The sequence below is a fragment of the Paenibacillus polymyxa genome (genome assembly GCF_001719045.1).
In the GTDB taxonomy this organism is placed as follows: domain Bacteria; phylum Bacillota; class Bacilli; order Paenibacillales; family Paenibacillaceae; genus Paenibacillus; species Paenibacillus polymyxa_B.
On the sequence record NZ_CP015423.1, the window covers coordinates 4486542 to 4542874 of the forward strand.

The following is a 56333-nucleotide window of genomic DNA, read 5'->3' on the forward strand; positions in this document are numbered from 1 at the left end:
AATCTGCCATTCAGTTATTATACGGATTTGCTGAAAGCTATTAAGGAGCGTTTTCCCGATATTACGATGCACTCCTTCTCGCCAGCTGAAATTCACAAAATGAAGGAAAAATCCGGTCTATCCATGGAAGACACGATTCGAGCCATTCATGAAGCTGGATTGGATTCGCTTCCGGGCGGAGGCGGAGAAATTTTGGATGACCGCACACGCCGCAAAATTAGCCGTCTCAAAGGCTCTTGGCGTGATTGGATGGATGTCATGCAAACGGCTCACAAGGTTGGGATGAACACAACCGCTACGATGGTTATCGGCTTTGGCGAGTTGATGGAGGAGCGTGCGCTGCATTTGTTGCGGGTTCGTGATGCTCAGGACGAATGCATTGAAAACAAATATAATTCTGAAGGATTTTTGGCCTTTATTCCTTGGACCTTCCAGCCAGACAACACCAATCTGAAGAAGGAACGCCAGACGCCAGAAGAATATCTGAAGACCGTTGCGATCAGTCGTCTTGTATTGGATAACATCAAGCATATTCAATCCTCATGGGTAACTATGGGACCGGAAATCGGTAAAAAATCGTTATACTACGGTTGCGATGATTTTGGTAGCACCATGATTGAAGAAAATGTAGTTTCCGCTGCAGGCGCAACATACAAGGTTAACATCGAATCCATTTTACAGTTGATCCGCGAGACGGGTCACATTCCAGCACAGCGCAATACCCGTTATGATATTATTCGTACTTTTGACAGTGCCAGCAGTATTGAACATGATTTTATCATGCAAAATTAATATCCGTTAATATATTGTTAATTACAAAACGCTTATCCATCACTAATCTATGTATAAGGATTAGTGTAGATAAGCGTTTTTTGATGTGTTACTTTGCTATGTTTTCCATCGTTTCATATACATGATCTCAGCCTGCGGGTCAGCCATTTGGATGACTGCCTTAAAGCGCTGCAAATCCAACAGATGAACGCTGTAAACGGTGACCATTTGTTCTTTTTTATCCTCAGATTCGCTTTTAATCTTACCCTCTATCTGGGCAGAGCCTCCAACAGGCGTGCTGTGTATACGCAGCCTGCGATATATGGCATCCTCGACGGTTTGCTGCTTCTTGCTGACAACACAAACCATACGCGTCAGACCGGTAAACATCAGCCGGGTCGTTTCATAGGCGGCGAGGCAGGATAAGGCTGAATAGAGAGCTGGCTCCCAGCCTAGCACAAAGCCGGCGGTAATGAGCAGCAGACCATTACACAGCATAACAATCTGTATTAATGGAATCTTGCGGTGTGTTAGCAACAATGTGGATGGACGGCCATCGTCAGATTCGTTAAGTCCTAGTGAATCGAGCAGACCACCATGACGAGCTGCCAGCCCTGCGCCAAGGCCGATACAGATTCCGCCGCCCAAAGCGCATACAACCGGATGGCCACTCACTGCCGGAAAAGGCGAAAGAATAATGGCTGAGCCCGAAAAGGCGAACAAGCCGGGTAGTGCCCGAAGCAGCATGGGTTTGTGAGTAGACAGAGAATACAGCAACATGAGTGGCAAGTTCAAAACGAATAGCAGTAACCCAAAGTGCTCCTGTGTATAAAGCGACATGAGTCTGGAGATCCCCGTGACGCCTCCAGCGATCATATCATGCGGATGTAAAAACAATTCCAGACCGACGGATGCTGTAATTCCACCAATCACCGTATAAAAGACAGGGAACCTGCTCGCATCTCCTGAAGTGGGCTTTATAAGCCGCCTCATAGAGTTTCGGCATGTTTTACAGCGTGCGGCATAGCCTTCCCTCCTATGGATTGTCGTATCCAGCTTTTGCAGTTATGCCGAGTTACTTTCTTCCTTTCGTAGGCGGGGGTCCTTGAACTTAAATATTTTGTTTAACATATTAAAGATAGGTTTTGACTGCTTTGTCAGAAGTGGTCCAAGAATCGCCAGTATGAGTACATAGATAGCTGCAAAGGGTTGAACAATATCAAGCAAACCGCCTTCCTTGCCCAAGTTGGCCATGATAATCGAAAATTCACCCCGCGCCACAATGGTCAGACCGATATTTGCTGACGCTTTGGGAGATAAGGAGGCCGTACGCCCAGCCAGCATTCCTGCCCAAATGTTACCAAACAACGTGAGGACGACTGCTGCCAGCGCAAGCCATATCGCGTTTCCTCCCAGGGACAGTGGATCGATGGATAGTCCAAAGCTGAAGAAAAACAGGGCACCAAAGAAATCGCGGAAAGGAACAATTAAATGCTCGATTCGTTTGGCATGTTCCGTTTCGGCCAGTACCAGACCGACCAACAGGGCGCCGATAGCTTCCGCCACATGAATCGTTTCCGAAAAACCAGCCACTAGAAACAGAGAGCCAAAAACAACAAGTCCGAATACCTCATTGGAGCGAATACGGAGAATCCGATTTAACAGAGGGACGGCCTTACGGCCGATAATAATGACTGCAAGCATAAAGCCAAGCGCGATTAGCGCTGATAGCAGCACACCCCCGAGCGAGGATGAATCACTAAGAACCAATCCGGAGAGGATGGAGATGTATACGGCGAGGAAAACATCCTCGAACATAATAATGCCCAAAATCATTTCTGTTTCTGCATTGGCAGTCCGCTTGAGATCTACCAGCACCTTCGCAGCAATAGCACTGGATGATATTGTTGTAATTCCGGCGATAACCAGTGTCTCTGCTACAGGAAAGCCGCTCAGGAAGCCAAGAGCCAGCCCCAGTGTAAAATTGATGCCAATATAAATGGTGCCGCCCACGGCAATGGAACGGCCTGATTTAATTAACCGACCTACTGAGAACTCGAGACCCAAGTAGAAGAGAAGAAACAGCACTCCGATTCTTCCCATAAAATCAATAAATGGGGCGCTTTCGATAAAGCGAAAATCAAAATGCCATAGCTCCATCGCATGCGGCCCAACTGCCATTCCGATCAGGATATAAAAAGGGATGACCGAGAAGCGCAGTTTGGAGGAAATAAGTCCAGCTGCAGCGATGAGAGCAATTGCCAATCCAACCTCAAATACCAGATGATCCATCCAATCACCCGCTTCCGTTCATAAGGATTTGTTTAAAGCGTTTTTGCTGATCGCGTTCCCCAACAACGACTACAGTGGCATAATCGTTAATAATCACTTCAGGACCAGGATTTACATATTTCATTCCTTTTTTCTCCACAATGGCAATAACAGTGGCTCCCGAATTTTGCCTTACATCCAGCTCACCGATGGATTTGCCGACACTTGCATAGTGGGATTCCACTCTATACCATTCGATAATAAAATCATCAAACGTCATTTCTACACTTTCAAGCTGTTTGGGCTTATATGTCATCCCCCCGATGATGGAGGCTACCAATCGCGCTTCCTGATCATTCAGGGTTGTCATAGAAATACTTTGTTCCAGATCCTCGTAATCAAAGTGATACAACTCGCGCCTGCCATCATCATGAATAATAATGACAATTCGGTCGCCACTCTCTGCATCTATTCGATACTTAATCCCGATTCCTGGCAAAATAGACTCTCGAATATCCATTTATAAAGCCTCCTGTACGATACGTTATTTAAATGAATGGTATGGGAAATAAATCACATACTCTGGGAGTGACATGGAAACTTTCTTTTTGTATTAAATTTTATGAATTAACGTAAAAAACCTGATACATACACTTACGTATTACAGCTATTGGGAAATATTAACAAATAGACATGCGAATGTGGTGATCTGCATGCAAAGGGAGGTTAAGCCACATAACTAGAGGTGAATTTGATGGGGAACAAGTATAATTGCTTCTTTAGTTTGCAAATGACAGGAATAAAAGGCAGACGTAGTTTAGGGATGCTCAATAACAGCACAAGCGCTATCAAAATGACAAAGGGAAGTGATTTGGCCGCAGCGATCACCAGATGAAGTAAAGGGGAGGATTTGCGTATAGCTGGTTTGGAATGATGTTCCAGACCGTGAGAATCTGTTTCTAACGAGGAAACATCAGCATGAGGCACGACAGAAGATCCCGCAGTAAACTGGAGGGATTGAGTGGTGTCTTCCGCATGAAACGTCACAGGAAGGGACAAAATCTGAACGAGGCTCAATATGACGATCATGAATGTACGCAGCATGTTCAGCATCGTTAACATCTTATCTCCTCCCTCTTGTGAAAAATTCATATTACTATAACCTTAACATACCCCACCCTAAATATTCAAACGTCTTTCGTTATTTCCTATATCACAGTAATTGTTTATAACACGCCAAACCAGCTTTTTGAAACTTGATCATCCTCTTTTGGATATGTCTTTCTGTTTCCAGTCGTTCACTTCGTATAACCCTTTAGAGGCCGCCATATACTGAAAGCAGTGATCGAAAGGAGTGAGCCAATGGAACTGTTTACAGTGTGGACCAATACAGACGGAGATCAGGAAACCGACCGGTTTTATGAAGTGGTCAAAAGTAGAACAAAGGGACTACATATGTCACGGCGCGGATTTCGATTCACTTTCAGACAGCTGGACAACAAAGTGGCATGGACCTGCAAGGGCACAGAAAGCAATTCGGCGTTTGAAAGCTTTCTCCCCTGTGTATACAGCATCATGTCTTCGGCAATAGCGGATTATATTATCGAAGTCAAGGAGTGGGGATTGCTCAATCTCATTCTCACCAAAGCCTGTTCGCTGCTGGAGAAAGAGGATACAGAGCAAATTCGCAGTATGATTCGTTCACTGTTAAACGATGATGGCCCGAGAGGCCGTTTGAAGCGTCATGGTAAGCTGACCACTCTTCTGGAGAAGGATTTTAAGGAGCTTCATGTGATCAATTTGGAAGGACTGATTCAATTTAGGCTCCATGCGTATAAAAAAGAGCTTGAAGAAATCGTCGACTATGCCATGGAAGAATTCTGGGCAGATCGGCAATACGAAGAATTTATGGGGCTGCTTAAATATTTTGTTTTTTTTCAGGAAAGCAAAGTTCCGCTCGTACACGTACTTCACCAAGGCGGACATAATTTTACGATTCTGGATAGTGCCATGGTGCCCATTCCGACTCCTGATGCAGATGACATCATTGTCGAGATGCCAGGCATTGAACTAGAAATGGAGGTCGAAGATCGAATCGTAAGCACCCTTATTTCGATTTCTCCTGCTTCCATTATATTGCACACAGACGATGAGCACACCCCCATAGTGCGGACTCTCCTGCATATTTTTGAAGATAAAGTGAAGCTGAGCAGACTTTATCCAGGTCAGGATGTTCAAAAATAATAATCTTTTCGTATAAAGCAATGGATTTCTGGAAAGCCTTTGCCTCAAGGGGAGGTTTTTTATGAGATCCATGTTGGTATGGAAACGGATTTTGGGAACCGTGTTAATTGCAACCTGTCTGGTATTGCCCGGCAATGAAGTTTACGGTCACAAAGAACCGGTCCAGCATAAAAAATGGCAGTCCACACCTGTTTTGGCTCCACGCGAAGAGCAGGTTATTACGACCATGACGGTCACGGCTACAGGATATACAGCAGGCTATGAATCGACTGGCAAACGGCCAAGTCATCCCGGCTACGGTATTACGTATTCCGGTGTAAAAGTGCGTCGTGACAAGAACACACTGTCTACGATTGCGGCTGATCCCAAAACGTTTCCTTTGGGAAGCATATTGTACATTCCAGGTTATGGATACGGGATTGTAGCAGATACAGGTTCTGCGATTAAGGGCAATAAAATTGATTTGTATTTTAAAACAACCCGGCAGGTGTATTCTGAATGGGGCAAGAAAGATGTGGATGTTCAAATTATAAAAAAAGGGAACGGAAAATGTACGGAAAAGATGGTAAAATCGCTCCAAAAAGCGATAGAAACGCATAAAACCATTCCGAGTGCGACACTGGATGCTTCCATATAATCCTTGAATATTGTTTTTTCCAACATCACATACTATGTTGCGGGATAAGCTTATCCCACAAAACATACTGGGAGGTTGAGAATTATGCCAAATCAAGGCGGAAGTTCTTTCACGAACAAAGGCTTCAAGGCAAGCACAGGAAATCAGTTCAAAGCGGAATTTGCACAAGACAATACGGTAGGTGTCGTTTCACAAAAGGTAAAGCAGTCTGAACAAAATAAAATTCAAGACAACTTCCAGACACCAAATGAGAAGTATGATGAAGAATTTGCAACAGATCAAGGCGGTACAGGTGCAGTAGCGCAAAAAGTTCAAAACTCCAGTCGCAACAAAATTCAAAACAATGCTCAAACACCGAACGAAAAGTTCGACGAAAACTTTAACACGAAATAAAAAAGCATATACAATCGATAATGCTCCGGATTATATCCGGGGCATTTCGTTTTAAGTAAAAGTGATTAGGTACAATAGGTCTAAGGTTTTATCTCCTTTTTAATTTTTTTTAAGGTGGAATTAAGGTTTAAAGTGCAAAATAAAGTCAGTTAAACAACACCACCTTGAAGCATAGGGTTTGGGAGGAGATATACAATGGACGAATTTAAAAATAATAACTCCGGACGCCGGAACGACAACGATCAGGTTGATACCGATAACGCAACTCGCCAAAACGATTCGAACGGTTCCTCATATTATTATTCTTACGGCCCTTTTTCTTCAGTTCAATCGGACGGACAACGTAAGGAAGGGCAGCCGGTGGAAAAGGATGTTGAGATTACGCCACCGCAGGCAGTGAGACCTCTTCCTCCCTCTTACCATCGGGCTATGCCTGAGCAACAGGATGGTTCGGGTCGGAATGGTGGCAACTGGCAATTCAAACCGAATAAGCCCAAGTCGCAGGTGAAAACAATATTCTTATCTTTTTTGGCCGGGATGCTGGTCATTACGGTATTGATGTATACAGCTGACCGAACAAATATGTTCACACCCGAGACGGCGTTGACTTCGGCGGCAGCTGAAAGCGGAGAAACGACTAATTCAGGAACAACCAGCTCGACTCCAAGCGCAGTTCCGGCTGTGATGCCTTCAGGTACCGCTGATGTTCAATCTGTTGTGGCCAAGGCTGGTCCGGCAGTCGTCAAAATCGAAACGCTTGCCAAACAAACCAGTGGCAGCAGTGGCAGACAAAGCAGCCCTTATTACAATGACCCGCTGTATCAATACTTTTTCGGTAATCAGTATGGTGACAGTGGCAGCAGCGGTAACAGTAATGAAAATGAAGGTAGCAACAGCGGGCAGCTGACTCCGCTTGGTATTGGTTCCGGTTTTATTTTTGATAAATCGGGTTACGTTCTAACCAACAACCATGTTGTTGAAGGCGCGAGTGTGGTTCAGGTTACAGTAGAGGGAACTAATAAGCCTTACGAAGCCAAAGTCTTGGGCAAAAATGCTGATCTTGATTTGGCGGTACTTAAAATTGAAGGCAAAAACAACTTTCCGACAGTAACTTTGGGTGACTCCGATAACGCTAAAGTCGGCGAATGGATGGTCGCAATCGGCAACCCTGAAGGCTTTGAACATTCGGTAACAGCCGGGGTGCTAAGTGCGAAAGAACGTACGATCACCATTAATAGTGAATCGACTGGAAAACCGACGCAATACAAGCATCTCATTCAGACGGATGCGTCCATTAACCCTGGTAACTCTGGCGGACCGCTATTAAATCTGCAAGGGCAGGTTATCGGTATGAACGTAGCTGTTAGTGCAGACGCACAGGGAATCGGATTTGCGATTCCGTCCAATACGATTTTGGAAGTCGTCGATAAGCTGAAAAATAACCAGCCTATTCCGAAAGAACCTGTACCTTTCATTGGTGCAAGTCTGTTAAATTTGAGTCCTGAAGTAGCCAAAGAACTGGGTACATCCCTGACCGAAGGCTCGGTTGTACGGGATATTATATACAAATCACCAGCTTATCAGGCCGATCTGCGTCCTTACGATGTGATTATCGGAGCGAATGGCACGCCTTATAGCACATCACAAGAGTTGATCCAGTTCATTCAAAAACAAAAAGTGGGTACAGCACTGACACTTAACATCGAACGAGCGGGGCAGAAAAAAGATGTCCAGCTGAAAATTGGCAACAAAAATGACTTTAGCTCGACGCTTCAGCAATAAGATGAAAACTCTACAAAAATGAACAAGTGCACGTAAGAAACGGAAGGAAGATCCCTTCCGTTTCTTGCTGTATGAAGCAGCCAGATGCTACACGCGTCTACTCCTGCTACAATAGAAGGAAAAGAAGAGATAAAGGAGTTCGATCGTGTATGCGTTCTACTATTCTAATCATTGATGACGATGAAAAAATTGTTTCCATGCTGCGCAGAGGGCTGGCATTTGAAGGCTATGAAGTGCTGACAGCCGCCAATGGAGCAGAGGGATTAAATAAAATGTTGACAGCTGAGCCTGATGTGGTCGTGCTGGATGTAATGATGCCGCAGGTCGATGGTTTTGAGGTATGCCGTCGTATGCGGGAGGGTGGAAGTACGGTACCTGTCCTGATGCTTACAGCCAAGGATGAGGTTGAGAATCGGGTTAAGGGCTTGGATCTAGGGGCCGATGATTATCTCGTTAAGCCGTTCGCTCTAGAGGAGCTACTGGCACGAGTGCGAGCGCTTTTGCGGCGTAAAACCGAACAACAGGACAATAACGGAAATCGGCTTACCTTCGAGGATTTACAACTGGATAACGAATCCCGTGAAGTGGTTCGTGGCGGCAAACGTTTGGAACTGACGGCCAAAGAATTTGAACTGCTCCATTTGTTCATGCAAAACCCGAAGCGTGTTCTGTCGCGTGATCTGATTATGGACAAAATTTGGGGCTATGACTATAGCGGAGAATCGAATGTGCTGGAAGTATACATTGCCATGCTACGACAAAAAACGGAGCAGGATGGCGGTAAACGACTCATTCGTACAATTCGTGGAGCTGGCTATATTTTAAGAGGTGATATGTAATATGTCTATTCGGTGGCGGCTGACGGCCTGGTATTCGAGCATCTTGGCTATAGTACTAGTCATTTTTGGTCTGGTTACTTACGGACTAGTATATTACTACACATATAATGAAGTGAAAAGTCAGCTTATGACTCAGGCGCCACAGATTAACAAGCAATTACGCCTTATTATAAAAGGGGGATTGTTTGAAGTCCCCAACCTGGATTTGGGATTAGAGCAGGGACGTGGAATAGATGACTCACAGCTCTATGTACAAATTTACAATTATACGTCTGGTGTAACGAAAACGACCCAAAATATGAAAGACCTCAATATCACCTTCCCTGTTCCATCTACAGCGGCAGGAGCAGTTCAAAATGAGGGAATTCGACGTGTGAACGTCAATGGGGATTCCTTTATGATTATTCAACAGCCGATCAAATCCGAGGAGCTGGGCTTGGTGGTCGGGCTGCTACAGGTAGGACAATTCACGGGCTCTCAGGACCGACTCATGAACAGGTTACAAAATGTGCTTGTATACGGCTCGTTGTTTGCATTACTCGCTGCTGCGACTTCAGGTCTCTTTCTGGCTCGCAAGTCTATGAAGCCGCTGGTCAAGGTCATTGAGGGGGCTAATCAGATTCAATCCAGTAATGATTTGAGTGTTCGGATTGAATATGACGGACCACATGATGAAATTGGCCAATTAATCGGGACGGTTAACAACATGCTGGGGCGCACAGAGGTGTTTTACAAGGAGCTGGAAGATGCGTACGGTGCACAGCGCCGTTTTGTGGCTGATGCTTCCCATGAGCTTCGTACGCCGCTAACGACGATCCGTGGCAACGTTGATTTTTTGCTCAAAATGTGGACTACCGAACCAGGAGAGCGACCGAATATGGATGAAGAGATGATTCGCGAGCTTTCTATGGAGGCATTAAATGACATGGCGGATGAAGGCAAACGGATGAGCCGTTTAGTGAGTGATATGTTGTCACTCGCGAGAGCGGACACAGGGAAAACGTTCGATAAGACTCCCGTTGCGCTGGAACCACTTGTAAGTGAGGTTGCCCGTCGTGCTCAGTTTTTAGAGCGAACGGCCGAATGGAATGTGGGAGATTTTTCGTTGCTGAATGGTATTTATATGGATGGCAGCAAGGATTATTTGCAGCAAATGCTATTCATTTTCATTGATAATGCATTCAAATACACACCTGAGGGCACAGTCCGATTTGATGCCATTGTTTATCAAGGACAGGTGGGCCTACGGATCAGTGATACGGGCATTGGAATGGACAAGAGTGAGGTTCCCTTTATTTTTGACCGCTTTTACCGGGCAGATGAGTCACGCGGGGTGACAGAGGGAATTGGGTTGGGGCTATCTATTGCCAAGTGGATTATTGATGAACATCACGGGTCTGTGGAAGTGGTTACGCGCCAAGGAGAAGGAACGACATTTGTCATCTGGCTCCCGGTTAGCTTTTCCGCGCCTTTGGAATAGGCTATAATAGGAAGGCAACTACATCATAGAATTGGCCGGTAAAGGCTAGGATGCCCACAGCTACCGAGTTATCGGAGCTGTATACTGTGTCGAAGAAAGCGGGGGCTCATTTTGGAAGTACTCAGAATTTCGCCCCGGGGTTACTGCTACGGCGTAGTCGATGCCATGGTATTGGCTCGTCAGGCAGCCAGAAATCTGGACTTACCCCGGCCTATTTATATATTGGGCATGATTGTGCATAACAGTCATGTCACCAATTCCTTTGAAGACGAAGGGATTATTACACTGGACGGCCCGAACCGTATGGAGATTTTAAGCCAGGTAGAGAGCGGCACTGTAATCTTCACTGCTCATGGCGTATCACCAGAGGTTCGGAAGCTGGCACGAGACAAGGGGCTGACTACGGTAGATGCGACTTGCCCTGACGTCACAAAGACGCATGATCTGATTCGGGAGAAGTCTGCCGAAGGCTATCAGATTGTTTATATTGGCAAAAAGAATCATCCAGAGCCAGAAGGAGCTATCGGTATTGCTCCTGATCATGTTCATCTGATTGAAAAAGAAGAAGAGATCGACAGTCTTACGTTGCCAGCTGGCAAAATTCTTATCACGAATCAGACGACCATGAGCCAATGGGACATCAAGCACATTATGAAGAAGCTGCTGGAGAAGTTCCCGGGTGCTGAGATACACAATGAAATCTGTTTGGCGACGCAGGTACGTCAGGAAGCGGTAGCTGAGCAGGCTGGACAGGCGGATCTGGTGATCGTTGTCGGTGATCCGCGCAGTAACAATTCAAACCGATTGGCTCAGGTTTCGGAGGAGATTGCTGGTACAACAGCTTATCGTATTTCTGATGTAACCGAGCTGAAGAGAGAGTGGCTTGAAGGTGTAGCCAAAGTGGCTGTGACTTCTGGGGCTTCGACCCCGACACTGATTACCAAAGAGGTTATTACGTATTTGGAGCAGTATGATGCGGCTAACCCGGATACGTGGGAGATTCAGCGAACCATAGATATGAAAAAACTACTGCCTCCTGTACGAGAGAAGTCAAAAACAACGAAATAGTATATGATTGATTACAGCCGTTATTCGGATACAACCATCCGGATAGCGGCTTTTTAAATTGTTTTAATTTGTAGATATTTTCCGGTTAGCTTCGCTAAGTTAGAATATTGAATAATTCGGGATAATTAAGCCTTGACGAGTATAGCTAAAACAGGTATAGTTGCTTTAACGAATAAAAGCTTAAAAGCGAACAAGCGTCTAAGTGTCATAATATTAACCTGTATGTTGGTTTATAAAATATGTTTTATAGAGAGGAAGAAAAAAATGATCGTTATCGCTGGTGTTCAAACACCTGAAGAGCATATTCAAGCTATTGTTGAAGTTATTGAGAAAGAAGGATTGCAGGCTCATGTATCAAGGGGATCGGATCGCACGATCATCGGACTGATCGGTAGCGTAGAGCCCAAACTGGCTGAACATCTGCGTCAAATGAAAGGCGTAGAAAATGTGGTTAAAATATCGAAGTCCTATAAATTGGCCAGCCGTGATTTTCATCCGGAAAATACGGTTATCTCTATTAAAGGTGTAAATATCGGCGGGGGCGAGCTTGTCATTATGGGTGGACCATGTGCTGTTGAGTCTGCTGCACAGATAGATGAAATTGCCGGATTGGTCAAAGCTGCAGGCGCGCAAGTTCTCCGTGGGGGTGCTTTTAAGCCGCGTACAGGGCCATACAGCTTCCAAGGAACGGGTGTAGAAGGTTTAATCATGATGGCTGAGGCGGGGCAAAAGCACGATCTCTTGACCATCACAGAGGTCATGACACCTGAATACGTAGACATCTGCGCGGAATACGCCGATATTCTGCAAGTAGGTACACGTAATATGCAAAACTTTGATTTGCTGCGCAAGCTGGGTACTTGCGGCAAGCCAGTATTGCTCAAGCGCGGTTTCAGCTCGACTTATGATGAGTTCTTGAATGCTGCTGAGTACATCTTGGCAGGCGGCAATCCGAATGTTATGTTGTGTGAGCGCGGTATTCGTACATTCGAAACCTACACTAGAAATACGCTCGACTTGTCCGCGATCCCTGTTTTGCAACAGTTGAGCCATTTGCCGGTCATTTCTGATCCTAGCCATGGCACAGGTAGACGTGAACTGGTTGTTCCTATGACGAAGGCTTCGGTAGCTGCCGGAGCGGATGGTTTAATTATTGAGATGCATACAGACCCTGACAACTCGATGACGGGTGACGGCGTACAATCCCTGTTCCCAGATCAATTTTCAGATTTGCTAAAAGATTTGGAAATATTGGCTCCTGCTGTGGGGAAAACATTTCACACGCCTACTACCATTGCTTAAAACCAATGTTTAACATTAATGCATAAAAGTTTTGCTGCAACGCAGTAATGAGATTTAAATTGCCTAAAAGCCCGATGTTTCGGGCTTTTTGTGCTATTCAAATGTTATCAAGGGCGTAAGCATATCTAACATTAGTTTAAAAAATACCTTACATAGCTATTGACCCGTGTCATGTTTGAGATTTATAATGACGACAGAAAAAAACATTCGATCATGAACATTTCAGGGTTGTATAAGACTTAATGTTCGGAAAAATTGGGAGGAAGAAGACATGTCCGTTGAAAACGTATTGAAAACAATTCAGGAAAATAATATTGAGTGGGTAGATTTTCGTTTTGTAGATTTGTCTGGTCGTGCTCACCATATTTCATTGCCAGCTTCCGAAGTAGATGAAGAGACATTTGTTAACGGTGTTGCTTTCGACGGTTCTTCCATTCCCGGCTATCGTGGCATCGAGGAATCCGACATGGTTATGCTGCCCGATCCAGAAGCGGTTTTTATCGACCCTTTCACTCAGCATCCTACACTGAATATCCTGTGTGACATTGCTACGCCAGACGGCGAAAAATACGACCGCGATCCTCGCGGCATCGCAAAAAAAGCTGAGGCATTTCTGCAATCGGCAGGAGTGGGCACAGCAGCATTTTTTGCACCTGAGTCCGAGTTTTTCATCTTTGATGATGTACGCTACGAAAGCGGCATGAACAGCTCCTCCTTCTTCGTAGATTCCGAGGAAGCAGCTTGGAACACGAACCGTAAGGAAGAAGGCGGCAACCTAGGCTTTAAAGTGGGAGTGAAGGGCGGATATGTACCTGTAGCGCCAGTAGACACCCAACAAGATATCCGTAGTGAAATGTGCCGTTTGCTTGAAGAAGCAGGTCTGAGAATTGAGCGCCATCACCATGAGGTAGCTACGGCAGGCCAGGCGGAAATCAACTTCCGTTTTGATACACTCAAGAAAACAGCAGACAACCTGCTCGTTTATAAATACATTGTACACAACACAGCTCGTCAATATGGTAAAGTGGCAACATTCATGCCGAAACCGATTTTTGGGGATAACGGAAGCGGTATGCACGTTCACCAATCTATTTTCGATGGCGACACTCCTTTGTTCTACGAAAAAGGTGGTTATGCTAATCTGAGCGAAATGGCTCTTCATTACATTGGTGGTATTCTGTACCACGCACCTGCGTTGATCGCTTTGACCAACCCAAGCACCAACTCGTTCAAACGTCTCGTTCCTGGCTACGAAGCACCAGTTAACCTGGTATTCTCCAAAGGTAACCGTTCTGCGGCTGTACGTATTCCAGTAGCAGCTGTTACTCCAAAAGGCTGTCGGATCGAGTTCCGTACACCGGACTCCACAGCTAACCCTTACCTTGCCTTCTCAGCAATGCTGATGGCGGGTCTGGATGGCATCAAGCGCAAACTGAACCCAATCGAATTGGGATATGGTCCACTTGACAGCAACATCTACGAGCTGTCTGACGCTGAAAAAGGTAAAATCCGTAGCGTACCTGGTTCATTGGATGAGGCTCTGGATGCTCTGGAAGCTGACTACGAATTCTTGACTGAAGGCGGCGTATTTACGAAGGACTTTATTGATAACTATGTAGAGCTCAAACGTTCTGAAGCTAAATCGGTGAACATCCGTGTTCATCCACACGAATACAGCCTGTATTTTGACTGCTAATAAGTCGATAGCATAGCTGCTTTGAATAACAAGCATTAGCTTACGGGTAACAGTTGTTATTCAAAATAGGTCTCCGGTCTTATGCCGGGGACCTTTTAATATTAAAGTGAAAATCACAGAATAAAGATGTTAAATATGTTGACATTCACAACTTTGTCACATCATAAATGAAATTGAAAACATTTTTATACAAGTCTTGAACGCATTTATGAATACTGCTATCATAGCGATAATATCCACACCAGAGTAGAGAAGGGATGGGAATTTGTTGAGTAAGAGAGCCTACAATTTTAATGCAGGACCAGCGGCATTGCCGCTCAAAGTACTAGAACGTGTACAAGCTGAATTCGTAGATTTCCAGGGAACAGGGATGTCGATCATGGAAATGTCTCACCGTGGAGCTGTGTATGAATCTGTTCATAATGAGGCGCAGGAACGCCTGTTATCTTTGCTGGGCAATCCACAAGGCTACAAGGTGTTATTCCTACAAGGTGGCGCAAGTACGCAGTTTGCGATGCTGCCTTTAAATTTCTTGAGCGAAGGACAGACTGGGAGCTATGTAATGACAGGTAGCTGGTCGGACAAAGCATATAAAGAAGCCAAGCTACTGGGCAAGGCTCATGTTGCTGCATCCTCCGCTGATGAGAAGTACATGCGTCTTCCGAATGTGGATTCCTTGGACTTGCCTGAGAATACTGCTTATGTGCATATGACGTCCAACGAAACGATTGAAGGTACACAATTTAAGCAATTCCCGGATACGGGTTCCGTACCCTTGATTGTGGACATGTCCAGTGATATTTTTTGCAAGCCTTTTGATGTTACTCAATTTGGATTGATTTACGCTGGCGCACAAAAAAATCTGGGACCTTCTGGTGTGACGGTCGTGATTGCCCGTGAAGAGTTGCTGACTTCCTCACCGGACAATATTCCTACGATGCTGCGTTATAGCACATATGAAAAAAATAACTCTCTCTACAATACTCCCCCATCCTTTGCCATATACATGGTGAATGAAGTGCTGAAATGGATTCAGGAAGAAGGCGGTTTGGAAGGCATTGAGCGTGTGAACCAGCAGAAAGCTGCTTTGCTATACAACCGTATTGACAGTAGCGAAGGCTTCTATCGTGGTTGTGTGGACAGCGCTGATCGCTCTATCATGAATGTAACCTTCCGCCTCGCGAACGAGGATCTGGAAAAACAATTTATTAAGGAATCCGAACAGGCCGGGTTTATCGGACTGAAGGGGCATCGCAGTGTAGGAGGGCTTCGCGCCTCGATCTACAATGCTGTTCCACTGGAGAACTGTCAAGCATTAGCCGAGTTTATGGACGGATTCAAGCAACGTAACAGTTGATTACACGGACATATATTTCGATACACGATATTTGAAATCGAAAATGTAAATGTAGAGCCTTCCCTGAATGTGTATAGGGGAAGGCTTTTAGTGGTGTGGGTTGAAATTTTTGTCGTTTGATGTTCATATCTGTCTGATTTTGTTAAAATAAAAGAATGTGTATGTTTTCAAGGTATACACTTTGGTTAAACTGTAGGTTATTTGTCTGATGAATTTAATGATGAAGGGAACGAAACGTGATGCCATTACATATTGTGCTTGTCGAGCCGGAAATCCCGGCTAACACAGGGAATATTGCTAGAACGTGTGCTGCAACCGGAACTCATCTACATCTGGTGAAGCCACTGGGCTTCCGTACCGACGATGCCACGTTAAAACGGGCCGGACTTGATTATTGGTATGCTGTCCACATTGAATATCATGAGTCTTTTGCTGAAGTGCAGGAGAAATATCAGGAAGGTCGCTTTTTTTATGCGACGACCAAAGCGAATCAGCGATATAGTGATATTGCATTTCAGGATGGAGACTTCTTGGTATTTGGTAAAGAAACGAAAGGTTTGCCGCCAGAGCTGCTAGCTGCTAATCCAAATACATGCATCAAGATGCCTATGTCAGATAAAGTAAGATCTCTAAACTTGTCGAATTCCGCTGCGATTATCGTATATGAAGCGTTGAGACAAATGGATTTTCCAGGTTTATCGTAAAGAACATCGAGTGAACAAGTATAAATGCGAATAAAGAACCAGGACCTTAGTTGGTAATAAAAGTTTCACCTATATTGCTCAAATCTACATGATAGTGGAACTTAAATAAAGGTTGTATGGTCAAAAAATTTGCGAAATTTCTCAGCGAGGGCTAATGATAATTGGCTTTCCGGTCGATAAAAATATTATAGACATTCTGTACCATACTTTGATATGGTTCATGATTTTATGAAAAAATGTAATAAAATTTCCTGTGATCAGCAGGATTCGACAAAAAGACAGCGAATACTACATAAAGAATAGTGTCTTTGTACCTAGTTTTTCGCATGGTAAGAAATTTGTAAGTTATTACTCAATAGGAGAGGTGTACGATTACGATGAAACCTGCCGGTGTGGTACGTAAAGTTGATCAGCTGGGGAGAATAGTTTTGCCTAAGTCACTGCGTAAAAGATATCAAATGAATGAGGGAGATCCTGTCGAAATTTTGGTTCAGGGTGACCACATTATTTTGGAGCGTTATCGTCCAAAATGTGTATTCTGCGGGTCAGTAGAACAAGTGAACGATTTCAAAGACCGTTATATTTGTGCTCAATGCCTGACAGAAATGACACAGTATTCCTCCTAAATGAGGCAAAAGCATCACGACATTCGTTCGTGATGCTTTTTTTCGGATAGTGCCGTACGTCGGCAAGCATATTTAATTTGTTAGCAGACTACACATAGCTATTTATAGAACAAAAAATGAGTAGGGACTGGACGCAAATTACCATCTGACGGTTTGTTTACGACTCGACCGTTAAGTATAAGCGACGAGGAACCGCCTCCGTCCAAATTATAGGCATCTTGAACACCTAGATTGTACATTTTTCCTTGCAGTTCTTCGAGCGTCGCGCCCGAACCCCCGCTTTCATTGTAGCCGTCTACGACAATAATGAGCAACTGATCATCTTTATAGTTGCCAATGACCGTACGTGGGGCCCGCTTGGGGGAGACTTTCCATTTGCCAGGAATAGGCATTTTTTGTCCTCTTTGCAGCAGGACGGGAACGAAGGTAGCACCAAAGGCAGGCTTTAAGCTGTCAAGAGCACCTTGACTGTAAAATTTGCCACCGATAAGCTTGCCATCGTTACTCAGTCCGACGAAGGACAAATCCTTAAAACTGGACTGAAAGCCAGTAAGGTAGTGGCCGTTCAAGACAGTAGTGCTTAATGGATAGCGTTTGCCGTCTCCATCCGCAAAGCCGCCTGCATTGATGCCTGCAATAGCTCCGTGTCTCAAGACTGCACGCATGGTGGTTTCGGAGCCACCCAATTTGTCACTTCCCAAAGACATTTTCATAGCAGTAGGATCTTTAAGTTTGACCTTCATAGCGTAGCCATGATAAATTCCCGGGTTTACCTTAAATAATTCAATGGTAATCCGATTGCTATCTACCCGCTCATAGGGAACCCCCAGTTTGGCGGTGATGCGTCGATCATAGATAATCGCGGGCCGCTTGGACTGCGTAGAGGCAGTCACGACAAGCTGATTCATCGTTTGAGTCGTTTGCTTGTATAGCTCAGAAGTCCGGCGAATTGTAGACAAGGTGTATGTTGCCGTTTGCTTGGCTTCATCAAGCTGCTTGCCTATTGATTGCGTTTGTAAAGTGACTTCAGCTTTTTGCAGACTCAAAGAAGTAGACCCAGGAAAGCTCAATGAGGGATGCACTAACAAAATATACCCCAACAAACCGATAAAAGGAGCAAGGGCCAACATAAAGAACCGGTTCACTTGTTTTGCGTCTACATTCATTTTAGCAAGTCCATTTTTTTCTGAAGTGTATTGAGTTGCTGCTTGACTTCGTTTAATTGGGTATACAGTTTGTTGCTGTTATCGGTCTTATTGTTTGCATTATCCTTCGTAAAGGTCAGTAGTTCATTGAAGGACTGGACTTTTCCCTGCAATCCGCTAACTTCCTTGGAAAGAGCAGTCAGTTGCTTTTCATAGTCAGATTTGAGTGCTTGAATCTGTTGGTCTGTATGGGTTTGCATCTCGTTTAGCATTTGCTGTTTCAAGTGATTGCTATACAGATAGGTTGCGAGAGCACCTAGTATAATAAGAATGAACCAAAATAGCAGAAAAGCCTTTACGGGTAACCCCTTTCTTGAATTGCTCCGCCGAGCTTCGGCAGGAGGACGTTCAGGTGAAGCTTGCATACGATTTTCAACTCCCGTGTAAAGTCAAATTTCCAGTCCTTTATTTGCAGTACCAATTCTATCATGGGCCTATTTATTTCGCAAAAGCGAAATAGTCGTATAAAAATATTGGAAAAAGAGATTGCATCGGAAGGAAGTCCTAGGATACAATTTCCTTAAACGTTTTTCGCTTCCTATACGTTCACATTCGCGCAATTTCTACATATGCAATCCCTAATTTTAGAATTATTTTCGCTACTAACTATGTATTTTTTTGTAAACTCAGGAGGTTTAGATATGAGAAAAGTATGGCAGGTGGTCATCATAGATATCCATCCTACAAGTATGCTGGGAACAAAGCTTATTTTGGAAGACCAGCAGGATTTGCTTGTCAGAGGGATGTCTTCCTCCGGAACGGAAGGCTTGGAGCTGGCTTGCTCCATTCGACCGGAAATCATTTTAATGGACTACAGGTTGCCTGAGGGAACGGCGGAACCATTTTTGACACAAATGCGGGCCTTGTCTCCGGACAGCCATATTGTTATTATGACGGATGAGGATAATATTACGTTGTTTCAGCAGCTAATTTCGCTCGGAGCAAATGGAATGTTATCCAAACAGGCATCACCGAGCCAGTTAATCCATCTGATCAATGGTTTGCGCGAAGGATTTGCTTCTTTACCAATGGATTGGATTCGGTATGGAAACTGGCCCTTTATGCCGTTAATGGCATCCGAGCCTTTTGACGAATTGACACAAACCGAAGTGTTTATTATGGAACGTATTGTACAAGGAATTACATATGACAAAATTGCTATCGAGATCGAAGTTAGCCGGCGCTCCATTGATAATTATCTACGTAAAATTTATGCGAAATTAGGCGTGTCCAGCCGGGCGCAGGCGATTGAACGTTATGCCTTATATGCGCGTCAGATGAAGCAGCTATATGCCTGATGCGTCAGCCCGGAGATCATGACCTATTTTTCAGGAGAAGGAGGATGTTCATGCAATATTCCTTTGCTTCACGAACGGCTGCGATGTTGGCTTCTCCAGTGCGTCATATCCGGGAAAATGCGAGAAGACACTCCTTTATATCTCTGGCTGAAGAACTACCTGCACAAGAGCTGTTTCCGGTGAAGCTGCTGGAAGAAGCGGCCCATGATGTGTTTGGCTCCGGCCCTGACGCCCTCCAGTATGGTGAACCGGAGGGCTATTTCCCTTTGCGAGCATGGCTTGCGGGAGAGTGGGAACAGCGTAAAGGAGTAAGAGTACCACCAGGTCAAATCCTCCTCACGACAGGCAGTCAGCAGGCCATTGACCTGATCATAAGGCTGATGGTGGATGAGCGTGATCCGGTATTGGTCGAAAACCCTACGTCTCCTGGATGTTTACAAGTGCTATCTATGCAGGGTGCTCAGATCGTTCCTGTAGAATCAGATGGGGAAGGTGTCATTCCTGATAAGCTTGAAGCTTTAATGATCCGTTATCGACCCAAGCTTTTTTTTGCCACGCCGACGTTTACGAATCCGACGGGCTCCTTATGGAGTGCGGCTAGACGGCAGGAAATTTTGGACCTGTGCAGGCATCATGAGGTGCTAGTAGTTGAGGATGATTCTTATGGTGAATTGCATTTGAAGCAAAAAAATGAGTTCCATGACAAGAGTCCACATGGTCAGAGTCGAAAATTTGCAGAGACTTACCCCTCCCTATTTGCGCTGGATCATGCGGGTCAGGGCGGCCAAGTGCTCTATATCGGTTCGTTCAATAAAACAGTTGCTCCTGCGCTCAGAACGGGTTGGGCTGCTGGTCCTGCGCCGCTGATTGAAGGGATGTACGCCTTGAAGCAGCTGGCCGATATGCAATCCAGTACGATGAACCAACGGCTGCTGTTCCAATTGCTGACCAGCTCGCGTTTTCAATGGCACGAGCACTTAGCGATGCTGAACAAGGAATATTCGACTCGACTTCAATTAATCTTGGAGCTGCTCAAGCGCCCGTTTTGGAAAGACGTGACGTATCATATTCCGTCCGGTGGCATGTATGTATGGGTGCAGTTGCCCGATGGGCTGGACAGCGCATTGCTGCTAAAGGCGGCGTTACCCAAAGGTGTAGCCTTTATGCCAGGTGCGCTATGTGCGGTTGGCAGTGAAGGCGCGTCCCATATTCGCCTTAATTTTAGCCATCCGGGCCGTGAGCAATTGCTTATGGGCATGAATCTGATCGGTGAGACGATTAGCGAATTTACTGCGCGGAGCTAGCGAAAACCATCGCCCCATGTCAGTCATCCTCCGCTTCCACAACAACGGTGGAGTAAGTGATTGGCGCTTCCGCAATCTGGAGCTGTCCACTGTCCTCGTCAAGCTCTGCATCTATTTCAGCGGCCGTTTTAATGCCATGCTCTTGCAGTACTGCCGCATACTCGTTCAGGGCAGCTTCGCCAAACGGAGTCAGTCGATAGCGGCCACGGGATACGCGCTCAAACCAGCCGTAGTAGTTGTGCTGAAGTACGGCAGCAGCTGTGCTGACGGCTGCTATGCGAGCGAGCTGCGCCGGGGCAGCTTCCCCTAAGCCCTGCAAGGCTGCGGCTACGCGCAGCGCTTTTTCCCGGTAGGCAGTGACCAGCTTGCGTCGGGTGCTGCCGCCGGTATTGTGGTCACCGCTGCGTGCGTGAAATTCCCGCAGCAGCTTTTCCTTGCGCGAGCCGTGGCGTACCGTTGCTGCATTGTGGACATTGTCGCTATGCGCCGCAGGCTTACACAGTACCTCAACGAGCGGCGGCTTCGTTTTGAAATGGGTGACAGTGAGCAAGCCAAGTCCCAACTGGCGGCACAGTCCGACCAGCTCGTTCCAGCGTTGATTCACGGCCCCTTTTTTGGCACGATTTCGTTCTACAGCTACATATACATTGCTGCTTAGTTTCAAACGCTGCATGCCTTGCAGCACAAGCGCCAGGTTAAACGTCTTTTTGATCTCCACAATCAATGGTGTCTGTTGCCCTGGCTTGATACCCACCAAATCGCAGTTGCGCACCTCTCCTTTGACTTCATATCCCAAGTTCTCAAAAAAGGCTTTCACCGGAGCGTACAGCTCCGTCTCATGCCGAACCGCCATGACTTCTTCCGCTCCTTTATCCCATTATTCCGAGCTTATATTGTACCATAATGCGTCAGGTCCGCGTTGTTGTTGTATATTTTAGCACAGTGTATCCCTTGGTTTTTTTGAAAAAGCAGAGAGACCTGTCACAAAAAATAGGTCAATTCTGAAATCAATCTGCATAGGTATGTATTACACTTTTTTTAAGGGGATTGCATCATATCCTGAAAGGCGTGACGAGTGTAGCCATAATCATCAGGAGTGGAGGATAGTCATTACGCAGTCATGGGAGGAACCGAGCATGAATATTTTTGAACGCGTTGCGGAGTACCGGGCGGAAAACAACCGTCTGGCCTGGAGCGGCACTTTTAGAGAGTATATTGAGATACTCAAGAAAGACCCGACGCCGGCGATGACAGCTCATGCACGGGTTTACAAGATGATTGAATCTTTTGGTGTAGAAGAGGTTGGGGGACATAAGCGATACAAATTTTTTGAGCAGGAGATCTTTGGACTGGATCGAGCGCTGGAAAAATTGGTGGAGGAATATTTCCATTCCTCAGCCAGGCGGCTCGATGTTCGCAAGCGTATCCTTCTTTTGATGGGACCCGTTAGTGGGGGGAAATCGACACTGGTCACGTTGCTAAAACGTGGTCTGGAGAAATTTTCAAGAACGGATCAGGGAGCCGTATACGCGATTGAAGGCTGCCCCATGCACGAGGACCCGCTGCATCTGATTCCCCATGAGCTGCGTCCCGATTTTGAAAAGGAGCTGGGTGTACGGATTGAAGGTAATCTCTGCCCATCCTGCCAGATGAGATTGCGCACGGAATTTGATGGTGATATTGAAAAGGTCCGCGTGGAGCGGGTATTTATATCGGAAGAAAACCGGATTGGTATTGGTACGTTCAGCCCTTCTGATCCGAAGTCACAGGATATTGCTGATTTGACGGGCAGCATCGACTTTTCCACGATTACAGAGTATGGTTCGGAATCCGATCCGCGTGCGTATCGGTTTGACGGAGAATTGAACAAAGCGAATCGTGGACTGATGGAGTTTCAGGAAATGCTGAAATGCGATGAGAAGTTTTTGTGGAATTTGCTTTCTCTGACCCAAGAGGGAAATTTTAAGGCTGGGCGGTTTGCGCTCATCAGTGCAGATGAATAGGTTATTTACTCATAAGACTAAAGAAATCACGCGCAACCAAACCTGGCCTTAAAACTGGGTACAATACATATTTAGCCGGAATACGGCCCCGACCTCGTTCCGTTAATTCCACAATAACACGATCAAAGACACTTCTCAGTATTTTATTACGATCCGATTTATCTTCTGCTGCTTGGTACGCCTCAAGAACAGATGTTAGATTATTTTTTACCACATCAATATCAATTTCATTCTTCTTCTCTGGAAGTTGTCTGTTTGCTTCTTCTTCTAAAATGGCCAGCTCCTGCAACTCCGAATCAATCTCCGCTTTTCTTTCGTCAAACATTTCATCCGTATACTTACCAGTTTCATATTTTTCGTATATGAATCTCATGCGATTTTTCAGTTCTTTACTCCGCTGCTCAATGTATGCAGATATGTCTTCTTGGCGGTTGTCCTTTTGTTCTACGGCAATAATTAAATTAAGCTGTTCCTGTAAGATGTCCTTATCTAAATTTGAAAAGTGCCGCAAAACTTCTAATAAGTCTTCTTCCACAGACCTGTATTTTATAAATGTGCATCCAGCAGAAGTACACCATAAAAATTCTTTATGATATTTACTCACAGCTCCAGATTTTGTTTTATAGTTTTGAACGCTATATTGCCGAACCATTCTCCGGCCGCATTTACGACACACACATAGGCCAGCAAGTTCACAAGGGGAAAAATCCATCTTGTTACGCGGTTTATGAGCAGAGTCAAGCAATTTCCCCTGAGCTTTTTCCCAAGTGATAGGGTCAATGATTGCTGGGAATGCATCCGGCACAATAATATGTTCTTCTTCCGGGCGCTTAACAACTTTTCCATTCACTCTCTGAGTAGTGCGAAATCTCATAGTACCTTTATAACGTTCGCTACTTATTAACTGTTGTAGTTGATGTGGATGCCACTCTTTTTTTCCTTTTGGTGTCCGTATCAATGTCTTTTTGCTGATATATGTAGCCAAAGCCCGGAAACTAACATCACGTCTTGTTCCGTCAGGTTGAGGCACACCATTTACATAATAATCAAATATCATACGTACAATACTAGCTTCATTTTCATTTATGGTGAGCTTTTTTGTGTCCTTGTTGTAATCGAACCCAAAAGGAGCAGGGCCAGCAACCCAGCGGCCTGCTATCGCATTATTCACCCGGCCCCCAAAAAGTCTTTCTCTTGTCGTCTCAAATTCTTCACGCGACATGAACAATTCAAAACGTATTTGCCGCAGATCGGAAGGGTTACGAGGATCATATAATTTGTAAGGGGTAAGAATAAAGATTCTGTTTTCAACTATCAAATCATAGATAACACCCATATCAGTATAAGAGCCACGGCCCATGCGCGAAATCTCTTTAACTGCAATAGCCTGATATTTTTTTATGCGAAGATCATCTATGACACCTTGAAAAACTGGTCGTGTTGATATTTTGTCGCCGGAACCAACTTCGGGACGCTGGTCATACGGAATCCCCAAGGGTTCAAGAACTCTATCCATTAATTCTTTTTGGGCTTTTAGAACGTCCTCGCCAGTTCTCCTCTCATGTTCTTCATCGGCACGAGATTTACGTAGATAGTTTATGATGCTTTCAATTCCTAGACTTAATAAAAAATCTGAGCTTACAGGAGCCATGTACAAACATCCTTTGGTTTTTATTTTGGTATGTGTAATGTATTATATCCCAACCAAATAAACAAAAGAACGAAAACTTTAGAATAATAATAGAAAAATGATAGAAGATAGTTATCACACTTTTGATTTTTGATCTGATATATTTATAACATTGAGACTTGGTGAATAGGAAACTTTTCCTTAGCTTCACCAATCCATAAGCAAGCATGAGGGGAACGAAAATTCGTTCTCCTTTTTGCTATGCCAAAACAAGGAGGAAAATAGTATGTCTGTAAAACCACGTTTCGCATTTCTCAGCTCTGACGGTATCTTGCATTTGCATGATGAAGAACATGCAGCTCAACACGGCAAGCACGTACAAACATCCCTGACGGACGACGAAAGCGGATTTCCGGTGATTGAGAGCCAAGGCGTTGTTTACTATGCCTACGAGGATAAAGCCTATATCAACGGCAACAAATCGGACGGTAAGCTTATTGCCACGCCGCCAGTGCTCAAGCAGCTTGCAGCAGAGCTATTGTGATAACTTCCCAGGATGGGATGCAGAAAAAGGCGCCCGCAATGGACGCCTTAATTCATTTTATTTCACTCTTTAGTTACTTTTGCTTAATACCCAAAGCATCTTTTACAGAAGTCTGAAGTAATTGAGAAAAGTTTAAGCCTGCATCCTTCCCGGCATCACGTAGCCATTGAGGTGCAGTGCAATTGATGGTCACAGATTTATTCATTGCTGCATCCCGGTAAGGAGGCAAGAAAACTTCAACGTATACAATCCGGTCACTGGCATCGTTTAACTCAATGCTGGCCGGATCAGACGGTGATGGAATTGCCATATTATTATCTTCAAGCTCTAGTATACGATCAACTAACATGTTTTTAGCATCAACAACAGCCGTTGGAATATCAGGGGCAAGAACGGCCGTTCCGGGAATATCCGGGAAGTACAGTCCTATACCATCATCTGCTTTTTCAATGACAGCAGGATAAACATAGGTGTTTTTCAATTTATCTCACTCCTTTTGTTTTTGAGACATATGTCTCAATTAAAGACTAAATTTTTTTGAACCATATGGTTCAATAATTGGGGTGAAAAATTCACCTGCTTATGAGCCTTACTGGAGGTAAGCGTTTAGGGAGAAGCGCAGGGGTTAAAAGATAACCCCTGTTGTCTTCTCGATGCTCTTGAGTGTACCAATCGGAATGGTGGCTCCTTCATTGTGGAAACTGATATCCGCATAGCGTGTTGGATCATCTTTATGTTTCCACCGCTTATGACTACCGCCGCCAGTGTGTGAAGGTGAAGGCCTAAACCCTTCTCTTCTCAACCGTTTGACTAACTCTCTTACTGTTATTTGTTTCGGCATCGCTTACCTCCTTTCTATACTCTTATTATAACACGTGTTATCATGCGCGTCAATACATTATGCGCATTATTATGCGTATTAATTTGAAGGAGATAGAAGCATGACCAACCCATTCTATAAATCAAAACGTTGGAAGCGAAAGCGCGCTGCTATCCTGCGGCGTGATAAATACATGTGCCAAGAAAGCAAAAGGTTTGGAAAATCTGAATCGGCTGTCACGGTACATCACATCTATCCGCTGGAGCATTATCCAGAGCTTGCGCTAAAGGATTGGAACTTAGTATCACTATCGGACAAGCAACATAACGCGATGCATGATAGGCAATCGCATGAGCTTACAGAGTTGGGCAAAGCATGGCAGGCAAGGGTAAGGGAACACTTCGATAGAGAGCAAGGAAATGAATTTTCTCTAAGCGAACTGAGCGAATAAATTTGAAATTATTTTTTGAAAAAATATTTTTTAGAAAGCCCCCCCTTTTTATTTTTAAAAAAATTTTATCTGGGGACCGGGCAGGGGAGCCTTTTCCAATAGAGCGGGGTCCCAAAAACTTTTTTCGGCCTAAAAATATACAGTAAATGGGAGGTGAAGGCATGTGGCGAAGTCACCAACAAAGGAGACGATCAAGCGGGCAACTGTGGCGGATATGAAAGCACTTGGTATTCATAAACCGCAGTACAATAGGATAATTGACATTTACGCGGAACTGGTTTTTCAGTACAACACGCTGACCAAAGAGTTCGAAGAAGGTGGTTACCAGTATGAGGTAAGTACCGATCAGGGAGGCGCAAAAAAAAGCCCAATTCTTGCATCTCTTGAAACGTTGCGTAAGGACATTTTGGCATACTCCGACCGCCTCTGTCTGAATCCGAAGTCCCTTGAGACTGTGACGGTTGAAACGAAAGGGAAATCCGCTCTTGCGGCTGCATTAAGTGAGCTTTCATGAACAAATTTAAGAATTATGATTTGGTTATGGAGTATGCCAACAGTATCATTGAGGGTAGAAAGATTGCGGGGAAAGAGATTGTCCAGGGCTGTGAACGATTCATGCGCGATCTGGAAAACCCGGAATACACATTTGACCCTAAAGACGCTGAATTTGTCATTGGGATCATAGAAAAAACGTTCGTTCATGATGTGGGGGAACGATTAGACGGCACTCCATTAAGTGGGGAGCCTTTTTTATTAGAACCGTGGCAAAAGTTTATCATTTACAATCTGCTGGGGTTCTATCATAGGGGCAGCATCCTGCGAAGGTACAAAGAAGCCTTTATTTTCATTCCTCGTAAAAACGGAAAGACGCGGTTTGTGGCTGCATTGTCTTGGGCACTGGCATTACTGAATCGACGTTCCGGTTCAAAGATTTACATTGTCGGCGCTGCGCTTGAGCAGTCGTTACAAAGTTTCAATTTTATCAATTACAACCTAGACAAAATGGGCGAAAAAGAAAATTTCCGCGTTCTGGACAATAACCAAGAGCATAGCATAAGCGGCGATTTAGGCGATGGTACTCTGTACATTAAGGCATTAGCCGCTAACCCGGATAAGCAGGATTCTTTAATTTGTAATATCGCCATTGCTGACGAGCTACACGCTTACACCAAGCCGAAGCAATATAACATCATCAAAGAAGCCATGAAGCCGTATTCCAACAAGTTAATGATCGGTATTACCACTGCTGGCGATAACATGACAACCTTCTGTTATCAGCGTTTGCAGCTTTGCAAAAAGATACTGGATCAGACGGTACAGGATGAGACATATTTTGTGTTTATTGCTAAGGCGGACGAAGACCCGGATACAGGTGAGGTTGATTACACTGACCCGGTGCAACATGAAAAAGCGAATCCGAATTATGGCATAACCATTCGTCCAGACGACATCCTTAATGATGCTCTGCAAGCCCAAAATGATCCACAGCAACGTAAAGACTTCTTTTCCAAGTCATTGAACGTGTACACCGCCGCAATGCGGGCTTACTTCAATTTGGACGAATTTAAAGCGTCTGACCGTAAATATAAATGGACACTTGAGGAATTGGCGAAGCTTCCTATTGACTGGTATGGCGGGGCTGATTTGTCTAAGCTGCATGACCTGACAGCATCGGCACTGTATGGTAGCTATGGGGAAATAGATATTGTGGTTTCACATGCTTGGTTCCCTGTGGTAGCCGCAGCCAAGAAAGCGGAGGAAGACAACATTCCGCTATTCGGCTGGAAGGAAGATGGCTGGCTGGATATGTGCAATAGTCCTGTAGTCAATTACGCAGATATTGTGAACTGGTTTGTCAAAATGAAGAAGATGGGCTTCAAGATTAAACAGGTGGGTTTTGACCGGAAATTCAGTCGAGAGTTTTATTTGAACATGAAGCGGTCTGGTTTTTCCATGATTGACGAGCCTCAATATTTCTGGCGTAAATCTCAGGGGTTCAGACGTATTGAACAAAAAACGAAGGAAGGAAAATTTTATTACCTTCATTCGCAGGCATATGAATATTGTGTGCAGAACGTTAGCGCCATAGAAAAGACGGATGACATGATTCAATACGAAAAGGTGAACCCTCAGCAGCGCATAGATATATTCGATGCGTCTGTTTTTGCATGTGTAAGGAAGCTTGAAAATATGGAGAAGTCCACAAGCGCGGCAAAATGGCTTAATGGAGGTGGGTGATTTGGGGCTTAGAGATTGGATGCGTAAGAAACGTGACACACGGGCTGCACCGGAAAACAGTATTGGTTATTTCCTGACACAAGACGCGTACGACACATTGTGTGTACCTGGTTATACAAGGCTGTCCGATAATCCTGAAGTGAAGATGGCTGTTCATAAGATTGCTGACTTGATCAGCAGCATGACAATTCACCTGATGCAGAACACGAGTGACGGGGATATTCGCGTTAAGAATGAGCTTTCTCGCAAGCTGGACGTTAATCCTTACAGCCTCATGACGCGTAAGGCATGGATATACAACATCGTTCAAAACCTATTGCTTTCGGGCGAGGGGAATAGTGTAGTATATCCCAAAATATCAAATGGTTTGATAGTCGATTTAATCCCACTCAAACCGTCCAGCGTCAGCTTTATGGAGACATTGGACGCATATCAAATTTTGTATAAAGGAAATACCTATCAGCATGATGAGGTACTTCACTTTATCATAAACCCCGATCCTGAACGGCCGTGGAAAGGGCAGGGGTACCGGACTGTACTCAAGGATATTATTCATAATCTCAAGCAGGCTACGGCGACCAAGAAGGGGTTTATGTCCGGTAAGTATATGCCCTCACTCATTATTAAGGTTGACGCGAATACGGCGGAACTGAGCAGCGAGGAGGGCCGTGAAAAGGTATTTGATATGTACTTGAAACGGTCTGAGGCAGGGCAACCATGGATCATTCCAGCAGAAATGATTGACGTGGAGCAGGTCAAGCCCCTGAGCCTGAACGATTTGGCAATAAACGATTCGGTACAACTGGATAAACGGACAGTGGCGGGCATCTTCGGAGTGCCGGCTTTTTTTGTTGGCGTGGGTGACTTCCGGAAGGATGAATATAACAGCTTCATCAATACGACGATTCTGCCGATGGCTACCGGACTTGTCCAAGAATTGACCCGCAAGCTGCTTTACAGCCCGGATTTATATTTCAAGTTTAATCCCCGTAGCCTTTACGCTTATGACCTCAAAGAGCTGGCAGATGTCGGAAGTAATCTTTTTGTTCGCAGCCTCATGCTGGGGAACGAGGTCCGGGACTGGATCGGTTTATCGCCGCTTGAAGGATTGAACGAACGCATCATTTTAGAAAATTATATCCCTGCTGGAATGATTGGTGATCAGAAAAAGTTAAACCAGGGGGGAGGTGAGGATGATGGATAGAAGCCAGAAGGTTGTACGCAGCCTGCACACGGAGTTAAAGACCCGATCTGAACAGGATGGACAGGACATGTTCATTGAAGGCTATTTTGCTGTGTTCAATCGTCAAACGGAGCTGTGGCCCGGAGCATTTGAAGAATTGGCCCCTGAAGCTTTTAATACCACGCTGGGGAACGATGTACGGGCGCTCATTAACCATGACACAACGCTGGTACTTGGTAGGAATAAATCTGGCACACTGGAGCTTAAAGCCGATTCTCATGGCCTGTGGGGGCGTGTGAAGGTGAATCCGAACGATAGTGACGCAGTGAACATGTACGAGCGCGTCAAGCGCGGAGACGTGGACCAGTGTTCCTTTGGCTTCAACATTTTGAAAGAGGACACGGATTGGCGAGACGATGGAACTGTTAAATGGACCATTCGAGAAGTTGACCTTCACGAAGTTTCCGTTTGCACCTTCCCCGCTTATTCAGATACGGGAGTACAAGCGCGAAAATCTGAGGTTGAGCAGCACCGGGAGCGACAGCTCCAGCAACGAAAACACCAATTGAAAGCGAGGCTGAAATAATAATGGCACTTAGACAAATTATGCTGGCAAAAAAGATTCAGCAGCGTAAGGCTGCTCTTGAAGAACTACTGGGGCAAGAACGCAGCTTGCAAACGAGATCCGATGAGTTGGAATCCGCAATTGAGGAAGCCGCCACCGACGAAGAAATTGCAGCTGTAGAAGAAAGTGTTACGGAGCTGGAGCAGGAGAAGACGGGGATTACTGAGCAGAAAGGCGTATTGGAAGGCGAGATTGCAGCACTTGAAGGCGAATTGGAACAACTCAACAGCCAAGCGCCTGATAATACCCCGAACCCTTTACCAACTCCAGCACCATCCGAAAGAAACCATACACAAACAGGAGGCGAAACAAGAATGAGAGGCAACAAATACGAGACACGGGCGCAAACACTTGAAAGATTGAACCAACCGGAGGTACGTGATTTTTATTCCGCACTGGCTACGGCTGTGAAAGAAAATCGCGCACTCACTGGAGCAGATGCAACGATTCCTACCGTTGTTATTGACATGATCCGCACGCGCATTGGTGATTTTAGCCGCCTTTACAAAGAGGTTGAAGTCGTTCCGTTGAATGGTGATGCACGTGTTATTTTGGACGGTGCGATTCCTGAAGCAATTTGGGTTGAAATGTGTGACCCGGTTCAAGAGCTGGCAGATGCCTTCACACAAACCGAACTGGATGGCTTTAAAGTGGGCGGCTTTATTCCTCTGTGCAACGCCATTTTAGAGGACAGCATGATTGATTTGGCGAATTTTGTCGAACGTCGTTTAGCGATGGCTATCGGTAAAGCTTTGGACAAGGCTATTTTGATCGGTGCAGGCCCGACAGCAAAACAGCCGCTTGGTGTGGTTACAGCTTTGGCATCTGAGGCTGACCGAAACGTTGAGGTTGACGGTTCCATAGAAAGCATCGTTACCAAAATGGCTTTGATTGATGATGGAGAAGATGGCGCACCGATTGAGGAAGTTATTGCCGTTATGCGCCGTTCCACTTATTACAAGCACATTGTGCCGCAAACTCTTGTGAAAACGGCGGACGGTAGAGTGGTTGTCCAAACTGTCACCAATCCAATGTTGCCCGATGGCACACGTATTGTCTGGTCACAATATGCGCCTGCTGACACGATCATCCTGGGTGACTTCAAAAAGTACCTTTTGGCGGAACGTGCAGGCGTCAAAATTGAAAGCTCGAAGGAAGTCCGTTTCATTCAGGATCAAACTGTTTTCAAGGGAACGGGGAGATACGATGGTAAACCAGTTTACACAGAGTATTTTGCTGTTATCAAAATTACAGTGGGGGGTGCTCAGGGATGAGCAAGTTTACAGCGGTAGTAACTGAGGATGTGGCAGCAAACCGACTCCTATCTAAAACGGTAGGAGCTGAAGGTATCACGCTGGCGGCAACTACAGCAGGCGGTACTCCAGACTTCCGCTCCACAGGGAGACTGAAAAAGGACGAGGAAATCACCGTGACCATTAACAACAGTCCATCCTGGTTGGTGGAAGCTGGTGAGGATATCACGGCAGGTGCAACGGTGGCAGCCGGGGCGGGTGGCGTGGTTGTAGCGTCAGCAACTGGATTCGGATACATCGTTAAGGCGGTTAAGGCTGGCGAATTGGCTTCCGTGATTCGGTCTACTACCGGAGGGGGCGCAGGGCAACCAGGGCCAAAGGGTGACAAAGGAGCAACAGGCCCAGCGGGACCAACCGGGCCAGCAGGACCAAAGGGCGATAAAGGCGATACTGGGGCAACGGGCGCAGCCGGGGCAAAAGGTGACAAGGGCGATAAAGGCGATCCGGGCGAGGTCACAAAGGCCCAGTATGACGCTCTAGCGGCCCGCGTAACGGCTCTAGAAGGCGCGGGTTAATATGGACTCCATCGCTATTGTCGAACTTGTAAAAGAACGGCTGGGCATTCGTACAACTGTGCGTGACACCTATCTGGAGGCTATTGCAAAATCAGTCATTACCGAATTGGAAGATGAAAAAGGGCTTGCGCTTGATGCAGAGAACTTCAATCATCTTCTTTTTTGTGCTGATTATGCTACATGGCGGTATCAGTCCCGGGATGAATCCGGGGCTATGCCGCGTCATCTCCAATTCAGATTACACAATCTAATTCTTCATAACCGGAGGTTACCATGAGTTGGGATTATGAGCTTACGCTAATCAGGCCCGGTGAAATTATACAGGACGATATAGGCAATCAGATTCCCGGCGATCCAGTAGAGACGGTCGTATTGTGTAAACTCCAATCTGTGGGACGTACTGAGTTTTACAATGCAGCGGTTGCAGGGCTACGGCCTGAAATGGTGTTTGTTATTCATGGCTATGAGTACAACTATGAACAGTCTGTCCGTTTTGATGGCGTACTGTACAGGGTGATTCGTACCTATGCAACCGGATTTGAAGAATTGGAATTGACTTGTGAGAGGGTGGCGGCAGATGGCTAGTGACATTGAGATTGATCAGCTTGTTTCCGAAATCACCCGCGCCGTACAGGAATACACCCATGATGTGGAAAAGGGAATTGACCAGCATTTGGACGAAGTAGCCGAAAAGGTACGACAGGAAGCGGAGACAAGCGCACCTAAGCATACCGGGAAGTACGCCAAGGGGTTCAAAGTATCGGACCAAAGCAAAGGCACACTAAAACGGCTGGTGGTCTGGAATAAAAAGCATTCCCGCCGTGTGCATTTGCTGGAGTTTGGACACGCCAAGCGCGGAGGTGGACGGGTAAGGGCTTATCCTCACTTACGGCCTGCTTATGAACACCACGCGGCACATCTTGCGGATGATATCAAGCGCATCATTCGTAACGGAGGTAGGTAATGGAACAATCGGATTTGGTTGTTGAACTTAAGTCATTGGGTATGCCAGTTGCTTATAGTCATTTCACAGGGACAGCGCAAAAACCAGCCCCGCCTCCACCGTTCATAACGTATCAGTTTGCGTACAATTCTGACATGATAGCAGATAATCAAAATTATGTAGATATTGGGAACTATCAGGTGGAGTTGTACACTGCTAAGAAGGATCTGGCAGCCGAAAAGAAAGTCCAAGACAAGTTAAAGGAATTGAACTTGCCCTATAGCAAGGTAGAAAGCTGGCTGGATGATGAAAAACTGTATCAGATTTTATATGAAATTCAACTTATAGGAGCGTGACGAAATGGATAAAAACAAAGTTACATTTGGTTTAAATAAGGTGCATATCGCGTTTTACGATGAGGACAGTACAACGCAACCCGCTTGGGGTACACCTATCCCTATTCCAGGTGCGGTACGCTGGACACCGGAGGCGCAGGGGGAACAGTCGGAGTTTTACGCCGATAATACTAAGTATTACGTAGCGACTTCGAACAATGGCTATACAGGTGAATTGGAATTAGCACTGGTTCCCGATGATATTCTGGCCAGAATGCTTGGGTGGATCATTGACGAAAACGGAATGTTGGTGGAAGTGTCGGATGCAACGCCTAAAAAGTTTGCGCTGCTTGGACAGGTACAGGGCGATCAGAAGAACCGCCGCTTTGTTTATTACGATTGCCAAGCTGACCGACCGGCTAAGGAACGCCAAACGAAAGGTGAATCCGTCGAAGTTGCAACCGATGTATTGAACCTGACAGTTTCCCCGATTGAGCTTGGTGGGCGCACAGTTGTTAAAGGTGACCTGGAGCTAAATGAAACAAATGCTGCTGCTTATAGCGCGTTTTTTGATTCTGTGTATACGCCTAAATTCACAAATGTAACTACAGGGGGAGCAGAAGCATGAGAGATTTAACCATTGGTAGTCAACAAATTCGAGTCAAGGCGGGTGCCTTGGCTCTTTTATTTTATAAGCAGGAATTTAAGTCGGATTTGCTGGGCGATATGTTGAAAATGGTGGGCGGTAATGTGGGGGGAGGACCAAACGTTGAAATTGATCCAAGCTCTATTGATTTTCTTGCCAACTTGCAAATGGTCTGGGCTATGGCTAAATCAGCCGAATACCCAAAACCATATGACGGGTTTTCGACATGGCTTGCCGCTTTAGATGATGATCTGGATTTTTCGGATACTACATTCTTTGTCGGGGCATTGGAGGAAGCCACGGAAGGCTTTTTTCGTCAGCAGTCCAAGTCCAGCGGGATCAAAGGCGGCGTCCCAGCCAACCAATAACACACATCTTGAAATGGACCTGTTAGCTATTGGTAAACGGATCGGCCTGAGCTTTGCAGAGATTAATGACCTGAGATGTCAGGAACTTATAGATTTAGCCCGTAGCTTCACGGGGAGCGACAACAAAGAGGAATCCAAAGAGGCGACACAGGATGATATAGACGCGTTCTACGGCAGATAAGAGGGGAGGTGTAGATTTTGGCTGAAACGATCAAGGGTATTAATGTCGTAATCGGAGCAGAGACAAAAGGGCTATCGGCTGCTTTATCAGATGTGAATAAACGAAGCAAGGATTTACAAGGTGAGTTAAAACAGATTGATAAGCTGCTTAAATTTGACCCAGGTAACACGGAATTGCTTGCTCAAAAGCAGAAGATTTTGACAGATGCCATTTCCAATACTTCAGACAAGCTTCAAACCCTAAAAGCAGCGCAGCAGCAAGTAGCTGACCAATTCGCGCGTGGCGATATCACAGAAGGTCAGTACCGTGCTTTTCAAAGAGAGCTTGTCCAGACTGAACAGGAATTGAAAAGGCTGCAAAACAGCCTGAACAGTTTGAACGTGCCGACAATTAACGTTGTCATTAATGGAGACACCAAGGATTTATACGCATCATTGGACGGTGTTAACAAGCGTAGTAAAGAGCTACAAACAGAACTGCGGCAAGTGGACCAGCTTTTGAAATTTGATCCTGGGAACACCGAACTTTTAGCCCAAAAACAAAAGCTTCTATCCGATGCCATTTCCAATACATCCGATAAGCTGAACACGCTTCGCAGCGCTCAACAGCAGGTCACAGAGCAGTTTCAGCGTGGGGATATATCGGAAGAACAGTATCGAGCTTTTCAACGTGAGCTGGTCCGTACAGAACAGGAACTACAACGTTTTGAAAACGGCTTACGTGAAGCCCGTGGTGAACTGGACGATTTAAGCGATGAAGCAGGCGATGCAGGAAACAAGATAGGGGAAGTCGGGGAAAAGTTCAAGGCGGCAGGCGATAAAATTAAAGGTGTCGGCGTAGGACTTACGGCGGGTGTTACTGCGCCGCTTGTGGCTATCGGTGCGGTAGCTGGGAAAACGGCGATGGATCTGGACGCAGCAGCAGGGAAAATGGAAGCTTCCCTGGGGATCACGGCAGAGGAAGCGGAAAAGCTGGCTGTCGCAGCTCAGGGTATCTGGAAGAACGGATTCGGGGAAAGCCTTGGTGAAGTTAATCAAGCTCTTATTACCACTAAAACAAATATCCGAGGTTTGGACGATTCAACACTGACCGACTTAACCCAAAAAGCAATGATTTTGAAAGAAACATTTGATGCAGAAGTGAATGAAACAACCCGTACCGCTTCCGTGCTGATGAAGAACTTCAAAATTTCTGGATCGGATGCTATGGACCTTATCACTGTAGGTTTTCAGCGCGGGGGTAACTTCTCAGATGAATTGCTGGATACCTTACGGGAATATTCGCCACAGTTCAAAGGCTTAGGCTACAGTGCCGAACAGTTCACCGCTATCCTGATTGCAGGCGCTGAAAAAGGCGCGTTTAATCTGGACAAAATTGGGGACAGCGCTAAAGAAGCGTTCCTGAGAGTAGGAGACGGAAGTAAAAGCTCACGTGATGCCCTAACCTCTTTAGGACTGGATTTTAAGAAGGTAGAGAATGACATAAACGCTGGTGGGCAAGGTGCGCAGAGGGCTTTTGGTGCGGTTGTCACAGCCATTGCGGGCGTGAAGGACCCAGCCAAACAAGCACAAACAGCGGTAGCCCTCATGGGTACACCGTTGGAGGACTTGGGGCCACAGTTCCGTGATTTTTTCGCTACGGTTAATACTGACCTAGGGAATTTTAAGGGATCAACGGATAAAGCAGGAGCTGCACTTAAAGATAACTTAGGTGACCGCTTCAATATCTTAATCCGTAACTTACAAAGTAGTCTGGCCCCACTGGGCGAAACACTGGTAAGCCTAGCCGAAAAAGCTCTGCCGCCGATCACACAGGCCGTGGATACCCTTGCGACTGCGTTTTCGTCTATGTCTCCATCTATGCAAATGGTTGTGCTTGCTATAGCGGGTATTTTAGCAGCCATTGGCCCGCTGGTTGTAATCTTCGGCACCATTATATCTTCTATAGGTACGATCATCACAGCCTTTAGCGCGGTATCTGGAGCCTTTGCCGCTTTTGGTCCGGTTGTTGCTGCACTGACCGGACCTATAGGCATTACAATAGCAGCCATAACCGCTTTAGTGGCGGGTCTGACCTATCTATACAACAACAATGAAACGGTGCGTAATGGGCTTAATGCCGCTTGGGAGGCTATCAAGGCGGCGGCTATGGCTATCTTTGGAGCGATTAAAGATTTTTGGGACCAATGGGGCGGTCAAATTACCGAACTGTTTCAAAGTATGTGGGATCTGGTCAAGTCTGTATTTGACACTGTTATTAACGCTATTGCTGATGTAGTCAAGTCTGTGTTTGATAGTATTAAAGCTTTTTGGGATAAGTGGGGCAAAGATATTACCACGTTCTTCAAAGCGTATCTGGAAGGCTTAAAGCTTCTCTATGGCACTATTTTTTCAGCGATCTTTGAAGCAATTAAATTTATATTCAATGAGATTAAAGCCTTTTGGGATAAATGGGGCAGCACCATCGTTGAAGCCTTTAAAGGAATTTTCACGATCCTGAATACCATCTTTGGTGCAACCTTCACGGCTATTTTTGTAGTGATAAAAACCATCTTTACACAAATTAAAGCTTTTTGGGATACATGGGGAGCCACGATTACAACGCTATTCAAAACCGTTTTCGCAGTGGTCAAAACGGTCTTTGAGGGTGCATGGAATACCATCAAAATCGTGGTGGAAACTGTCATCGGGGTTATCTCTGGCATTATCAAAACATGGCTGGCTGTTTTTAAAGGTGACTGGGCCGGAGCATGGGAAAATGCAAAGTCAGTTGTTACGACAATCTGGAACGGCATCAAAGCTTTGTTCAAAAATGCATTCCAGACGATGGTTAAAATAGGTAAGGATATTATCCAGGGTTTAATCAACGGTATTGCAAATATGAAAGATGCTGTTATGAAGAAGACCAAGGAAATATCTGAGGGCATGGCTGAGCAAATAAAAAGATTTTTCGGTATTCATTCACCATCCCGATTAACTACAGAATACGGTGAATACATCTCGCAGGGTTTAGCGAACGGGATTGATAATAAATCCAAGGCGGCTGAAAAATCCGCTAAAAATACAGCGAAAAAGGTGAATGACGCTTTTAAAGAGTCGTTTGCCAGCGCACAGCATAAATATAAAGTCGGTACGCTGGATACGTCACAGTACATCGCTGCTCTGCAAGGTGTGCAGGGGCAATATGCTAAAACCTCAGCGCAATACCGCAAAGTAACAGAAGAAATATCCAAGGTAAACAAGACTTTAACTAAGGAACAGGAACAGGCGCTAAAACAGTCTTTTGACAACTCTAAAGCGTGGATAGATAAGCAGACTCAAGCGAATCAGCTTTCGTTGACTCAGCAGCTTGTAGCCTGGGAAAAGGTACAGGCCCGGTATAAAGCTGGATCAGAGCAGCGGAAAGCAGCAGAGGAAGCAGCAGGAAAGGTGAGGCTGGAGATTTATAACCAGTTGAACCAAGCTGGTGATGACTTTTTAGCCAAGACTAAGGCTATCAATGAAAATGTGGCGGCTGAAGAATTACGGCTTAACCAGGTATATGAGCAGGCCGTAGAGCAGCGGGCGAAATCTATTAATGATTTTGCTGGCTTATTTGATGCTGTCGTCATGAAGTCAGAGACAACCGGACAACAGCTCTTGGATAATCTGCGCGGGCAGGTGGACTACCTTGCGACATGGGCTTCCAGCATTGAAACGCTGGCGGCACGGGGAATTGATAAGGGGCTACTGGAGGAACTACGGCAGATGGGTCCGAAAGCAGCGCCTGAGCTTGCAGCGTTGAATGAATTAACTGATGCGCAACTGGCTGAGTATTCCGAGTTGTGGCGTACCAAGTCGGCGGAAAGCCGAGCTATTGCGGTGCAAGAGTTGCAGGGTATGCGGCAAGACACTGACCTACAGATTCAACAGCTTCGCGCTAAGGCCAACACCGAAATGGACGGGCTGAAAAAGGATTTTGAAGCGAAGGTAAAAGCGATCCGGTCCGGTACCGTTGGTCAGTTTAATGCCATGAAAGCGGATCTGCCTACCATTGGCAAGCAGGCCATGCAAGGGTTGTTGAATGGTTTGTCTTCCATGCAAGGGGCTGTAACAGCTAAAGCGCGGGAGATTGCCAATTCTGTTCGTACTACCATGCAAAAAGCGTTAGACATTCATTCTCCTTCAAGGGAAATGGCGTGGATCGGTGAAATGGCTGGTCAGGGGCTTGTACAAGGTATGGCAGGCATGATGTCCAGTGTTAAGCAGCAGGCGCATGAAATGGCTGTAGCTGTTCAACCTTCCGTATCTCCAGCAGCAGGCGACACCGCAGCAAACGGGACAATTACTATTAATATGGAAGGCTTGTTTGATGGGGCTACAATTAACATTCGTCGAGATGAAGATATTAAATCATTGGCTCGGGAGTTAGCGTATGAATTTATGGCGATGACTCAGGGAGCCGCACGCGGGGCAGGTGGAACACGTTGATTGATGAAATGATATGGCTTGGTGGGAAGTCCAATGTAGAATTGGGCTTTATTGTGCTGAGCACGTCCAAACGTCCAGGGTTGCCAAATACGGTAGACCGGACGTTATCTATTCCGGGGCGTAACGGGTTGTGGAATTATGGAGCCGATCATGAGGCCAGGAACTTCAACTATGAATGTGCTTTTATCACAAAAGATTATATGGAGCTGCAACAGCGTGTCATGACCTTAGCTGCACATTTGGTGGACAGCTACGGCAAGCCGAGAGAGTTAGAGCTAAAGCAGCGTGAGCGTCCGGGACAGGCGTTTGTGGTTCAATACGCAGGTAGTTTTGACGTAGAACGAATTATGGGCGTAGGAAAATTTTCCTTGCCTTTGATTGCCTTTGATCCTTTTGCCTCTGGGCAGGAGCGTATCTATGAAACCATAATCACAAAATCACCTGAGAATGTACAGATATACTCGGGCGGTAATATCCGTGCTTATCCATATATCGTACTTACTAACATTGGCACCACCACTTTGCGTAGCTTCAGAATTGCTAATGAATATCAAGTAGAATAGGAGGTCTTTATATTGGCAGACATATTACTAAGTAAGTCGAACTGGTGGAAAACAGCCTGTATTAATGCGGCTTTGCGTGGAGTTAACTTTGCTTCTCCTCAAACGCTTTACATTGCCCTATACACCAGTAGTCCTACGGATGCAGATACAGGGCAAGAGGTAAGCGGCGGAGGCTATACGCGCCGTGCTGTGACGTTCTCTGAACCAGTTATAGCGGATCGTAGGGCTGTTACGTCCAGCGTGGGGGATGTCTCTTTCCCTATAGCTGGAGCAGATTGGGGCTTGGTAACTCATATCGGCATTCGCACAGCGGCAACCGGGGGCAATCTTGTCTATCACGGTGCAGTCAAAACACCGCGCACGGTCCAGACGAATGACACACTTCGGTTTCTGGCCGGGCAAATAAAAGTAGACGAAGGGTAGGTGTGAAGCGTGGAAAAAATGTATCCACCAGTGGCGAACTCTCCTAAAACTGAGCTTGCAGAACTGATCACAGACAGTCAAACCGAAATTACAGTCGCCAACGCCGCTGTGCTTTTACAGGGCGAGGGTATTGCTGTTTTAGGCAATGGGGATGTAGCAGAAACCATTACGTATACAAGCGTAGAGGAAAACATTCTGAAAGGCTGTGTACGTGGCTATGAGGGTGTTGCCCGTGCTTGGCCTGTCGGTACACGGATTGCACGCAATTTCACGGCAGCGGACTTCCGGGCAGTACAGGGCAATGTTACTGAGATTGACGAAAAGGTAACAGACTTGTCCGCTACGGTAGCCGAGAAGACTCAGAATGCATCTTTAACTAAAAAGGGCGTTACCCAACTCTCCAAGGCCGTTAACGGTACACGGGATGATATAGCGGCTACAGAGAGTGCAGTAAGTTCTGCGTATGGCCTAGCAAATAGCGCATATCGCAATCGAGGCAATGCACCAGCAAACTGTAATGATGCCACCCTATCGGGTAGCTACAATGTGGCTCTTTCCGCATGGACAGGTTTTTCGAACTATCCACCCGGAGCCTATACCTATGGCAAACTTGTGGTGAATTACGACAGCGGCGCTATTGTTCAAATGTACTTTTCACATGATAATCCAGGTCGTGTCTATACACGAATTGCTTTTGCTGGCCTTGATTGGAGAGATTGGACAGAAGTGTTCACTGTAACGGGTGGGGTTATACCTAGAGATGTAACCATAGCCGGGGTTGAAAAAGCGTTGGTTATGAAACAATCGTCTGGTTCAAAAGCTATGAGGCTTCAAGTTGCAACGGATGGTTCACTTTATTTCCAGAAGGCAAACATCAATACAGGTGCAGCAGAAAGTAGTCTTGTATGGATTGGCACAGATGGTAACATGTTTTGGCAAGGTGGGGACCTGAACACTTTAAAGTCCGCATCCATTAACTTGTACTCAGGAAATGGAAGCCCCGAAGGGGTTGTGAGTGCGCCTGTCGGCTCTCTATACCGTAGGTGGGATGGCGGAGCGAATACTACGCTTTATGTTAAACAATCAGGTAATGGGAATACGGGGTGGGCAGCGAAATGATAAAAGAATGTGTAGTATTAAATGACGAGGTAATCAACATCGGACCTTGGGATTATAATCGGCAGCAAGTGCTGTTGTCACCAGCAGAGTATGACGATGAAGGAAAAGTCACGAAAGAAGCTGTGTACGAAGAACAGACCACGAACCCGTTACCTGAAGGGGCAATTATCGAAGAACGGGAAATTGAAGTTGCACCGGATGGCGGTCTGATTGTAAAGGGTTCTGCACAGCCGACCAGTCATGAACTTCTTGGACAGCAACTCGCAGAAATGAAGATTCAAACCATGCAACAAACTCAACTTTTAGCCAGCATGGGCGCTGAACTAGCAGCTACAAAATTAGAACTAATCAATCTGAAAGGGGCTAATCAGTCATGACATTTTGGACTCTTGCTTTTAAGTGGAACTGGGTAACGGCAGAGAAATTGAAGGGCGCAGTAATCACGGAGACAAATCGTTTCGGAGAAATCACACCGGAAGAATACAAGACCATTACAGGCGTGGACTTCCAGTAAGGAAAATTTTCCTTGCCTGATAGGAGGACGCTATGTTTAATGGTGGATTTAATAGCCTTGGTTTTAATATAGGGGATGTAGAAGGGAACATTATTGACCTTTCTGCATCTCTTTCTGGTTCCGGGCAAATGTATTCGCGGAAGCTGGAGACGGACGGAACTGAAAGCGACAATGCCTTTAACCTTATGAGCTTCAACGTGGATGAACCTGGTACAGTAACGGAATACATTTTGGAGTTTGTTTTGGACATGACAGCAGCGGCTAATCTGTCCGGTGAAGGTCAGGCGCAGGCTGATTTTGTACGTGAGTATGCCTTGGAAGCTGTACCGATGTCGGGCGAGGGACGTATAACGGATGCTGTATACATTAGAGAAATCTTGGCGCAGGCCGTACCTATGCACGGTGAAGGTCGCATAACAGCGGATGCTAGCAGGTTCCATACGGACTATATTGAGCTTATAGGATTATTTGCTCCAGGGGATAAGGTCATTATTGATTCAAAGAACCTCAAAATTACAAAGAACGGCCGGAATGCTCTGCATGAGATGCAGGGTAATTTTTTTGATCTGAACTTGGGGAATAACGTCCTAACGTGGACAGACCCGGAAACAGGGCGTGACATTTTGTTCCGCATCACATATAGAGATCGGTACGTATAGGAGGGCTTATGAAAAGATCACACGTAACCATATATGACTTGCAAATGCGGAAAGTTGCCTATCTGGAAAATGCATTCGATATTGGGTATGACGCATCAATGAACGCACTTTGGACAGCTCAATTTTCTTTGCCTGCGGGGGATGAAAAGAACGCTGAGTGTCAGCCGTTGTACTTTGTTGAAATCTTTGACGGTGACGTTCGGCTTGAGCTGTTCCGCATCCTATCTAGTGCGGCAAAACGCGGGAGCGGCGGGGAAACAATCACATATCAGTGCGAACATGTTTTAGCTACGCTGCTGGATGATGTGCTGTTTCAATATCACACGGTTGGTAATTTGGGTTATTACACACCGCAAGTGCTTAAATACATTTTGGATCGGCAGACTACACAACGTTGGCGGCTGGGTGACATTCAGTTCTCACACCAGTATGAATATAACTGGGAAAATGAAAACCTTCTAGGCGCTCTATTTTCCGTTCCGCAGCCATTCACGGATGAATACATGTGGACGTTTGATACTACGTCCTACCCGTGGACTCTGAACCTTGTACAGCCCTCTGCACGAGAGGAAGCGTACATTCGATACGGAGTGAATTTGCAGGGCATAGAACGCAAGGTAGACCCGTCTCAGGTTACTACACGCATTTATGGCTTGGGCTACGGTGAAGGGGTTAACCAGCTCACTTTTGCAGACATTAACGGCGGGCTTCCTTATATCGATGCAGAACCGGAATACATTCAGCGCTTTGGTCTTGTACAAACCATTTTTGCGGACAAGCGTTTTGAATTTGCTGACACCTTATTAGCACGTTGCCGGGCAATGTTAAACGAACTTAAGGTTCCAAGTGTGCAGTACACGGTAGATGCAGCCGAAATCTACGCCTTGACGAAAGACCCCATAGACCGCTTTAAAGTGGGGACTATGGTTCGGGTGCAGGACACGGAAATGGGTGTCGATATCGTTGCGCGGGTGCTCAAGGTGAGTAAAGGTGATCTGTTAGGCAGACCGGGAGAAGTGAAGCTGGAGATTGCCAATAAAACACAGGATATCGCCAGTAGCATAGCTGACTTACGAAACCGGATGCATATAAGCGAGGTATACGCTCAAGGCGCAACAAATTTGGATACCAGGGACTTTGCAGATAATTGTGATCCAGACCATCCAGCCATACTAAAATTCTATGTGCCTGATGATACCGTCCGAATTAATAAAGTGATGCTGTCTTTCCAAACGGAAGCTTTCCGGGCATACTCCAAAGCGATTGAAGGCGGTGGTGGTGTCAGTACAACAACGGCTGCGGGTGGGGCTTCTGTTCCATCTACATCCACAACGGCAGTCCAGACACCAACTACTTCCACATTAGCTGCAACTGTTGAATCTGCTAGTACATCAAAAGAATGGTCGCAATTTGCTACCTTCGTACCAGATGCTGTGAATGTAGGAGGGGAGCATAATCACGGTATACCAGACGGAACAAATTTAGTTACTAGCACCGGGGAGAATGTTACATTTTCCGCTTCTGGTAGGCATAGTCATGCGATTACTTCCGAACATAAACACAGCGTAACAATTCCGGGGCACAGTCACAGAGTAACAATACCTGGTCACAATCATACAGTTGAGATACCGGAACATTCACACGATATCAATTTACCTGACCATACACATGAAATTGAGTACGGAATATATGAAGGGCCACAGCCAAACAACGTATCTATTAAAGTGGATGGAAATGCAGTTCCGATAAGCGGAACCAGTGGGAATGACATCAACATCATTCCGTACCTGTCCAAAGATGGGGATGGGCGTGTTTCACGAGGGAACTGGCATGAAATACAAATAGCGCCCAATAGCTTAGGGCGCGTGGTGGCTAACGTCGTTACTCAATTGTTCGTGCAGAGCCGTGGCGGTGGTAATTATTGATTTACACCTAAGAGTTGCAAAGTGTCGCTGCCTAAATAAGGTACACCGTTTTTAAACATAAGAGAGGCTGTTTTTTCGGCATTGGTAAATGTCTTACCATCTGGATTTTCGTACATCGATACAGGAAAGGCTACGCTTTTTTCTCCATAAGAAAATGTGCTTTCTTTATCTACAACGTATTTGATTCCGTATTTTTCGTTGGCTTCTCTTGCGGTGATCCATGAAACTTTTTTCTCAGTAGGTTGGTTTGTAGTTTGACTCACTGTTGAACCTCCTTCCGCTTTGGATTGCAAATCAATCTTTTTGCTCTTTGCATCAAATTGCAAATCATATCCGGTCAACCCGGCAACCTCTCTGACTGGTAAATATGTAGTGCCTTTATATACGAGTGGATCTGATTTAAGTGTTTGCTGCTGACCATCTACAGTAATTGCATATTTACTTACTACAGCTTGGACAGTTGGGGAGGTAGCAGCTACAGCTGCCGTTGCCGATCCGATCAACATACCAGCTACTAAACCGATTATCATTTTTTTCAAGGGGTACAGCTCCTTTTTTCATAGATTATACCATTTATTACGGTAATTCAGGCTAAAAGTTTTAGTTATTTGGGGGAGGTGATCAGTTATGTAATAACAAAATATCTACCTGTGTAGTCCCTGGAGTGGTCAGGGGCTTATTTGTTTTGGAATAATTTTAAGGATAATTAACGGAATAATTTACAAGGATTTTGACAAAGGGCAGGACAATTTTCCTGACCCAAATAGGGGGAAGAGTTATGCATGAGAAAGTCGATCAGGCAATTAAAGGCTTATCCGCAGGGGCCATGATCGGTTATTTTTTCGGGGGGTGGACAACGATGCTAACGCTATTGTGGTGGATGGTCGTTATCGACTTCTTCACTGGATGGGCAGCGGCCTGGATTAATGGGGAGCTGAAAAGCAGGAAAGGGTACTATGGCATAGCTCGTAAGGTAGCAATATTTCTAATGGTTACAATTGCTCATTTGATTGATCGTATTCTGGGGGATGCACACTATTTCCGAGATGCGGTCATTTTCTTTTATTTAGCGAACGAATTGCTATCAGTCATTGAAAATGTAGGGAGAATGGGGGTTCCGATGCCCGATATTTTACGTAATGCCGTGAAAATCTTCGAGTCTCGTTCCCAGGCACCTCAAAACCCGAATATGCCGGAACCGGAGCCAGAAAAAAAAGACCAGGGGCAAAAGCCTGCTGTATAAGGGGAGAACAAGAATGCAAGCGAGGAAAAAAAGTAATGCGCAGGGAATCGACGTATCCCGTTATCAAGGAAACATTGATTGGAAGATGGCCAAGGCAGATGGTATTTCATTTGCCTTCATCAAGGCCAGCCAGGGGCAACGTTACGTTGATCCTACATTCACCACGAATGCTAAAGGAGCCAGGGCAGCCGGGGTATTGTTAGGGGCTTATCATTTTTTAGATGCCACCAGTGTTGAGGCAGCCAAAGCCGAAGCGAGGCATTTTGCTGATGTGTTGGACCAGGTTGGAGGTGCTAAAGCGTTGGACCTTCCTGCGGTAATGGACTATGAAAACAATCCCGGTAACCTATCTAAAACGCTTATTAGTGCTGTAGCGTTGGCCTTCTTGCTGGAGCTGGAGCGACTTACAGGACGCAAGCCCATTATCTATACAGGTAATGCATTTGCAGCTAATTTTAACGCTTCATTGGGCGGTTACCCATTATGGATAGCCCGATACAGTGATACTCGCGTCCCAAGCGACACAGTGACGTGGAAACGTTGGGATATTTGGCAATACAGCGATAGCGGTAAGATTAAGGGCATCGCTGGAAATGTCGATCTGAATGAGTTTGACGGTACGGCGGACGAATTGCGGACACGGTTCAACAAGAAGGGGGAAAATACAGTGGCAGAAAAGCAGAGAGACATTAACAAGGTTAGCCCGTGGGCAGCGGATGTATGGGAGGAAATGACCAAGAATGGTTACTTTGATGGAACACGTCCCGGCGCACCGATTACACGGGAAGAAGCTGCGGCAGCTCTAAGCCGTCTACGTCAAAACATTCTCAAGGGGGACAAATAACCATGATCGAACAATACATCTCAAATATTACGCTGTCACTGATTGGACTTGGTACGCTTGGCCTGCTTATACTGGCAGCTTCCTTGTATCGCAAGGTTAAACCGATCTATGAAGCACGTTTTAACATTGAGCAGCGCAACAGAATTGGACAACTGGCCCAAGACGCTTATGCATGGGTAGAGCGAAACTATGCTGGAGCTGGCGCGGGAAAGTTTCATGAGGCTGTTAAGTATCTAACCGTCAAACTGGGTCAGATTGGCGTATCTATCAAACCGGAGGAAGTCGAGGCTGCAATACAAAAGGCCTGGGAAGAATTTAATCCTGAGAAGCATAAAAACATTATGAAGTGAAAGGAAGCTCCCCCTACTGGCCTTTGCTGGTAGGGGATATTTTTATTGCAGCGAATCAAATAATTGAATAGCTTCTTCATCACTAAGATTATATTCAGACCGACACAATTTTTCACCAGTAACATCTTCTTCAGATGCTTGTTCTTTATGTTGGCTTTTCTGAAATTCCTCGCGACTTGGCCAAAATTCATGAAGCGTTGCATCTTTCTCCCCAAAACCAAGGTCTATTTTGAAATTCACTCGCGCAACGATTCTACCATCTTTCTCTTTTAAAATAGTCTTTTTAATCATAATCATAGCAACCTCCTATCTAAATAATTTGTTTAAACAAGTTTACCAGTACTAGGAAAAAATATCTAGTAGTATTTACAAAATCGCCCATTTGATTTATAATGACTGCAACACATACGGAAGCACCGCTGTGCAATCCGAAAGTATCGGTAAAAAAGCTCTGCTAACCTTAAATTGGTCTGCAGAGCTTTTTTTATTCTGAATTTTTTTCTTTACTAATTTTCTGGACTCAATAGATTCTACCCCGATTTATAACTTCCTCTAAGTCTTTCATTTGCAGTAGTAGTGTTTTTGCAGTTGCACCGTATTTACGGATAATCCGGCCTAACATAAGCTTTACGTTCCCGGGTCCGAAATAAACGATGTCATGTTGAAGAATTTTCACCCCTTCAAAATCTAATGGATTGTCAATCTCGATTTGCTTAAAGGGACCATCCAATGGGATTGGAAATTCTCTTTTTTGAGATAGTGTAATTTCATCTATATGAAATATAAGCTGAGATGGCCCTTCATAAAATGATGGATCGTAATATGCATAAATTGTTGGTTCACTAATCTGTGGTGTTTTTTTAGACACCACTCCTTTCGCAGTATTGTTCTGCTGTGCAATGCTTGTCTGTATTTGCCCTTCATAATTTCGCCGCATTATTTGGTTTAGTCTTTTCCTAGCTAGGTAAATAGGGACCTCAAATGTATCAGATAGGTATAGAAGGGCATCGTTAAACAACGTCGGGAACTTAAGCCTAGACAGCATAAAAAAAGGCATTGAAGCATAGAGAACGAACTGATCTGCATCCGCTTCTTGGAGTTCAACGAACTCTTTAGGCATAACTGTTTGATTACCTGCGTGCCTTAGCAAATGGCTGACTTCATGGAGAAATTCAATACGTTGTTCCTTTTGTGGCAGGCGATTATCTAAAAGAATACTGCGTAAACCTGTTGCTGACTCATACGCTTTGCTTTTTTGGGAAAGAGAATAAATCCATATGTCCAACGTTTCGGTGATTTTATCAATGGTTATATGTTGAGGTTCAGTAATACCATTTTTTAAATATATATTTTCTATACAATGCTCTAAGTATGTAGTTTGATAGTGGGAAATCATGGTGTACCTCCGGTTAATGGGAATATAAGTTCGTATGTATAAGCATGGGGAATCAGCCAACGGCTGAAACCGTGAACCTAAAAATGGCTATTCTCCTTGGCGATCCCCGGGTTTTCGATTCTTTTCAGTCTCTTGAATGAATCTCCAGAATTGCAGCAGTTCTCTTTTTCGTTCTTCTGGAGCGTTCAGATAATCTTTGAAAAAGACTCCATGGTCAGGGTTATTTACAAATGCTTCAAACTGTTTTAATTCATTACTAGTAATACCATTGTCCTCATCAGCATTTTTTTGGAATTCTTCGTAATTGTGCAATATCCCCATTGCTTTCAAGTAATACTCATTGATCATTTTGTGTTTTTCTGTCTCACCCTTTATTCTCCCAATAAGTTCTACAGCATTATAAAGAGACTCATCAATTCCGAGTATAGAAGAAATTTTTGATTTAGATACTTTCTTTGATTCTCTAAGTTCTTTTAAACGGTCTAACTTTGATATCTCAGCTTCAGCATCGATTGATTTCAATATAATTTTATAGCCTTCCAATAATGTTTCTGGAGGACTATCAAAAACTTGCTTATATACCCTTTTCAACTCTTGAGATAATTCATCATTAGGTAGTGACTGAACCCAATCAATTTTCTTTTCTATATCATCGGCTGGCATTTCCCCATCTGACAGTAACTTAATTAGTTCAGTTAATGAATTTTTAACTGATTTTGCTGTATCCATCGAAGATTTAACCTCATTAGGAGCTTTTTCATAATAGCCCGCAAGAATGAGTTCATGTGGATCTCCACCTGTAATTTCTGCTAAAGCTCTGTTTATTTCCTCTGAAGCTGGATATTTTGGATCATTTCTTAATTTTGATATATATGACCTGTCTATTTTAATATTCTTTTCCTCTTGCATTCTTTTGGCTATTTCCCCTAAGCTCAAACCGCTCTCTTTGATGTATTTGTCCACCAGTTGAGAATAAGTCAATTTTTTTCGACCTCCAGTAATCTTTATATCAATAATATTACCATGTTGTTGAATTTTTAATCAACACTTTTTTTGATGTTGTGACTTTTACGTCATTGACATGTTGCAAGTCGATTGGTAAGATTTGAACAACAAGTGACTAAAAAATCACATGTGTGATTTAAAAGTCACTTGAACTGGAGGTGAAACATGTTATATGCAAAATTACTAAAAAGAGGAATAGCATTGAAAGGTCTATCGTTAAGCCAAATTTGTTTTCAACTTGCAAAAAGGGATATTTGGTTGGATAGAGCGCTGATCAGCAAGTTACAAAACGGAAAACTTCCTCCTGCAAAGGATCAAGTAAACGTTGCATTGGCGGAAATAATCGGAATCGATCCTGTTGAACTAAGATTAGCTGCCGCGCGAGAAGTAATTGATCCAGAACTATATGAATTAATCCGGAGTAATGGGTGATTACAAAATCAAGATAAAATCTGAATCATTTTAAGAAGGGGAGAAATATGGGCAATATTCAACCAATAGAACAAAAGATGGTTCCTTTCAACGGAGCCGAGTTACTTGGAGTAAAGGCCAGTGACGGAAATATTTATGTGGGGGTCCGTTGGGTTTGTGAAGGGTTGGGCCTACGGGAGGGGCAGCGCAATAATCAATTAACTAAGGTTCAGACAGATCTGGTCCTTAAACAAGGGGTACGAAAATTCATACTCCCCACCAGAAGTGGCGAACAAGAGGTTTTAACTATTCAATTGAACTTTTTTCTTCTCTGGGTGGCGCGTATAAGCCCTAATATTTTAGAAGGTGATGCACAGGAAAATCTTATCGAATACCAATTAAAGGCTAAAGACGTTCTTGCTGATGCGTTTTTACCGAAAGTATCTAATCCCTACGAAAATTTAAGCCCGGAAGTCAGAGCTATCTTTGTTATTGACGAGAGGGTTCAAGATTTAGATTCCCGTGTGGAACAGCTTGAGAATCACACCACTATCGACTATGGGCAACAGCGAGAATTAAAGAAAGCTGGCAACTCCCGGATCGTTGGATTGCTTGGAGGTAAGAAGTCAGCCGCCTATAAGGATAGTAGCTTACGCAATAAAACATATCAGGCGATGTGGAATGATTATCAAGAGTTTTTTAGTATCAACTCTTACAACAATACATTTACAAAAGATTATGACCGTGGGTTGCAATATATCCCGCGTTGGACTCCACCTAATAACCTTATGAGGGAGATTGAAGAAGCTAATGGACAAACTTTATTCTGATTTGTCATTACCGGAGCTGACCCGTCTTTGGTTCGGGAACCCGTTGCAACATGCAGTGCTTGTTAAAAACCTGATTAGGAAGGAACGGAGAAAATGAAAAAAAAATATTACGAGGCATTGGGAACTAAGTATGACAAATTGCAGTCTGCAATGGTTGTTATTTTAAAACGTTTTATTGAGTCGGGAACAGAGGGCGACATTGAAACCCGCGAACGAAAGCTGTTTATTAAGTACATTATTATTTCAAAAATGCAGGCTCGAATTTTGGATGAACTGGTATCAAGAACACAAAAGATCATCAAGCGCTTTGATGGTATCAGAATTTCATTGGGCGATCCTTACTACGAACAAGACGATTATATCCACGTAAAATCTTGCTTAATGGAATATGAAGACCGGATTCGGCAAAATGCGATGCGTGTATATGAAATCGCAATGTATGTGGATACCAAAAGCGCCTATTTCAGCGAATCCGAACTTCGGAGCATGCTTTCAATTGGTTATGAAGATTGGAAATATTGGTTAGGCCGGAATAACACATTAATGACAATGTTGGTTACGAAGGTAGGCAACGAGCCTTTGGCCCACCATGTCATGGATTACATGATGAATCAGATTATGGGCCATCCAGAAGCCCGTAAGATGATGCGGCAAAAAGCCGAGGAAATTTTTCCAGAGCTGTTCCCACGTACTGGCGGTGATTCTCTATGAAAACACATGAAGAATTGAAAGCAATAGCTGCTGATATGCATAAGCAACTAGGAGGGAAGATATTTGCCTTCCCAATAGAAGAAGAAAACCCTTTGTCTAAATTCGCAGTGGCTGCATTTAACGGGAAAGACTACTCTGTTTACCCTAACGCTATGACCATCGAGGAAGCGGCTGCTGGCATTTTAGAAGTTTTGAATGGATTTAAAGAAGAAGGTTGGGATCACGACTATGAACGCAATGTACGTTTCGTTTCCTGTCAAGCTCAAATTGATGCGCCCAGCGTAACTATGCGGAGACTAAAAAAAGGGAATTACACTAGACCAGCTTATGAAAGTGACATAGACGTTATGGACAATCCTGACGATCCAGAAGGCAAGCTCATTTCTGCGCGTGGATTAATCAAATTCAGTTACTTGACTATGATTAATGAGAAAAATCCTGTGGCTATCAGGTTTATGGATGAATATTACAAATTGCTTGCTTCTTTCAGATACGGGAAAACAGCAGCGGCAATTAAGCAGGAAGTACGGCGTATGGGGAAAGACGAGGCTATTCATTGGATCGAGCGCACCCATGAACGTTACATCAAGGATGATAGAACTATAATGGACATCTTTCATTCCTTGGGAAAGGGTGAACAGTAATGAACCTTGCTAATCAATTGACTCTCAAGGAAGTCCGTGAGAACTGCAAGAAGTCAGTCCCACAAGTTAGTAATGATACAGGGATCTCAGGTACTACATTAAGACGATGGGAAGAAGATGCTTCAGGGGCTGGAGTACATGCCTTTGTACGTCTGTTGCGTTACTATCAAATATCTATTAACAACGTTTATGCAGGCAAGGCAGAAGACGTATACAAAGCCCGTAGAGAGGCGGTGAGCGTGTAATGATGGATTCCAACACAGTGTTAAACCATACATTAACTTGCATGACCCTTTCAGAGATTCAAAGGGAACTGATTTATATTTTCCACTTCATACAAGATGATGAATTTACTAAGGACCTATTGTTAGAACGAATGGTCAAAGTGATTGAGAGGGTTCGCGAAGAAGAAAGTTTTCACTTTGGTGTACTTGGTGAGCATTTTGAAGAAAAAGCAAAGAGCCTTAACAATACCTTGGCCGGGCGTTAAGGCACACTATCAAGGGACAAGCCCACGCGCACATTATAGCACTACATATTCAAAAAGTGCAAGGGCTGTCCCTCCAAAGGGAGAGGATCGGTTATGTCAACTATAAAGAATAAGGTAAACAGAGAAGAGGGGCTTTCTCCTAAATTACGTAGCGCTGTTTCTACGTTGGTTAATCGCTTGGGCGCATCCCAAACTTTACTTTTACTGGATAAAGCGGCGACCTCTCTGGACATTAATTCTTATGAAGATCCAATATCCATGGGATTTTTGGTTCAAGAAATAGCATGCGGGGTTGAAGATATCCCCCATTGGTCAGGTAAGAAAGTGGTTGTTACTGCTCATGGAATTAGACCCGAAGATGGGATTCTTTTTGTCACGGCTGCTTGTGATGATAATCGCCAGATAACGTGGTACGCACGACCAATTAACATAAATGGTACTGAAACTACTGAATTTAGCCGCAATTGGTATGAGGACGGGAGGGACCGAGTGTGAATGTAGCATCGGAAAAAATCCTTCCCTGGGAAATTGAAATGTTTGAACTTCTGTCCGGATATCCCAAATTACCTGATAGCGCATTTCAAGGTAAATATCATCACATTAAATTTAATTGGACCCAATTTACAATGCGTTCAAATGATATGGTTGAAGCTGCTTATTTGGCTATCATGCCTTTTACAGATTCAGCAGAACGGGAACAGTTCGCAGCTCAATATATATATCGTCTTTTAGAACCGGGCTATGAGGCCGCAATATGCAATTTCTTTGAAGCTGCTTTTGGGCTTCAAGGGATGGAATAAACCGAAATAGAAGCAATGAAATGAGTGGATGCAGATATGGAAGGGTGGATTAGCCTTCATCGAAAACTTATAGAAAGCGAGATATGGGAGAAGCCTCCACTCTATATGAAGGTGTGGATATTCCTTCTCCTATCTGCCCAGCACAAACAATACAAAGGACTAAAGCCTGGACAGATATCAATGTCTATTCCAGATATCATTGAGGGGGTTTCTTGGAAGGTAGGAGCAAGGAAAGAACGACCTACAAAAGATCAAGTTTATCAGGTTTTAGAATTTTTACGCGGTAAAGCGATGAAATCGAAACGAAGCCCTGACGAAAGCAACGAAAATGTAGCGATGATCACGACAACGAAAGCAACGCACAAAATGCTGATAACCATATGTAACTATGAGGTTTATCAGGACAAATCAAGGGACGAAAGCAACGGCGAAAGCAACAAGGATAAGCCGACGAAACCGTCACGAAAGCAACGGCAACCCAACAATATAAACAATAATGATAATAATGACAATAATAAGACCCCTCCTTCTCGCAAAAATGCTAAACGCATTTACGAGGAAGATAATCGCTATTATCAAATGGCTTTTTATTTTCATGAAAAGATCATGGCTCATGCAGCGGCAAATAAAGTTGAACACCTTGTCCGTAATGCCAACATGCAAAATTGGGCAGACGAGTTTCGGAAAATCGTTGAGATAGACGAACGGGACACCAAAGAAATGCAAAGGATTATTGATTGGGCAACGTCTCATAGTTTTTGGAGTCCTAATATCCTTAGTCCAAAAAAGTTACGTGATAAATATTCAGAACTTGGAATCAAGATGGCTATGGAAGGAAAGTCAGGGCAAGGAACTAGCAACCGACAAACACAGAGCAAAGACTTTCTACAAAGGAAAAAGGAGGCTATGCGAAATGACAGAGGAACAGACGATAGATTTGTTAACCCTGATAGCTACAGCTTACCCGACGTTCCAAGCGAATGATGAAGTATTGTCCCTTTGGAATAAAATGCTGGCAGATATCCCGGCAGAAAGAGCAACCCGCAATTTGCAGCAGCATATTAAAACAATGAAATTCCCCCCTACTATCGCGGAAATACGGGGTAGTGAAGGAGCCTCCATGATTGACAACATAAGATTAGAAACCCAGCAGCGATTACAGCAAATTAAGCATTGGGAAGAAAACGCATGTCCTAGGCTATCGTCAGGGGTGAAGCAAGATGCATGACGTTTTCAATGTTGAAGCTGAACAAGCTGTACTTGGTAGCTTGCTGCTGGATCGGACTACTGAAACCGCTGATTTGGTAATGAGCAGATTGGAACCGGACCATTTTTCACCGCAACACCGTTTGATTTTTGAGGCGGCAAAAGAGCTGCATGAAACTTCAAGACCGATTGACCTTATCTTGCTTCGCACAGTGCTTGAGGAAAGAGGAACTTTGCTGGAATCGGGCGGGATTCAATATCTTTCTAACCTTGCTGGATCAGTACCAAGCTTGAGCAATATTAAATATTACGCTGGGCTGGTTGAAGAGAGGGGCTTAAAGCAACATGTTGGGAAAATGCTTGAAAGGCAAAAACAAGCATTTGACGAAGGAGCAGACCCTAAAGAACTGCTTGCCGGGATGCAAGAGGCGACAGATGAAATAAACGGGCGTATCCGGTCAGATAACCAACTTCAACGTGCTGGCGACTTCTTAGATGGTCATGATGACGAATTGGAGCGCCGCAGAGAAGCAAAGGGGCTATCTGGAGTGCCTACGGCAGGCGTAGACATAGATAACCTAACAGGAGGTCGCCAGAAGCAGGATTTAATTATCGTGGCTGCGCGTCCCAGTGTTGGTAAAACTGCTTTTATGTTGAACGGTGCTCAGAGAGCTGCGGAAGCGGGTTATGCTGTTGCGATATTTAGCCTTGAAATGCCCGGCGCAAAATTAGGGGAACGGCTGATAGGCAGTATAGGGAATATTGATGGTCATATGTTGCGAACAGGCAATTTAGGTGCATCTGATTGGACTAAATATACAATGGCGAGATCCATTCTAAATGACCTGCCTATTTACATTGACGATACGCCGGGCATTTCAATACAGGAAATTGCATACAAGGTCAAACAGTTCAAGAAAAAGCATGGAAATATACTGGTTCAAGTTGATTATCTCCAGCTTATCAATCCTGGGAAGAAATTCGGAAGCCGGGAGTTGGAGATTAGCTTCATAAGTCGTTCTCTCAAGCAGATGGCACGAGATAATGACTGTCCAGTGGAAGCACTGGCTCAACTCAGCCGAAGCGTAGAGCAACGGCAGGACAAGCGTCCTATGATGTCAGATTTACGGGAATCCGGTTCTATTGAGCAGGATGCAGACGAAATTGACTTTCTATACCGGGACGACTATTACAATGCTGAGAGTGAAAAGAAGAATATCGTTGAAATTATCATAGCCAAAGGCAGAAACACGGGTACAGGTTTGGCAGAAATGGTCTATCTCAAAAACTACAGCCGTTTTTGTAATCTGGAACGGGTTCAGTATTAACAAATGATGAAAGGGAGGCGTTACCGTGACAGAACCATTGCACAAGGCTTCTATAACTGAGGAAAACAGCCTCCTGATTGTCAATTTTGAAAGTATGTTCATCCGACAGGTTCAGGGAGCATATGACCAACACAAGATGGATGAAGTAATGTATCGGCATTTTAAGAACATCCGGTGTATAGCAGAGACGAGAGAAGGAATACTTGATCATTTTGTATCTCTGTTCAGACAACTGATTGACTATCATTCTGAAAGGAACAGCACTCGCAATCAACTGCTTGCACGGATCATCAAAGGTGCTGAATTGATAGAATCGACCCCTAAAGAACACCCAAAATACAGTTATTATGTCCGCGTGTACGATGCGCTTTGTCAAGAACTTCGGGAAATCGAAGAGAAAGGATGAAATCATGAAGATAGAAGCCGCAGAAGTAGCCCAACAGCTTAGTGATATTTTGAAGGGCATCAAAACAGAGTACGAACACCTTGATCGTGAAGTTCGATATTACGATTTGGAATGTACGGATCTGCTTCACGCTTTAGAGTTTATGGAATTTGATAATGACATGCGACTGAACATTTCTCAGCAACTTCAAGACAACAGGCGAAAACGTAGAGTGATCAAAAACGA

General features: G+C 44.8%; 68 protein-coding genes and 1 pseudogene (2 of these 69 cut by a window edge). 55 read left to right on the plus strand and 14 right to left on the minus strand.

The genetic code is table 11. The features are described 5' to 3' along the window. Positions 1 to 792: the 3' portion of a cyclic dehypoxanthinyl futalosine synthase gene (gene mqnC, locus AOU00_RS20155; protein WP_061829148.1), read on the plus strand. 342 nt of this gene lie to the left of the window's left edge; only the last 792 of its 1134 coding nucleotides appear in the window; its start codon lies off the left edge, out of view; it ends in the stop codon at positions 790 to 792. 96 nt (positions 793 to 888) lie between these two features. On the opposite strand, the gene AOU00_RS20160 is transcribed toward mqnC, so the two are convergent. The 4 genes from AOU00_RS20160 to AOU00_RS20175 form a co-directional block, all read right to left on the minus strand. Beyond that, positions 889 to 1752, minus strand: a complete 864-nt coding sequence (locus AOU00_RS20160; protein WP_069292094.1) for a YitT family protein — start codon at positions 1750 to 1752, stop codon at positions 889 to 891. Between the two features lie 84 nt (positions 1753 to 1836). Next, entirely contained in the window at positions 1837 to 3063 is a 1227-nt protein-coding gene (locus AOU00_RS20165; protein ID WP_023987794.1) for a cation:proton antiporter, read from the minus strand. A gap of 4 nt (positions 3064 to 3067) precedes the next feature. Then, positions 3068 to 3562: a cation:proton antiporter regulatory subunit gene (locus AOU00_RS20170; RefSeq protein WP_069291486.1), complete on the minus strand. Its 495-nt coding sequence runs from the start codon at positions 3560 to 3562 to the stop codon at positions 3068 to 3070. A gap of 206 nt (positions 3563 to 3768) precedes the next feature. Further along, positions 3769 to 4164 carry a hypothetical protein gene (locus AOU00_RS20175; protein WP_069291487.1) on the minus strand — a complete coding sequence of 132 codons (396 nt, stop codon included), beginning with the start codon at positions 4162 to 4164 and terminating at the stop codon, positions 3769 to 3771. Positions 4165 to 4404: 240 nt separating this feature from the next. On the opposite strand from AOU00_RS20175, the gene AOU00_RS20180 reads away from it, so the two are divergent. The 12 genes from AOU00_RS20180 to AOU00_RS20235 all read left to right on the plus strand — a co-directional run bounded on the left by AOU00_RS20180 (position 4405) and on the right by AOU00_RS20235 (position 17170). After that, a complete protein-coding gene (locus AOU00_RS20180) occupies positions 4405 to 5286 on the plus strand; it encodes a putative sporulation protein YtxC (RefSeq protein WP_061829150.1) in 882 nt (293 codons plus the stop codon). Between the two features lie 61 nt (positions 5287 to 5347). Beyond that, positions 5348 to 5923 (plus strand): 3D domain-containing protein, encoded by a 576-nt coding sequence (locus AOU00_RS20185; protein ID WP_069291488.1) that lies wholly within the window; start codon positions 5348 to 5350, stop codon positions 5921 to 5923. A gap of 84 nt (positions 5924 to 6007) precedes the next feature. After that, positions 6008 to 6316, plus strand: a complete 309-nt coding sequence (locus tag AOU00_RS20190; RefSeq protein WP_069291489.1) for a hypothetical protein — start codon at positions 6008 to 6010, stop codon at positions 6314 to 6316. 195 nt (positions 6317 to 6511) lie between these two features. Then, positions 6512 to 8098, plus strand: coding sequence for a S1C family serine protease (locus AOU00_RS20195; protein WP_061829154.1), 1587 nt, complete (start codon positions 6512 to 6514; stop codon positions 8096 to 8098). A gap of 149 nt (positions 8099 to 8247) precedes the next feature. Then, positions 8248 to 8937 carry a response regulator transcription factor gene (locus tag AOU00_RS20200; protein WP_069291490.1) on the plus strand — a complete coding sequence of 230 codons (690 nt, stop codon included), beginning with the start codon at positions 8248 to 8250 and terminating at the stop codon, positions 8935 to 8937. Position 8938: 1 nt separating this feature from the next. Beyond that, positions 8939 to 10417, plus strand: coding sequence for a sensor histidine kinase (locus tag AOU00_RS20205; RefSeq protein ID WP_069291491.1), 1479 nt, complete (start codon positions 8939 to 8941; stop codon positions 10415 to 10417). Between the two features lie 111 nt (positions 10418 to 10528). Further along, entirely contained in the window at positions 10529 to 11485 is a 957-nt protein-coding gene (locus AOU00_RS20210; protein ID WP_013309434.1) for a 4-hydroxy-3-methylbut-2-enyl diphosphate reductase, read from the plus strand. A gap of 264 nt (positions 11486 to 11749) precedes the next feature. Beyond that, a complete protein-coding gene (gene aroF, locus AOU00_RS20215) occupies positions 11750 to 12787 on the plus strand; it encodes a 3-deoxy-7-phosphoheptulonate synthase (RefSeq protein ID WP_013309435.1) in 1038 nt (345 codons plus the stop codon). Positions 12788 to 13058: 271 nt separating this feature from the next. Then, positions 13059 to 14483 carry a type I glutamate--ammonia ligase gene (gene glnA, locus AOU00_RS20220; RefSeq protein WP_061829159.1) on the plus strand — a complete coding sequence of 475 codons (1425 nt, stop codon included), beginning with the start codon at positions 13059 to 13061 and terminating at the stop codon, positions 14481 to 14483. Between the two features lie 265 nt (positions 14484 to 14748). Further along, a complete protein-coding gene (gene serC / locus AOU00_RS20225) occupies positions 14749 to 15840 on the plus strand; it encodes a 3-phosphoserine/phosphohydroxythreonine transaminase (RefSeq protein ID WP_081112429.1) in 1092 nt (363 codons plus the stop codon). A 239-nt stretch (positions 15841 to 16079) separates the two neighbouring features. Next, a complete protein-coding gene (trmL, locus tag AOU00_RS20230) occupies positions 16080 to 16544 on the plus strand; it encodes a tRNA (uridine(34)/cytosine(34)/5-carboxymethylaminomethyluridine(34)-2'-O)-methyltransferase TrmL (RefSeq protein WP_061829161.1) in 465 nt (154 codons plus the stop codon). Between the two features lie 377 nt (positions 16545 to 16921). After that, positions 16922 to 17170, plus strand: coding sequence for an AbrB/MazE/SpoVT family DNA-binding domain-containing protein (locus AOU00_RS20235; protein WP_013309439.1), 249 nt, complete (start codon positions 16922 to 16924; stop codon positions 17168 to 17170). Positions 17171 to 17268: 98 nt separating this feature from the next. On the opposite strand, the gene AOU00_RS20240 is transcribed toward AOU00_RS20235, so the two are convergent. Both AOU00_RS20240 and AOU00_RS20245 read right to left on the minus strand, forming a co-directional pair. Beyond that, positions 17269 to 18336 carry a phosphodiester glycosidase family protein gene (locus AOU00_RS20240; protein WP_069291492.1) on the minus strand — a complete coding sequence of 356 codons (1068 nt, stop codon included), beginning with the start codon at positions 18334 to 18336 and terminating at the stop codon, positions 17269 to 17271. Continuing rightward, positions 18333 to 18740: a hypothetical protein gene (locus AOU00_RS20245; RefSeq protein ID WP_013309441.1), complete on the minus strand. Its 408-nt coding sequence runs from the start codon at positions 18738 to 18740 to the stop codon at positions 18333 to 18335. Before AOU00_RS20245 ends, AOU00_RS20240 begins: the two co-directional genes overlap by 4 nt. 276 nt (positions 18741 to 19016) lie before the next feature. On the opposite strand from AOU00_RS20245, the gene AOU00_RS20250 reads away from it, so the two are divergent. Beyond that, on the plus strand, positions 19017 to 19673 hold the full coding sequence (locus AOU00_RS20250) for a response regulator transcription factor (protein WP_069291493.1): 657 nt from the start codon (positions 19017 to 19019) through the stop codon (positions 19671 to 19673). A gap of 50 nt (positions 19674 to 19723) precedes the next feature. Next, positions 19724 to 20977, plus strand: coding sequence for an aminotransferase-like domain-containing protein (locus AOU00_RS20255; protein WP_061829165.1), 1254 nt, complete (start codon positions 19724 to 19726; stop codon positions 20975 to 20977). A 19-nt stretch (positions 20978 to 20996) separates the two neighbouring features. On the opposite strand, the gene AOU00_RS20260 is transcribed toward AOU00_RS20255, so the two are convergent. Beyond that, positions 20997 to 21830: a DUF2161 domain-containing phosphodiesterase gene (locus AOU00_RS20260; protein WP_069291494.1), complete on the minus strand. Its 834-nt coding sequence runs from the start codon at positions 21828 to 21830 to the stop codon at positions 20997 to 20999. Between the two features lie 283 nt (positions 21831 to 22113). Here AOU00_RS20260 and AOU00_RS20265 point away from each other — a divergent pair. Further along, positions 22114 to 22977: pseudogene (locus AOU00_RS20265) on the plus strand (protein prkA); the annotation flags it as partial. A 4-nt stretch (positions 22978 to 22981) separates the two neighbouring features. Here the strand turns inward: AOU00_RS20265 and AOU00_RS20270 are convergent. Beyond that, positions 22982 to 24631: a recombinase family protein gene (locus tag AOU00_RS20270; RefSeq protein WP_069291495.1), complete on the minus strand. Its 1650-nt coding sequence runs from the start codon at positions 24629 to 24631 to the stop codon at positions 22982 to 22984. Positions 24632 to 24896: 265 nt separating this feature from the next. On the opposite strand from AOU00_RS20270, the gene AOU00_RS20275 reads away from it, so the two are divergent. Continuing rightward, on the plus strand, positions 24897 to 25154 hold the full coding sequence (locus tag AOU00_RS20275; protein WP_069291496.1) for a hypothetical protein: 258 nt from the start codon (positions 24897 to 24899) through the stop codon (positions 25152 to 25154). Between the two features lie 73 nt (positions 25155 to 25227). Here AOU00_RS20275 and AOU00_RS20280 read toward each other — a convergent pair whose 3' ends face one another. Both AOU00_RS20280 and AOU00_RS20285 read right to left on the minus strand, forming a co-directional pair. Further along, a complete protein-coding gene (locus AOU00_RS20280; RefSeq protein WP_069291497.1) occupies positions 25228 to 25635 on the minus strand; it encodes a type II toxin-antitoxin system HicB family antitoxin in 408 nt (135 codons plus the stop codon). Between the two features lie 144 nt (positions 25636 to 25779). Further along, positions 25780 to 25995, minus strand: a complete 216-nt coding sequence (locus tag AOU00_RS20285) for a type II toxin-antitoxin system HicA family toxin (RefSeq protein ID WP_019686665.1) — start codon at positions 25993 to 25995, stop codon at positions 25780 to 25782. 100 nt (positions 25996 to 26095) lie between these two features. On the opposite strand from AOU00_RS20285, the gene AOU00_RS20290 reads away from it, so the two are divergent. From AOU00_RS20290 to AOU00_RS20390, 22 genes are all read left to right on the plus strand, one after another. After that, on the plus strand, positions 26096 to 26425 hold the full coding sequence (locus AOU00_RS20290) for an HNH endonuclease (protein WP_069291498.1): 330 nt from the start codon (positions 26096 to 26098) through the stop codon (positions 26423 to 26425). A gap of 163 nt (positions 26426 to 26588) precedes the next feature. Continuing rightward, positions 26589 to 26939, plus strand: coding sequence for a P27 family phage terminase small subunit (locus tag AOU00_RS20295; protein WP_069291499.1), 351 nt, complete (start codon positions 26589 to 26591; stop codon positions 26937 to 26939). Continuing rightward, entirely contained in the window at positions 26936 to 28663 is a 1728-nt protein-coding gene (locus tag AOU00_RS20300; RefSeq protein ID WP_069291500.1) for a terminase large subunit, read from the plus strand. The genes AOU00_RS20295 and AOU00_RS20300 overlap by 4 nt, the downstream gene beginning before the upstream one ends. A 19-nt stretch (positions 28664 to 28682) precedes the next feature. After that, complete coding sequence (locus AOU00_RS20305; RefSeq protein ID WP_237166214.1) at positions 28683 to 29867, plus strand: phage portal protein; 1185 nt, start codon at positions 28683 to 28685, stop codon at positions 29865 to 29867. Then, positions 29860 to 30432 carry an HK97 family phage prohead protease gene (locus tag AOU00_RS20310; protein WP_069291502.1) on the plus strand — a complete coding sequence of 191 codons (573 nt, stop codon included), beginning with the start codon at positions 29860 to 29862 and terminating at the stop codon, positions 30430 to 30432. Before AOU00_RS20305 ends, AOU00_RS20310 begins: the two co-directional genes overlap by 8 nt. A 20-nt stretch (positions 30433 to 30452) precedes the next feature. Further along, positions 30453 to 31745 (plus strand): phage major capsid protein, encoded by a 1293-nt coding sequence (locus tag AOU00_RS20315; RefSeq protein WP_237166215.1) that lies wholly within the window; start codon positions 30453 to 30455, stop codon positions 31743 to 31745. Then, positions 31742 to 32299 carry a head fiber protein gene (locus AOU00_RS27525; RefSeq protein WP_069291504.1) on the plus strand — a complete coding sequence of 186 codons (558 nt, stop codon included), beginning with the start codon at positions 31742 to 31744 and terminating at the stop codon, positions 32297 to 32299. Before AOU00_RS20315 ends, AOU00_RS27525 begins: the two co-directional genes overlap by 4 nt. A gap of 1 nt (position 32300) precedes the next feature. Further along, a complete protein-coding gene (locus AOU00_RS20325; protein ID WP_069291505.1) occupies positions 32301 to 32576 on the plus strand; it encodes a hypothetical protein in 276 nt (91 codons plus the stop codon). Next, on the plus strand, positions 32573 to 32884 hold the full coding sequence (locus AOU00_RS20330; RefSeq protein WP_069291506.1) for a phage head closure protein: 312 nt from the start codon (positions 32573 to 32575) through the stop codon (positions 32882 to 32884). Before AOU00_RS20325 ends, AOU00_RS20330 begins: the two co-directional genes overlap by 4 nt. Further along, a complete protein-coding gene (locus AOU00_RS20335; RefSeq protein ID WP_069291507.1) occupies positions 32877 to 33263 on the plus strand; it encodes an HK97 gp10 family phage protein in 387 nt (128 codons plus the stop codon). The genes AOU00_RS20330 and AOU00_RS20335 overlap by 8 nt, the downstream gene beginning before the upstream one ends. Beyond that, positions 33263 to 33598 carry a hypothetical protein gene (locus AOU00_RS20340; RefSeq protein WP_069291508.1) on the plus strand — a complete coding sequence of 112 codons (336 nt, stop codon included), beginning with the start codon at positions 33263 to 33265 and terminating at the stop codon, positions 33596 to 33598. Before AOU00_RS20335 ends, AOU00_RS20340 begins: the two co-directional genes overlap by 1 nt. A 4-nt stretch (positions 33599 to 33602) precedes the next feature. Continuing rightward, positions 33603 to 34205 carry a major tail protein gene (locus AOU00_RS20345; RefSeq protein WP_069291509.1) on the plus strand — a complete coding sequence of 201 codons (603 nt, stop codon included), beginning with the start codon at positions 33603 to 33605 and terminating at the stop codon, positions 34203 to 34205. Next, complete coding sequence (locus AOU00_RS20350) at positions 34202 to 34591, plus strand: hypothetical protein (RefSeq protein WP_069291510.1); 390 nt, start codon at positions 34202 to 34204, stop codon at positions 34589 to 34591. Before AOU00_RS20345 ends, AOU00_RS20350 begins: the two co-directional genes overlap by 4 nt. A 13-nt stretch (positions 34592 to 34604) precedes the next feature. Beyond that, positions 34605 to 34772, plus strand: coding sequence for a hypothetical protein (locus AOU00_RS26705; RefSeq protein WP_172828306.1), 168 nt, complete (start codon positions 34605 to 34607; stop codon positions 34770 to 34772). A gap of 17 nt (positions 34773 to 34789) precedes the next feature. After that, a complete protein-coding gene (locus tag AOU00_RS20355) occupies positions 34790 to 39241 on the plus strand; it encodes a phage tail tape measure protein (protein WP_069291511.1) in 4452 nt (1483 codons plus the stop codon). After that, the gene (locus AOU00_RS20360) at positions 39238 to 39804 is read left to right on the plus strand and encodes a phage tail domain-containing protein (protein ID WP_081330739.1); all 567 of its coding nucleotides are present in this window, start codon (positions 39238 to 39240) and stop codon (positions 39802 to 39804) included. Before AOU00_RS20355 ends, AOU00_RS20360 begins: the two co-directional genes overlap by 4 nt. Before the next feature lie 12 nt (positions 39805 to 39816). Then, complete coding sequence (locus AOU00_RS20365; RefSeq protein WP_069291512.1) at positions 39817 to 40227, plus strand: phage tail fiber protein; 411 nt, start codon at positions 39817 to 39819, stop codon at positions 40225 to 40227. Positions 40228 to 40245: 18 nt separating this feature from the next. Then, positions 40246 to 41346 (plus strand): pyocin knob domain-containing protein, encoded by a 1101-nt coding sequence (locus AOU00_RS20370; protein ID WP_069292096.1) that lies wholly within the window; start codon positions 40246 to 40248, stop codon positions 41344 to 41346. Then, on the plus strand, positions 41343 to 41723 hold the full coding sequence (locus tag AOU00_RS20375) for a hypothetical protein (protein ID WP_069291513.1): 381 nt from the start codon (positions 41343 to 41345) through the stop codon (positions 41721 to 41723). Before AOU00_RS20370 ends, AOU00_RS20375 begins: the two co-directional genes overlap by 4 nt. Further along, entirely contained in the window at positions 41720 to 41860 is a 141-nt protein-coding gene (locus tag AOU00_RS20380) for an XkdX family protein (RefSeq protein WP_019686685.1), read from the plus strand. Before AOU00_RS20375 ends, AOU00_RS20380 begins: the two co-directional genes overlap by 4 nt. Before the next feature lie 32 nt (positions 41861 to 41892). After that, positions 41893 to 42519 carry a phage distal tail protein gene (locus AOU00_RS20385; RefSeq protein WP_069291514.1) on the plus strand — a complete coding sequence of 209 codons (627 nt, stop codon included), beginning with the start codon at positions 41893 to 41895 and terminating at the stop codon, positions 42517 to 42519. A gap of 8 nt (positions 42520 to 42527) precedes the next feature. Further along, positions 42528 to 44444: a phage tail spike protein gene (locus AOU00_RS20390; RefSeq protein WP_069291515.1), complete on the plus strand. Its 1917-nt coding sequence runs from the start codon at positions 42528 to 42530 to the stop codon at positions 44442 to 44444. On the opposite strand, the gene AOU00_RS20395 is transcribed toward AOU00_RS20390, so the two are convergent. Then, positions 44438 to 44974 carry a stalk domain-containing protein gene (locus AOU00_RS20395; RefSeq protein WP_237166405.1) on the minus strand — a complete coding sequence of 179 codons (537 nt, stop codon included), beginning with the start codon at positions 44972 to 44974 and terminating at the stop codon, positions 44438 to 44440. The two genes, AOU00_RS20390 and AOU00_RS20395, sit on opposite strands and share 7 nt — an antisense overlap. A 248-nt stretch (positions 44975 to 45222) precedes the next feature. Between AOU00_RS20395 and AOU00_RS20400 the strand changes: the two genes are divergently transcribed. The 3 genes from AOU00_RS20400 to AOU00_RS20410 are packed head-to-tail and all read left to right on the plus strand — an operon-like array spanning position 45223 to position 46881. Further along, positions 45223 to 45687: a phage holin family protein gene (locus AOU00_RS20400; RefSeq protein ID WP_069291517.1), complete on the plus strand. Its 465-nt coding sequence runs from the start codon at positions 45223 to 45225 to the stop codon at positions 45685 to 45687. A gap of 13 nt (positions 45688 to 45700) precedes the next feature. After that, a complete protein-coding gene (locus tag AOU00_RS20405) occupies positions 45701 to 46531 on the plus strand; it encodes a glycoside hydrolase family 25 protein (protein WP_081330740.1) in 831 nt (276 codons plus the stop codon). 2 nt (positions 46532 to 46533) lie between these two features. Beyond that, entirely contained in the window at positions 46534 to 46881 is a 348-nt protein-coding gene (locus AOU00_RS20410; protein ID WP_069291518.1) for a phage holin, LLH family, read from the plus strand. Positions 46882 to 46923: 42 nt separating this feature from the next. Here the strand turns inward: AOU00_RS20410 and AOU00_RS20415 are convergent, their stop codons facing one another. The 3 genes from AOU00_RS20415 to AOU00_RS26800 all read right to left on the minus strand — a co-directional run bounded on the left by AOU00_RS20415 (position 46924) and on the right by AOU00_RS26800 (position 49258). Further along, entirely contained in the window at positions 46924 to 47172 is a 249-nt protein-coding gene (locus AOU00_RS20415) for a hypothetical protein (RefSeq protein WP_155765256.1), read from the minus strand. Positions 47173 to 47401: 229 nt separating this feature from the next. Further along, positions 47402 to 48277, minus strand: a complete 876-nt coding sequence (locus AOU00_RS20420) for an ImmA/IrrE family metallo-endopeptidase (protein ID WP_069291520.1) — start codon at positions 48275 to 48277, stop codon at positions 47402 to 47404. An 87-nt stretch (positions 48278 to 48364) separates the two neighbouring features. Next, positions 48365 to 49258, minus strand: a complete 894-nt coding sequence (locus AOU00_RS26800) for a hypothetical protein (RefSeq protein ID WP_081330741.1) — start codon at positions 49256 to 49258, stop codon at positions 48365 to 48367. Between the two features lie 189 nt (positions 49259 to 49447). On the opposite strand from AOU00_RS26800, the gene AOU00_RS20430 reads away from it, so the two are divergent. The 13 genes from AOU00_RS20430 to AOU00_RS20490 form a co-directional block, all read left to right on the plus strand. After that, positions 49448 to 49714 (plus strand): hypothetical protein, encoded by a 267-nt coding sequence (locus AOU00_RS20430; protein ID WP_069291521.1) that lies wholly within the window; start codon positions 49448 to 49450, stop codon positions 49712 to 49714. A 47-nt stretch (positions 49715 to 49761) separates the two neighbouring features. Next, positions 49762 to 50523 carry an ORF6C domain-containing protein gene (locus AOU00_RS20435; protein ID WP_069291522.1) on the plus strand — a complete coding sequence of 254 codons (762 nt, stop codon included), beginning with the start codon at positions 49762 to 49764 and terminating at the stop codon, positions 50521 to 50523. Between the two features lie 93 nt (positions 50524 to 50616). Then, the gene (locus AOU00_RS20440) at positions 50617 to 51234 is read left to right on the plus strand and encodes a hypothetical protein (RefSeq protein ID WP_069291523.1); all 618 of its coding nucleotides are present in this window, start codon (positions 50617 to 50619) and stop codon (positions 51232 to 51234) included. Next, on the plus strand, positions 51231 to 51878 hold the full coding sequence (locus AOU00_RS20445; protein WP_069291524.1) for a beta/alpha barrel domain-containing protein: 648 nt from the start codon (positions 51231 to 51233) through the stop codon (positions 51876 to 51878). Before AOU00_RS20440 ends, AOU00_RS20445 begins: the two co-directional genes overlap by 4 nt. After that, positions 51878 to 52123 carry a helix-turn-helix domain-containing protein gene (locus tag AOU00_RS20450; protein WP_069291525.1) on the plus strand — a complete coding sequence of 82 codons (246 nt, stop codon included), beginning with the start codon at positions 51878 to 51880 and terminating at the stop codon, positions 52121 to 52123. The genes AOU00_RS20445 and AOU00_RS20450 overlap by 1 nt, the downstream gene beginning before the upstream one ends. Continuing rightward, complete coding sequence (locus AOU00_RS20455) at positions 52123 to 52368, plus strand: hypothetical protein (protein ID WP_069291526.1); 246 nt, start codon at positions 52123 to 52125, stop codon at positions 52366 to 52368. The genes AOU00_RS20450 and AOU00_RS20455 overlap by 1 nt, the downstream gene beginning before the upstream one ends. Before the next feature lie 93 nt (positions 52369 to 52461). Further along, positions 52462 to 52863, plus strand: a complete 402-nt coding sequence (locus AOU00_RS20460; RefSeq protein ID WP_069291527.1) for a hypothetical protein — start codon at positions 52462 to 52464, stop codon at positions 52861 to 52863. After that, entirely contained in the window at positions 52860 to 53168 is a 309-nt protein-coding gene (locus AOU00_RS20465; RefSeq protein ID WP_069291528.1) for a hypothetical protein, read from the plus strand. Before AOU00_RS20460 ends, AOU00_RS20465 begins: the two co-directional genes overlap by 4 nt. Before the next feature lie 24 nt (positions 53169 to 53192). After that, on the plus strand, positions 53193 to 54152 hold the full coding sequence (locus AOU00_RS20470; protein WP_069291529.1) for a hypothetical protein: 960 nt from the start codon (positions 53193 to 53195) through the stop codon (positions 54150 to 54152). Beyond that, on the plus strand, positions 54082 to 54396 hold the full coding sequence (locus AOU00_RS20475; protein ID WP_069291530.1) for a replicative helicase loader/inhibitor: 315 nt from the start codon (positions 54082 to 54084) through the stop codon (positions 54394 to 54396). The genes AOU00_RS20470 and AOU00_RS20475 overlap by 71 nt, the downstream gene beginning before the upstream one ends. Beyond that, positions 54389 to 55702 carry a replicative DNA helicase gene (gene dnaB, locus AOU00_RS20480; RefSeq protein WP_069291531.1) on the plus strand — a complete coding sequence of 438 codons (1314 nt, stop codon included), beginning with the start codon at positions 54389 to 54391 and terminating at the stop codon, positions 55700 to 55702. The genes AOU00_RS20475 and dnaB overlap by 8 nt, the downstream gene beginning before the upstream one ends. A 25-nt stretch (positions 55703 to 55727) precedes the next feature. Next, positions 55728 to 56108 (plus strand): hypothetical protein, encoded by a 381-nt coding sequence (locus AOU00_RS20485; protein WP_069291532.1) that lies wholly within the window; start codon positions 55728 to 55730, stop codon positions 56106 to 56108. Positions 56109 to 56112: 4 nt separating this feature from the next. Further along, positions 56113 to 56333 carry the 5' portion of a hypothetical protein gene (locus AOU00_RS20490; protein WP_069291533.1) on the plus strand. It continues 196 nt past the right edge of the window, so 221 of the gene's 417 nt are visible here — the first part of the coding sequence; its start codon is at positions 56113 to 56115; its stop codon lies off the right edge, out of view.

Coding starts and splice junctions, on each gene's coding strand:
- AOU00_RS20250 (WP_069291493.1), top strand. CDS start 19,017: ATGAGAAAAGTATGGCAGGTGGTCATCATAGATATCCATCCTACAAGT.
- glnA (WP_061829159.1), top strand. CDS start 13,059: ATGTCCGTTGAAAACGTATTGAAAACAATTCAGGAAAATAATATTGAG.
- AOU00_RS20305 (WP_237166214.1), top strand. CDS start 28,683: ATGCGTAAGAAACGTGACACACGGGCTGCACCGGAAAACAGTATTGGT.
- AOU00_RS20310 (WP_069291502.1), top strand. CDS start 29,860: ATGGATAGAAGCCAGAAGGTTGTACGCAGCCTGCACACGGAGTTAAAG.
- AOU00_RS20430 (WP_069291521.1), top strand. CDS start 49,448: ATGTTATATGCAAAATTACTAAAAAGAGGAATAGCATTGAAAGGTCTA.
- AOU00_RS20165 (WP_023987794.1), bottom strand. CDS start 3,063: ATGGATCATCTGGTATTTGAGGTTGGATTGGCAATTGCTCTCATCGCT.
- AOU00_RS20270 (WP_069291495.1), bottom strand. CDS start 24,631: ATGGCTCCTGTAAGCTCAGATTTTTTATTAAGTCTAGGAATTGAAAGC.
- AOU00_RS20415 (WP_155765256.1), bottom strand. CDS start 47,172: ATGATTAAAAAGACTATTTTAAAAGAGAAAGATGGTAGAATCGTTGCG.
- AOU00_RS20370 (WP_069292096.1), top strand. CDS start 40,246: ATGTATCCACCAGTGGCGAACTCTCCTAAAACTGAGCTTGCAGAACTG.
- dnaB (WP_069291531.1), top strand. CDS start 54,389: ATGCATGACGTTTTCAATGTTGAAGCTGAACAAGCTGTACTTGGTAGC.
- AOU00_RS27525 (WP_069291504.1), top strand. CDS start 31,742: ATGAGCAAGTTTACAGCGGTAGTAACTGAGGATGTGGCAGCAAACCGA.
- AOU00_RS20380 (WP_019686685.1), top strand. CDS start 41,720: ATGACATTTTGGACTCTTGCTTTTAAGTGGAACTGGGTAACGGCAGAG.
- AOU00_RS20455 (WP_069291526.1), top strand. CDS start 52,123: ATGATGGATTCCAACACAGTGTTAAACCATACATTAACTTGCATGACC.
- AOU00_RS20195 (WP_061829154.1), top strand. CDS start 6,512: ATGGACGAATTTAAAAATAATAACTCCGGACGCCGGAACGACAACGAT.
- AOU00_RS20200 (WP_069291490.1), top strand. CDS start 8,248: ATGCGTTCTACTATTCTAATCATTGATGACGATGAAAAAATTGTTTCC.
- AOU00_RS20315 (WP_237166215.1), top strand. CDS start 30,453: ATGCTGGCAAAAAAGATTCAGCAGCGTAAGGCTGCTCTTGAAGAACTA.
- AOU00_RS26705 (WP_172828306.1), top strand. CDS start 34,605: ATGGACCTGTTAGCTATTGGTAAACGGATCGGCCTGAGCTTTGCAGAG.
- AOU00_RS20475 (WP_069291530.1), top strand. CDS start 54,082: ATGACAGAGGAACAGACGATAGATTTGTTAACCCTGATAGCTACAGCT.
- AOU00_RS20285 (WP_019686665.1), bottom strand. CDS start 25,995: ATGCCGAAACAAATAACAGTAAGAGAGTTAGTCAAACGGTTGAGAAGA.
- AOU00_RS20445 (WP_069291524.1), top strand. CDS start 51,231: ATGAAAACACATGAAGAATTGAAAGCAATAGCTGCTGATATGCATAAG.
- AOU00_RS20385 (WP_069291514.1), top strand. CDS start 41,893: ATGTTTAATGGTGGATTTAATAGCCTTGGTTTTAATATAGGGGATGTA.
- AOU00_RS20450 (WP_069291525.1), top strand. CDS start 51,878: ATGAACCTTGCTAATCAATTGACTCTCAAGGAAGTCCGTGAGAACTGC.
- AOU00_RS20190 (WP_069291489.1), top strand. CDS start 6,008: ATGCCAAATCAAGGCGGAAGTTCTTTCACGAACAAAGGCTTCAAGGCA.
- AOU00_RS20290 (WP_069291498.1), top strand. CDS start 26,096: ATGACCAACCCATTCTATAAATCAAAACGTTGGAAGCGAAAGCGCGCT.
- AOU00_RS20460 (WP_069291527.1), top strand. CDS start 52,462: ATGTCAACTATAAAGAATAAGGTAAACAGAGAAGAGGGGCTTTCTCCT.
- AOU00_RS20180 (WP_061829150.1), top strand. CDS start 4,405: ATGGAACTGTTTACAGTGTGGACCAATACAGACGGAGATCAGGAAACC.
- AOU00_RS20350 (WP_069291510.1), top strand. CDS start 34,202: ATGAGAGATTTAACCATTGGTAGTCAACAAATTCGAGTCAAGGCGGGT.
- AOU00_RS20375 (WP_069291513.1), top strand. CDS start 41,343: ATGATAAAAGAATGTGTAGTATTAAATGACGAGGTAATCAACATCGGA.
- AOU00_RS20390 (WP_069291515.1), top strand. CDS start 42,528: ATGAAAAGATCACACGTAACCATATATGACTTGCAAATGCGGAAAGTT.
- AOU00_RS20175 (WP_069291487.1), bottom strand. CDS start 4,164: ATGTTAACGATGCTGAACATGCTGCGTACATTCATGATCGTCATATTG.
- aroF (WP_013309435.1), top strand. CDS start 11,750: ATGATCGTTATCGCTGGTGTTCAAACACCTGAAGAGCATATTCAAGCT.
- AOU00_RS20325 (WP_069291505.1), top strand. CDS start 32,301: ATGGACTCCATCGCTATTGTCGAACTTGTAAAAGAACGGCTGGGCATT.
- AOU00_RS20400 (WP_069291517.1), top strand. CDS start 45,223: ATGCATGAGAAAGTCGATCAGGCAATTAAAGGCTTATCCGCAGGGGCC.
- AOU00_RS20170 (WP_069291486.1), bottom strand. CDS start 3,562: ATGGATATTCGAGAGTCTATTTTGCCAGGAATCGGGATTAAGTATCGA.
- AOU00_RS20345 (WP_069291509.1), top strand. CDS start 33,603: ATGGATAAAAACAAAGTTACATTTGGTTTAAATAAGGTGCATATCGCG.
- AOU00_RS20405 (WP_081330740.1), top strand. CDS start 45,701: ATGCAAGCGAGGAAAAAAAGTAATGCGCAGGGAATCGACGTATCCCGT.
- AOU00_RS20205 (WP_069291491.1), top strand. CDS start 8,939: ATGTCTATTCGGTGGCGGCTGACGGCCTGGTATTCGAGCATCTTGGCT.
- AOU00_RS20240 (WP_069291492.1), bottom strand. CDS start 18,336: ATGAATGTAGACGCAAAACAAGTGAACCGGTTCTTTATGTTGGCCCTT.
- AOU00_RS20340 (WP_069291508.1), top strand. CDS start 33,263: ATGGAACAATCGGATTTGGTTGTTGAACTTAAGTCATTGGGTATGCCA.
- AOU00_RS20330 (WP_069291506.1), top strand. CDS start 32,573: ATGAGTTGGGATTATGAGCTTACGCTAATCAGGCCCGGTGAAATTATA.
- trmL (WP_061829161.1), top strand. CDS start 16,080: ATGCCATTACATATTGTGCTTGTCGAGCCGGAAATCCCGGCTAACACA.
- AOU00_RS20260 (WP_069291494.1), bottom strand. CDS start 21,830: ATGGCGGTTCGGCATGAGACGGAGCTGTACGCTCCGGTGAAAGCCTTT.
- AOU00_RS20395 (WP_237166405.1), bottom strand. CDS start 44,974: ATGATAATCGGTTTAGTAGCTGGTATGTTGATCGGATCGGCAACGGCA.
- AOU00_RS20185 (WP_069291488.1), top strand. CDS start 5,348: ATGAGATCCATGTTGGTATGGAAACGGATTTTGGGAACCGTGTTAATT.
- AOU00_RS20410 (WP_069291518.1), top strand. CDS start 46,534: ATGATCGAACAATACATCTCAAATATTACGCTGTCACTGATTGGACTT.
- AOU00_RS20420 (WP_069291520.1), bottom strand. CDS start 48,277: ATGATTTCCCACTATCAAACTACATACTTAGAGCATTGTATAGAAAAT.
- AOU00_RS20255 (WP_061829165.1), top strand. CDS start 19,724: ATGCAATATTCCTTTGCTTCACGAACGGCTGCGATGTTGGCTTCTCCA.
- AOU00_RS20435 (WP_069291522.1), top strand. CDS start 49,762: ATGGGCAATATTCAACCAATAGAACAAAAGATGGTTCCTTTCAACGGA.
- AOU00_RS20275 (WP_069291496.1), top strand. CDS start 24,897: ATGTCTGTAAAACCACGTTTCGCATTTCTCAGCTCTGACGGTATCTTG.
- AOU00_RS20335 (WP_069291507.1), top strand. CDS start 32,877: ATGGCTAGTGACATTGAGATTGATCAGCTTGTTTCCGAAATCACCCGC.
- AOU00_RS20245 (WP_013309441.1), bottom strand. CDS start 18,740: ATGCAAGCTTCACCTGAACGTCCTCCTGCCGAAGCTCGGCGGAGCAAT.
- AOU00_RS20235 (WP_013309439.1), top strand. CDS start 16,922: ATGAAACCTGCCGGTGTGGTACGTAAAGTTGATCAGCTGGGGAGAATA.
- AOU00_RS20440 (WP_069291523.1), top strand. CDS start 50,617: ATGAAAAAAAAATATTACGAGGCATTGGGAACTAAGTATGACAAATTG.
- AOU00_RS20300 (WP_069291500.1), top strand. CDS start 26,936: ATGAACAAATTTAAGAATTATGATTTGGTTATGGAGTATGCCAACAGT.